The sequence below is a fragment of the Rossellomorea vietnamensis genome (genome assembly GCF_025398035.1).
In the GTDB taxonomy this organism is placed as follows: Bacteria; Bacillota; Bacilli; order Bacillales; family Bacillaceae_B; genus Rossellomorea; species Rossellomorea vietnamensis_B.
The window spans coordinates 3,921,007-3,978,677 of record NZ_CP104558.1 but is presented as its reverse complement, the minus strand read 5'-3'; the positions used below and the strand labels follow the sequence as shown (position 1 = coordinate 3,978,677).

Annotated in this window: 58 protein-coding genes, 2 pseudogenes and 1 riboswitch (2 of these 61 only partly in view); of the genes and pseudogenes, 11 read left to right on the top strand and 49 right to left on the bottom strand. The window is 44.0% G+C overall.

From position 1 onward, the window contains the following. The 5 genes and pseudogenes from N5C46_RS20360 to N5C46_RS20340 form a co-directional block, all read right to left on the bottom strand. Window positions 1–253, bottom strand: partial view of a helix-turn-helix transcriptional regulator gene (locus N5C46_RS20360; protein WP_261750004.1) — the start only. 710 nt of this gene lie to the left of the window's left edge; the window shows 253 of its 963 coding nt (coding positions 1–253); it begins with the start codon at window positions 251–253; its stop codon lies off the left edge, out of view. Between the two features lie 52 nt (window positions 254–305). After that, entirely contained in the window at window positions 306–488 is a 183-nt protein-coding gene (locus tag N5C46_RS20355; RefSeq protein ID WP_261750003.1) for a PspC domain-containing protein, read from the bottom strand. A gap of 148 nt (window positions 489–636) precedes the next feature. After that, window positions 637–1,113 carry a GNAT family N-acetyltransferase gene (locus tag N5C46_RS20350; RefSeq protein WP_261750002.1) on the bottom strand — a complete coding sequence of 159 codons (477 nt, stop codon included), beginning with the start codon at window positions 1,111–1,113 and terminating at the stop codon, window positions 637–639. A 182-nt stretch (window positions 1,114–1,295) separates the two neighbouring features. After that, window positions 1,296–1,514: pseudogene (locus N5C46_RS20345) on the bottom strand (aspartate/glutamate racemase family protein); the annotation flags it as partial. Between the two features lie 320 nt (window positions 1,515–1,834). Further along, a complete protein-coding gene (locus tag N5C46_RS20340) occupies window positions 1,835–2,401 on the bottom strand; it encodes a CBO0543 family protein (protein ID WP_261750001.1) in 567 nt (188 codons plus the stop codon). Between the two features lie 339 nt (window positions 2,402–2,740). Here N5C46_RS20340 and N5C46_RS20335 point away from each other — a divergent pair, with 339 nt between their 5' ends. Beyond that, window positions 2,741–4,138, top strand: coding sequence for an HD domain-containing protein (locus N5C46_RS20335; RefSeq protein WP_261750000.1), 1,398 nt, complete (start codon window positions 2,741–2,743; stop codon window positions 4,136–4,138). A 120-nt stretch (window positions 4,139–4,258) separates the two neighbouring features. Here the strand turns inward: N5C46_RS20335 and N5C46_RS20330 are convergent, their stop codons facing one another. The 5 genes from N5C46_RS20330 to N5C46_RS20310 all read right to left on the bottom strand — a co-directional run bounded on the left by N5C46_RS20330 (window position 4,259) and on the right by N5C46_RS20310 (window position 8,573). After that, window positions 4,259–4,705, bottom strand: a complete 447-nt coding sequence (locus N5C46_RS20330; RefSeq protein WP_261749999.1) for a hypothetical protein — start codon at window positions 4,703–4,705, stop codon at window positions 4,259–4,261. A gap of 133 nt (window positions 4,706–4,838) precedes the next feature. Beyond that, window positions 4,839–6,035, bottom strand: coding sequence for a M20 family metallopeptidase (locus tag N5C46_RS20325; RefSeq protein WP_261749998.1), 1,197 nt, complete (start codon window positions 6,033–6,035; stop codon window positions 4,839–4,841). Between the two features lie 12 nt (window positions 6,036–6,047). Continuing rightward, the gene (locus tag N5C46_RS20320) at window positions 6,048–6,884 is read right to left on the bottom strand and encodes a MetQ/NlpA family ABC transporter substrate-binding protein (RefSeq protein ID WP_261749997.1); all 837 of its coding nucleotides are present in this window, start codon (window positions 6,882–6,884) and stop codon (window positions 6,048–6,050) included. A gap of 11 nt (window positions 6,885–6,895) precedes the next feature. Further along, the gene (locus N5C46_RS20315; protein WP_420720466.1) at window positions 6,896–7,495 is read right to left on the bottom strand and encodes a methionine ABC transporter permease; all 600 of its coding nucleotides are present in this window, start codon (window positions 7,493–7,495) and stop codon (window positions 6,896–6,898) included. Between the two features lie 52 nt (window positions 7,496–7,547). Beyond that, window positions 7,548–8,573 carry a methionine ABC transporter ATP-binding protein gene (locus N5C46_RS20310; protein WP_261749996.1) on the bottom strand — a complete coding sequence of 342 codons (1,026 nt, stop codon included), beginning with the start codon at window positions 8,571–8,573 and terminating at the stop codon, window positions 7,548–7,550. Window positions 8,574–8,693: 120 nt separating this feature from the next. Further along, window positions 8,694–8,799, bottom strand: a riboswitch (SAM riboswitch). A gap of 600 nt (window positions 8,800–9,399) precedes the next feature. Here N5C46_RS20310 and N5C46_RS20305 point away from each other — a divergent pair. Continuing rightward, window positions 9,400–9,969 carry a glycerol-3-phosphate responsive antiterminator gene (locus N5C46_RS20305; RefSeq protein WP_261749995.1) on the top strand — a complete coding sequence of 190 codons (570 nt, stop codon included), beginning with the start codon at window positions 9,400–9,402 and terminating at the stop codon, window positions 9,967–9,969. 37 nt (window positions 9,970–10,006) lie between these two features. Here N5C46_RS20305 and N5C46_RS20300 read toward each other — a convergent pair whose 3' ends face one another. After that, complete coding sequence (locus N5C46_RS20300; protein ID WP_261749994.1) at window positions 10,007–10,546, bottom strand: MgtC/SapB family protein; 540 nt, start codon at window positions 10,544–10,546, stop codon at window positions 10,007–10,009. A gap of 382 nt (window positions 10,547–10,928) precedes the next feature. On the opposite strand from N5C46_RS20300, the gene N5C46_RS20295 reads away from it, so the two are divergent. Beyond that, a complete protein-coding gene (locus N5C46_RS20295) occupies window positions 10,929–13,916 on the top strand; it encodes a lamin tail domain-containing protein (protein ID WP_261749993.1) in 2,988 nt (995 codons plus the stop codon). 94 nt (window positions 13,917–14,010) lie between these two features. Here the strand turns inward: N5C46_RS20295 and N5C46_RS20290 are convergent, their stop codons facing one another. From N5C46_RS20290 to N5C46_RS20260, 7 genes are all read right to left on the bottom strand, one after another. Further along, window positions 14,011–14,556, bottom strand: a complete 546-nt coding sequence (locus N5C46_RS20290; RefSeq protein WP_261749992.1) for a GNAT family N-acetyltransferase — start codon at window positions 14,554–14,556, stop codon at window positions 14,011–14,013. Window positions 14,557–14,628: 72 nt separating this feature from the next. Next, window positions 14,629–14,859, bottom strand: a complete 231-nt coding sequence (locus tag N5C46_RS20285; RefSeq protein WP_261749991.1) for a hypothetical protein — start codon at window positions 14,857–14,859, stop codon at window positions 14,629–14,631. Window positions 14,860–14,969: 110 nt separating this feature from the next. Then, window positions 14,970–15,476, bottom strand: coding sequence for a GNAT family N-acetyltransferase (locus tag N5C46_RS20280; protein WP_261749990.1), 507 nt, complete (start codon window positions 15,474–15,476; stop codon window positions 14,970–14,972). A 208-nt stretch (window positions 15,477–15,684) separates the two neighbouring features. Further along, on the bottom strand, window positions 15,685–16,077 hold the full coding sequence (locus N5C46_RS20275) for a DUF3139 domain-containing protein (RefSeq protein WP_261749989.1): 393 nt from the start codon (window positions 16,075–16,077) through the stop codon (window positions 15,685–15,687). 537 nt (window positions 16,078–16,614) lie between these two features. Further along, window positions 16,615–17,886 carry a PucR family transcriptional regulator gene (locus tag N5C46_RS20270; RefSeq protein ID WP_034756376.1) on the bottom strand — a complete coding sequence of 424 codons (1,272 nt, stop codon included), beginning with the start codon at window positions 17,884–17,886 and terminating at the stop codon, window positions 16,615–16,617. 106 nt (window positions 17,887–17,992) lie between these two features. Continuing rightward, the gene (gene pruA, locus N5C46_RS20265; RefSeq protein WP_159362536.1) at window positions 17,993–19,624 is read right to left on the bottom strand and encodes an L-glutamate gamma-semialdehyde dehydrogenase; all 1,632 of its coding nucleotides are present in this window, start codon (window positions 19,622–19,624) and stop codon (window positions 17,993–17,995) included. Between the two features lie 39 nt (window positions 19,625–19,663). Continuing rightward, complete coding sequence (locus tag N5C46_RS20260) at window positions 19,664–20,581, bottom strand: proline dehydrogenase (protein ID WP_261749988.1); 918 nt, start codon at window positions 20,579–20,581, stop codon at window positions 19,664–19,666. Between the two features lie 231 nt (window positions 20,582–20,812). Between N5C46_RS20260 and N5C46_RS20255 the strand changes: the two genes are divergently transcribed. Continuing rightward, a complete protein-coding gene (locus N5C46_RS20255; protein ID WP_261749987.1) occupies window positions 20,813–20,971 on the top strand; it encodes a hypothetical protein in 159 nt (52 codons plus the stop codon). A 27-nt stretch (window positions 20,972–20,998) separates the two neighbouring features. Then, window positions 20,999–21,289, top strand: coding sequence for a 3-isopropylmalate dehydrogenase (locus N5C46_RS20250; RefSeq protein ID WP_261749986.1), 291 nt, complete (start codon window positions 20,999–21,001; stop codon window positions 21,287–21,289). A gap of 107 nt (window positions 21,290–21,396) precedes the next feature. Here the strand turns inward: N5C46_RS20250 and N5C46_RS20245 are convergent, their stop codons facing one another. From N5C46_RS20245 to N5C46_RS20190, 12 genes are all read right to left on the bottom strand, one after another. Beyond that, on the bottom strand, window positions 21,397–22,182 hold the full coding sequence (locus N5C46_RS20245) for an HAD-IIA family hydrolase (protein ID WP_261749985.1): 786 nt from the start codon (window positions 22,180–22,182) through the stop codon (window positions 21,397–21,399). A 117-nt stretch (window positions 22,183–22,299) separates the two neighbouring features. After that, a complete protein-coding gene (locus N5C46_RS20240) occupies window positions 22,300–23,040 on the bottom strand; it encodes an MBL fold metallo-hydrolase (protein ID WP_261749984.1) in 741 nt (246 codons plus the stop codon). Window positions 23,041–23,051: 11 nt separating this feature from the next. Beyond that, entirely contained in the window at window positions 23,052–23,861 is an 810-nt protein-coding gene (locus N5C46_RS20235; protein ID WP_034756365.1) for a carbohydrate ABC transporter permease, read from the bottom strand. Between the two features lie 14 nt (window positions 23,862–23,875). Beyond that, a complete protein-coding gene (locus N5C46_RS20230) occupies window positions 23,876–24,766 on the bottom strand; it encodes a carbohydrate ABC transporter permease (RefSeq protein WP_229594477.1) in 891 nt (296 codons plus the stop codon). 91 nt (window positions 24,767–24,857) lie between these two features. Next, complete coding sequence (locus N5C46_RS20225; protein ID WP_261749983.1) at window positions 24,858–26,132, bottom strand: ABC transporter substrate-binding protein; 1,275 nt, start codon at window positions 26,130–26,132, stop codon at window positions 24,858–24,860. A 236-nt stretch (window positions 26,133–26,368) separates the two neighbouring features. After that, complete coding sequence (locus N5C46_RS20220; protein WP_261749982.1) at window positions 26,369–26,884, bottom strand: MgtC/SapB family protein; 516 nt, start codon at window positions 26,882–26,884, stop codon at window positions 26,369–26,371. Window positions 26,885–27,106: 222 nt separating this feature from the next. Continuing rightward, entirely contained in the window at window positions 27,107–27,580 is a 474-nt protein-coding gene (locus N5C46_RS20215) for a toxin-antitoxin system TumE family protein (protein ID WP_261749981.1), read from the bottom strand. Further along, the gene (locus N5C46_RS20210) at window positions 27,567–28,295 is read right to left on the bottom strand and encodes a hypothetical protein (protein ID WP_261749980.1); all 729 of its coding nucleotides are present in this window, start codon (window positions 28,293–28,295) and stop codon (window positions 27,567–27,569) included. The genes N5C46_RS20215 and N5C46_RS20210 overlap by 14 nt, the downstream gene beginning before the upstream one ends. 75 nt (window positions 28,296–28,370) lie before the next feature. After that, window positions 28,371–28,661, bottom strand: coding sequence for a DUF3784 domain-containing protein (locus N5C46_RS20205; RefSeq protein WP_261749979.1), 291 nt, complete (start codon window positions 28,659–28,661; stop codon window positions 28,371–28,373). Between the two features lie 144 nt (window positions 28,662–28,805). After that, on the bottom strand, window positions 28,806–29,849 hold the full coding sequence (locus tag N5C46_RS20200) for a DUF4030 domain-containing protein (protein ID WP_261749978.1): 1,044 nt from the start codon (window positions 29,847–29,849) through the stop codon (window positions 28,806–28,808). Further along, on the bottom strand, window positions 29,827–30,351 hold the full coding sequence (locus N5C46_RS20195; RefSeq protein WP_261749977.1) for an RNA polymerase sigma factor: 525 nt from the start codon (window positions 30,349–30,351) through the stop codon (window positions 29,827–29,829). Before N5C46_RS20195 ends, N5C46_RS20200 begins: the two co-directional genes overlap by 23 nt. Before the next feature lie 628 nt (window positions 30,352–30,979). Continuing rightward, window positions 30,980–31,459: an Lrp/AsnC family transcriptional regulator gene (locus N5C46_RS20190; protein WP_261749976.1), complete on the bottom strand. Its 480-nt coding sequence runs from the start codon at window positions 31,457–31,459 to the stop codon at window positions 30,980–30,982. Window positions 31,460–31,672: 213 nt separating this feature from the next. Between N5C46_RS20190 and N5C46_RS20185 the strand changes: the two genes are divergently transcribed. Beyond that, entirely contained in the window at window positions 31,673–32,599 is a 927-nt protein-coding gene (locus tag N5C46_RS20185; protein ID WP_261749975.1) for a DMT family transporter, read from the top strand. 344 nt (window positions 32,600–32,943) lie between these two features. On the opposite strand, the gene N5C46_RS20180 is transcribed toward N5C46_RS20185, so the two are convergent. Both N5C46_RS20180 and N5C46_RS20175 read right to left on the bottom strand, forming a co-directional pair. Continuing rightward, entirely contained in the window at window positions 32,944–33,657 is a 714-nt protein-coding gene (locus N5C46_RS20180; protein WP_261749974.1) for a GNAT family N-acetyltransferase, read from the bottom strand. A 13-nt stretch (window positions 33,658–33,670) separates the two neighbouring features. Beyond that, window positions 33,671–34,780 (bottom strand): mandelate racemase/muconate lactonizing enzyme family protein, encoded by a 1,110-nt coding sequence (locus N5C46_RS20175; RefSeq protein WP_261749973.1) that lies wholly within the window; start codon window positions 34,778–34,780, stop codon window positions 33,671–33,673. An 88-nt stretch (window positions 34,781–34,868) separates the two neighbouring features. On the opposite strand from N5C46_RS20175, the gene N5C46_RS20170 reads away from it, so the two are divergent. Then, window positions 34,869–36,119, top strand: a complete 1,251-nt coding sequence (locus tag N5C46_RS20170; protein WP_261749972.1) for a transcriptional regulator — start codon at window positions 34,869–34,871, stop codon at window positions 36,117–36,119. A 5-nt stretch (window positions 36,120–36,124) separates the two neighbouring features. Here N5C46_RS20170 and nhaC read toward each other — a convergent pair whose 3' ends face one another. The 6 genes from nhaC to N5C46_RS20140 all read right to left on the bottom strand — a co-directional run bounded on the left by nhaC (window position 36,125) and on the right by N5C46_RS20140 (window position 42,839). Further along, window positions 36,125–37,543: a Na+/H+ antiporter NhaC gene (nhaC, locus tag N5C46_RS20165; RefSeq protein WP_261749971.1), complete on the bottom strand. Its 1,419-nt coding sequence runs from the start codon at window positions 37,541–37,543 to the stop codon at window positions 36,125–36,127. Between the two features lie 123 nt (window positions 37,544–37,666). Next, a complete protein-coding gene (locus N5C46_RS20160; RefSeq protein ID WP_261749970.1) occupies window positions 37,667–38,767 on the bottom strand; it encodes an amidohydrolase in 1,101 nt (366 codons plus the stop codon). A gap of 98 nt (window positions 38,768–38,865) precedes the next feature. After that, window positions 38,866–39,393, bottom strand: a complete 528-nt coding sequence (locus tag N5C46_RS20155) for a P-loop nucleotide/nucleoside kinase family protein (protein ID WP_261749969.1) — start codon at window positions 39,391–39,393, stop codon at window positions 38,866–38,868. A 29-nt stretch (window positions 39,394–39,422) separates the two neighbouring features. Next, the gene (locus N5C46_RS20150) at window positions 39,423–40,235 is read right to left on the bottom strand and encodes a sugar nucleotide-binding protein (RefSeq protein ID WP_261749968.1); all 813 of its coding nucleotides are present in this window, start codon (window positions 40,233–40,235) and stop codon (window positions 39,423–39,425) included. Between the two features lie 123 nt (window positions 40,236–40,358). Continuing rightward, window positions 40,359–42,458, bottom strand: coding sequence for a heavy metal translocating P-type ATPase (locus N5C46_RS20145; RefSeq protein WP_261749967.1), 2,100 nt, complete (start codon window positions 42,456–42,458; stop codon window positions 40,359–40,361). A gap of 21 nt (window positions 42,459–42,479) precedes the next feature. Further along, on the bottom strand, window positions 42,480–42,839 hold the full coding sequence (locus N5C46_RS20140; RefSeq protein WP_051758163.1) for an ArsR/SmtB family transcription factor: 360 nt from the start codon (window positions 42,837–42,839) through the stop codon (window positions 42,480–42,482). Window positions 42,840–43,112: 273 nt separating this feature from the next. Between N5C46_RS20140 and N5C46_RS20135 the strand changes: the two genes are divergently transcribed. Then, on the top strand, window positions 43,113–43,967 hold the full coding sequence (locus N5C46_RS20135; protein WP_261749966.1) for a COX15/CtaA family protein: 855 nt from the start codon (window positions 43,113–43,115) through the stop codon (window positions 43,965–43,967). 451 nt (window positions 43,968–44,418) lie between these two features. Here the strand turns inward: N5C46_RS20135 and N5C46_RS20130 are convergent, their stop codons facing one another. From N5C46_RS20130 to N5C46_RS20110, 5 genes and pseudogenes are all read right to left on the bottom strand, one after another. After that, on the bottom strand, window positions 44,419–45,576 hold the full coding sequence (locus N5C46_RS20130; protein ID WP_261749965.1) for an ABC transporter permease: 1,158 nt from the start codon (window positions 45,574–45,576) through the stop codon (window positions 44,419–44,421). Between the two features lie 13 nt (window positions 45,577–45,589). Continuing rightward, window positions 45,590–46,804 carry an ABC transporter permease gene (locus tag N5C46_RS20125; protein WP_261749964.1) on the bottom strand — a complete coding sequence of 405 codons (1,215 nt, stop codon included), beginning with the start codon at window positions 46,802–46,804 and terminating at the stop codon, window positions 45,590–45,592. A 278-nt stretch (window positions 46,805–47,082) separates the two neighbouring features. Continuing rightward, window positions 47,083–47,752 (bottom strand): annotated as a pseudogene (locus N5C46_RS20120) (ABC transporter ATP-binding protein); the annotation flags it as partial. 146 nt (window positions 47,753–47,898) lie between these two features. Next, window positions 47,899–48,555 (bottom strand): response regulator, encoded by a 657-nt coding sequence (locus N5C46_RS20115; protein ID WP_261749962.1) that lies wholly within the window; start codon window positions 48,553–48,555, stop codon window positions 47,899–47,901. After that, window positions 48,555–49,745 (bottom strand): sensor histidine kinase, encoded by a 1,191-nt coding sequence (locus N5C46_RS20110; RefSeq protein WP_261749961.1) that lies wholly within the window; start codon window positions 49,743–49,745, stop codon window positions 48,555–48,557. Before N5C46_RS20110 ends, N5C46_RS20115 begins: the two co-directional genes overlap by 1 nt. Window positions 49,746–49,942: 197 nt before the next feature. On the opposite strand from N5C46_RS20110, the gene N5C46_RS20105 reads away from it, so the two are divergent. Beyond that, complete coding sequence (locus N5C46_RS20105) at window positions 49,943–50,116, top strand: hypothetical protein (RefSeq protein ID WP_261749960.1); 174 nt, start codon at window positions 49,943–49,945, stop codon at window positions 50,114–50,116. Between the two features lie 286 nt (window positions 50,117–50,402). On the opposite strand, the gene N5C46_RS20100 is transcribed toward N5C46_RS20105, so the two are convergent. Continuing rightward, window positions 50,403–51,224, bottom strand: coding sequence for a nucleotidyltransferase domain-containing protein (locus N5C46_RS20100; RefSeq protein WP_261749959.1), 822 nt, complete (start codon window positions 51,222–51,224; stop codon window positions 50,403–50,405). Between the two features lie 187 nt (window positions 51,225–51,411). On the opposite strand from N5C46_RS20100, the gene N5C46_RS20095 reads away from it, so the two are divergent. Continuing rightward, on the top strand, window positions 51,412–52,158 hold the full coding sequence (locus tag N5C46_RS20095) for a DUF2087 domain-containing protein (RefSeq protein WP_261749958.1): 747 nt from the start codon (window positions 51,412–51,414) through the stop codon (window positions 52,156–52,158). Between the two features lie 16 nt (window positions 52,159–52,174). Beyond that, a complete protein-coding gene (locus N5C46_RS20090; protein ID WP_261749957.1) occupies window positions 52,175–52,534 on the top strand; it encodes a GIY-YIG nuclease family protein in 360 nt (119 codons plus the stop codon). 38 nt (window positions 52,535–52,572) lie between these two features. Here the strand turns inward: N5C46_RS20090 and N5C46_RS20085 are convergent, their stop codons facing one another. The 5 genes from N5C46_RS20085 to ileS form a co-directional block, all read right to left on the bottom strand. After that, window positions 52,573–53,022 (bottom strand): hypothetical protein, encoded by a 450-nt coding sequence (locus N5C46_RS20085; protein ID WP_261749956.1) that lies wholly within the window; start codon window positions 53,020–53,022, stop codon window positions 52,573–52,575. Window positions 53,023–53,043: 21 nt separating this feature from the next. After that, window positions 53,044–53,715: a CPBP family intramembrane glutamic endopeptidase gene (locus N5C46_RS20080; protein WP_261749955.1), complete on the bottom strand. Its 672-nt coding sequence runs from the start codon at window positions 53,713–53,715 to the stop codon at window positions 53,044–53,046. Window positions 53,716–53,733: 18 nt separating this feature from the next. After that, window positions 53,734–54,174, bottom strand: a complete 441-nt coding sequence (locus N5C46_RS20075) for a GNAT family N-acetyltransferase (protein WP_261749954.1) — start codon at window positions 54,172–54,174, stop codon at window positions 53,734–53,736. A 15-nt stretch (window positions 54,175–54,189) separates the two neighbouring features. After that, window positions 54,190–54,873, bottom strand: a complete 684-nt coding sequence (locus N5C46_RS20070; RefSeq protein ID WP_261749953.1) for an HAD family hydrolase — start codon at window positions 54,871–54,873, stop codon at window positions 54,190–54,192. Window positions 54,874–54,982: 109 nt separating this feature from the next. Beyond that, window positions 54,983–57,671, bottom strand: the 3' portion of a protein-coding gene (gene ileS / locus N5C46_RS20065) for an isoleucine--tRNA ligase (protein ID WP_261749952.1). The gene runs 404 nt beyond the window's last position; 2,689 of the gene's 3,093 nt are visible here — the last part of the coding sequence; the start codon falls outside the window, past its right edge — the gene reads right to left on this strand; the stop codon is at window positions 54,983–54,985.

Below are 57,671 nucleotides of genomic sequence, written 5' to 3'. Positions count from 1 at the left end.
CAGCGTGAAAGAGTGAAGTTTGCTCCTCAAAATCAAAAAACAGAGGAGCCTCAACAAAATGATTCAATAAAGAGTACCCACCGTTATGTCCCGGTTCTGAAACGATCGGTACGCCACTTGTAGAAATGGTATCAATATAACGATACACCGTCCTTATATTCATCTCTAGCTTTTCTGAAATTTGCTGTGCCGTCACTTTTTTACCTGAACGAAGCATCCAGAGAATGGCTAGCATATTGTCAATTTTGGGCATATGATTCTACCTGTATCCCTCTATATTTTTTAAAAAAATTGGAAATTAGTAATTATAATGTTCGGGGACTGTCATGCATGATATTAACAAGAATTATATAGATAAGTATATTAGCAGGTAATAAAAGAAATATTAACCTTACTCCCAAAGAAGAAATACCGAAATATTCCGCTATTCCTCCACAAACACCGCTTATTGACTTATCTGTTCGGGATTTTATTAACTTGTTATTCACTTCAACTCCCCTCCTTGGGACACCAAAGTATTTATATTTTTAACGGTAATTATTCCATTAACCTGCCCGATAACTTCAATAAAAAAACCGAAGTACTGCTGCATGATCTTCACTTAATACCCCTGGCAGCTAAATATGGTTTGTTATATTACAATTTCCACTCGTGTTCCAAAACACTGTATAGTAATGAATCTCGCCAGCCATCTTTCATTAACAAATCTTCACGCATTCTACCTTCTTTGGTCAATCCAACTTTCTCCAAAACTCTTGATGAACCTATGTTCCTTGGGTCACAGGTTGCATATATACGATGAAGTTTATGTTCTCCAAATCCAAAATCAATTAATAGAGTTGCAACTTCTGTCGCTATCCCTTTTCCCCAATAATCCGGATTAACAATATAGCCAATTTCCCCCACTTTATTAGTGAAATCCCTTATATTAAACTCTCCAGCACCAATCAAAATTTCATCATAAATAACGGCAAAAATAAACCTTGTTCTTGGGTTTTGCGTAGAGTCTTTTATCGCTTGATTTACAAAATCCTGCGACTCTATTTCTGTATTCGGTCCCCAAGGCTGATATTGACAAACGATCTCTTGTGATGCGTATGTATGTACACCCATCCAATCACTCGTAGTAAATTCCCTTAACCATAACCTTTCATTTGAGAGACTACTATTACTGTTTTCGATTTTAATCTCCTCCACATATCCTTTTTTCTAAGCTGCCTCAATAATTGAATAAGTGCAGTAGTAGAATCAATTAACACATCTTCGATTACTGCCCCCCGCTACATTAAGAAGTCTTATTTTCTTAAAGCCGTATTTACTGCTTCAATCGCATGAATAACTGTTGTATCAAACAATGGAACTTGTGAATCCTCGGGTTTAACTAACAATCCGATTTCTGTACATCCCAAGATGATTCCTACAGCTCCTCTATCCACTAATTTTTGAATAACACCCTTATAATAATCCTTAGATGATTGTTCCACTTTCCCTAAACACAACTCTTCAAAGATAATTCCCAACTCATTCCACCTATAAGTCCAATCGTTTTCATTGCTTTGTCCCCCTGGTTTTCATTTCCCTCAACTTTGCAAAACTTTATCTCCTTTGGCATACTCCATATAAAATAATGTTGTCGTGTTTCAATTGTGATAGTTTCTTAATCTTTCTTAAATATAAGTTCCGAACCCACCTGCTTCTTAAATTCCCAGGTTAACTTAATACCAATTATTCCAAAAATTTTTAATTCTTACAATGGTTTTACTCCGCCAAAAAAAGCGCGATGTTAAATAATCGCGCCCGTTACTTGAACAAATTAAAGGCTCTCTTCCGTATCTCAAGAGGGATCTGATATTTTTTTAAAACTATCCATGTTGCTGAACCAATGCGCTACAAAGAAAAGGAATAGATAAATAAAAAAGTCATAAATGGTTGACCATCCTTTTGGATCGTAAAAATCAATCATGGCAAAGAAATTCATACCTATAAAAGCCCCAATTGCAGCAAATATTGAACCTTTTAAAAGTGCATTCGTTCTTGGTTTGATTTGGAGGGCAAACATAATGGCAACAGGAGCTAATGAAAAATGATAGGGAAGAAATAACAGTGGAGCTATAGGTGAAAATTTCATGGGGTAAGACCACAACCCATAAGACAAGGCAATAAGGTCAATGATTAATGATAAAATGATGGTTACAAATCCTCCAATAAGAAGTCTGCCTGTACTTTCCTTGTTTCTAAACAGAAACCAAAGGATCCAAGGAATAATAAATAGTCCGATTCCAAACCACCATTGCCATGTAAACATAAAGGAATGAACTACTGCATCCGTCATCAAATCATTTACTTCAATTAACTTTTCGGTAGCTCTATTCGCTTGTTGTATTCCTTCTCTCACTCTCATTCTTCAATCCTCCTCACATATCCCTCACGCCTTTACCCTGAATTGTGCGTGTGTTTTAATGGTTATCTTTTGTCATTTATTTTCCTATTATACGTGTAACAAATTTATAAGTGTTTCTAAGCTATCAGTACTTTAGTCGTAGAAGACTATTCAACAACCTGGCCTTAAATCGGAGACAGTTCTTACACGACTTTTTGACTTAGGGGAATTAGTTGAAGAAAAGGTATAAAAGCGAATGAACAAATCATTTTCAATAAATTATTCTCTCCCCCACTCAGCTTAAATGTTATAATTATCCAAAAAAAAAAAAAAAAAAAAAAAAAAATGGGAGTAGATAAGATGGTACTTGAGTTAAGAAATTCTTTGATTGAGAAGGCTGTTTATCTAAAACCCAGGGAGTTAAATGTTTTTAAGAGTGCTCTAGAGTTTACAGAACGAGCGCATCTGGGACAGAAAAGGGCTACTGGAGAACCTTATGTTTGTCACCCATTTACAGTGTGTGAGATTCTGATGCACTATAAAGCGGATAGTACAACTCTTATAGCAGCTCTCCTTCATGATGTGGTTGAAGATACTGATTGCTCCTTAGAGGATATCGAAGACCAGTTTGGTCCCCAGGTTGCCTTGATTGTAGATGGATTAACGAAGTTTGAGAAAGGTTCTATAAACAAAGAGCTCTATCATGCCTTGAATTCCGAAAAACTGCTTTCACACGCAGCCAAGGATATTAGGGTAGCCATTGTGAAAATAGCAGATAGGCTTCACAATATGAGAACGCTTGGTATTAAAAAGATCGAAAAGAAAGTTCCTTATGCAAATGAAACTTTAGTCTTTTTCTCTCCGCTTTGTGAACGGTTAGGGTTAGTTGAATTCCAATCGGAACTCGAGGAACTTGCTTTTAAGTATCTCAATCCTCAAAGGTATGCCGGTGTAAAGAATCTTAAAGGTAATTATGAAAAAATTTTCTCCAACATCTTTCATTATTGTAAAAGACACATACTAGAAAATAACCAAACACCTCTACCTGTAGACATAAAATGGCGTTCTGCACCCATCTACGTTTCATATTCAAAACTTCAAGAAGGAGAGTCTCTCTCTAAGCTTTTCACCATTCAAATCATCACAGATACCCCAATAAACTGTTATACACTTTTAGGAATCATCCATAACTCATTCAGACCTGTTCCCAATATGTTTAGAGATGAGATTTCGGGTCAGCGAAAGAGATTCGATAGCCATCTTAAAACCTCCGTCATGGTTCAGGATGTGGAGGTCAACGTTGAAATCAAAACGGAAAGCTCTTTGAATGTGAGTATATTTCATTTACTCAATGAACTTTCTGTCACAGAAATAGAAGTGCTCAGTTCCGATTTACTAAGAGATTCCATTCAGTCTGTTAAGGCTGTTTCGAATGATCCTATAGAATTTTATGAATTGATTTCATTTGAATTACTGCAAAATGATATTACAATTTACACTCCTAAAATGGACGTAGTTTCCCTCCCGAATGGTTCAACCGCTTTAGATTTTGCATTCTTTTTAGATCCCTCAATAGCAACAAGGATGTACGGGGTAAAAGTAAATGGTGAACCAAAAAACCTTTATACAAAATTAAAGGATATGGATCTAGTCGAAATTTTGATGGAAGAACATGAAACAGTAGAAGAGGATTGGTTGAACCATGTACAAACCTCAAAAGCAATGAAGGAGATTAATATGAAGCTAAACAACTGTTAAATTTGAATGCATTAACCTGCCTTTCAGTTTAAACTTCAAAGGAAAAAGCGTTGATTCTTTTAGATCAACGCTTCCTTTCATTTATCTATTTATTACTGGATTACGACTGGTATGGATCGTTTACTCGCTCATATCTTCTTCCATATCCTTGTCGTTCAAATGATTCTCGACCTCTTTCATGGATTCATAGCTTGAAACGTCTGTCACTTCCAGTCCATCCGTTTCCACTGCGACAAATCCGTCTGACGATTGAAGAATTTGTGCTTTTATTTCTTCATTCCCGGTCAAGTTGTATTTTTTGACGAGGGTGGTTTCCCCTTTTTCCTCCATTGCTGTTAATTCAGCAGAATAGGAATCAAGATCCATCCCCTTTTGGATTCGTTCTTGCAGCTTTTCACTGCTGAACAGGTCTGCTGCCGGTTCGTCCATTTCCTGGGTTTCCTGCTGATCATTCATTTCTGCTGTATCGCTTGATGTATTCTCTTCCGGTTCGGCCTCGTCTGAACCGCACGCTCCCAGGATTGAGAGGGAGAAAAAAAGGTTTCCTGCTATCAGTAGTTTTTTCATGTCGTTCTCCTTTCTTTGGTTTCTACGATACTATCTCTCATTTATTCATTATCCTCTCAGGGTTTTTGTTAAACATTGGAACATTCTCCAGCAATATAAAAAAGACAGCCCTGATTTAGCTGTCTCTTCGTCTTTATTTACTTGAACCGAACTCTTTCCATATTTCCTCTAAAAGCAGCTTATCCGTGAGGAGTTCATACCCCGTCAGCGCAAGTGCCTTTGCCCCGATCACAAGGGCACGGTCACCCTCGGTGGATTTAGCCGCTTCCCTGAATTCGTTCGTGTGAACGACGAGGGATTCGGGGCCGATTTTGATGTAGGGGTGGATGGTCGGGACCACGCGGCTGACGTTTCCGGCGTCGGATGAGCCGAGTCCCTTTCGTTCCGTATCGTCGAAGGATTCGCCCAGTGACTCGATGGAGTGCTGGAATACTTGATCGAAACGGCGGTTGAGCTGAAAGTGATCGACTTCATTTTGGATTTTGATGATATTCAGTTTCGTCCCCGTGGCAAGAGCCGATCCCTCAGCGATGGCTTTTACTTTCTTCGTGACTTCATTGCACGCTTCCCTCGTTGCAGCTCGTATATAAAAGCGGGCTTTTGCATAGTCAGGGACGATGTTTGGCGCGTCCCCACCGTGGGTGATAATGCCATGAATCCGTACATCATCGGTCACGTGCTGACGAAGGGCGTTAATGCCGTTGAACAGCTGGATCACACCGTCGAGGGCATTGATGCCGTCTTCAGGGGAAGCTGCCGCATGGGCAGATCTTCCTTTAAATTCGAAATCAAGGGGGTCCACCGCAAGGGTTTTCCCTGTCTGTGTTGTCCGATTGAATGGATGGACCATCATGCAGGCATCCACTCCTTCGAACAAGCCGGCCTTTACAAAACTGCCCTTCGCACTTCCGTTCGGACCGCCTTCCTCGGCAGGAGTACCGAACACGACCACTTCCCCTCCTGTTTCCTCGAGTACGGACGACAGGGCGATGGCCGCCCCGCAGCTTGCCGTCCCGATGATATTGTGACCACAGGCATGGCCGAGTCCAGGCAGGGCGTCATATTCAGCCAGGTAGCCGATGACCGGTCCTTCCTTCCCTGAATGTTTGCGTGCCACAAAGGAAGTCTCATGACCCGCCACTCCCCGTTCAATGGAGAACCCGTTTGCTGCAAGTAAGGTGGTTAAAGTCTCTGAAGCAAAGAACTCTTCGTTTCCGATTTCAGGTTTGTCGTGGATCTGATGGCTGGTCGACACGAGTTTCACAGCCAATTGATCGACTGCAGAGACGATGTTGTTTTTGCGATCGGTAATCACTGCTGGTTGACTCATCTCTTTTCCCTCCTAATGCAATTCACTGACCGGCACGAATGTCGGGATCAGGGAATCTTTGTATGATTTCTTGATATGTTCCGCTACGTCATCTTCCTGATAGAGCTCTACGATCTTTTTATAGGTCTTATTGTCTTTATCTTTTTCCTGTGCCGCGATGATATTGATGAATGGCTTGGATTCCGCCCCTTCGATATAGATGCTGTCATCAACCGGGACGAGTCCTGCTTCCACCGCTACGCCATTATTGATGATCGATGCTGCCACATCCGGCAGTACCCTCGGTGTCTGGGCAGCGACGACCGGTGTGAATTCAAGGTTTTTCGGGTTTTCTTTGATGGCTTCGAGACCTTGTGACTGATCAAATCCTTCTTTCAGTTTGATTAGGCCTGATTCCTCCAATAAGAGAAGGGCACGTCCAAGGTTAGTCGCCTCTTGAGGGACGGCAACTTTACTGCCTTTCGGTAACTCTTCTACTGATTTATATTTTTCCGAATAGATGCCCATCGGCGCGATGATCGTCGAGCCGATCGGTACAAGGTCCAGGTTATGTTCTTCCACGAAAGAATCAAAATACGAAATCGTCTGGAAGGCGTTCAGGTCGATATCCCCATCAGCCAGCGCCTGGTTTGGTCTCACGTAATCGGCAAACTCCACAATCTCAATGTCAATTCCTTCCTTCGCTGCTTTCTCTTTCATATACTCCCAAATCGGCACCCCGGATCCATTCACTCCGACTTTCACGACTTCGTTGTCACCTGAACCGGATGCACTGTTTCCGGAGCAACCGCTCAATAGTAGGGTGAATAATAGAATGGCGATACTTGCTAGACTGATTGATTTTTTCATATTCTTCTCTCCTAACGTCTCCTGATGATTTTTGATAATGTATTTCCTGCCGTCTGAAGTCCCTGTACCATCACGACTAAAATGATGACGGTCACAATCATGACGGATGTTTCGAATCGCTGATATCCGTATGCGATGGCAAGATCCCCAAGTCCACCGCCTCCGACTGCCCCGGCCATGGCTGATGCCCCTACAAGTCCGATCGTCGCGATTGTGATATTCAGGACCAGTGTACTCAGTGCTTCCGGAATGAGGATGCCGAAGATGATCTGCCACGGCCCGGCCCCCATGGACTCCGCCGCTTCGATGACTCCCGGTTCCACTTCAAGGAGCGAGCTCTCTACCAATCTCGCAATATACGGTGCCGCAAATACTACAAGCGGGACGACGGCTGCCGCCGTGCCGATTGACGTGCCCACTACCAATCTTGTAAAGGGGATGATCGCCACCATCAAGATGATGAACGGGATCGACCGAAACACGTTGATAATGCTGCTGAGTACTGAAAAGACGGCTTTATGTTCAAGTAAGTGCCCCTTCCTCGTCACCACAACGATGATGCCGAGGGGAAGCCCGATCAACGTGGCGAATAAAAGGGAGAATGACACCATCGCCACGGTATCCCATGTCGCTTCAATAATTCTTGGCCAGAATAATTCCCAGTTAACTTGCACGCTTCTCCACCTCGCTTACGAATAATCTGTTTCTCCAATATTCCAGGATTTCTTCCGTTTCGTTCTTGCTGCCGATGATCTGTACGATGAGATTCCCGAACGGCTTGCCCTGTAGTTCCGTGATCTGTCCGAATAATACATTGATATGGGCATTGAATGTCTTTGCCGTTTCGGAAAGGATCGGCGTTCCCGTCGAATCCCCCTTGAAAATAAGGCGGCAGATACGCCCTTCCTTGCTGTCATTTAATTTATCAAGAACCGATGCCGGCAGCTGATCATTCATGACACTCTTCACAAAGTTTCTCGTCGTCGAGGTCTGGGGGTTGGAGAAGATATCGAAGACGCTTCCCTCTTCCACGATTTCTCCATTTTCCATCACCGCGACCTTGTCACAGATTTCCCGGATGACCCCCATTTCGTGGGTGATCATCACGATCGTAATGCCATACTCCGCGTTGATTCTCTTTAATAAATTGAGAATCGATTCCGTCGTCTGAGGATCCAGTGCCGATGTGGCTTCATCACAGAGCAGAATCGAAGGCGACGTCGCCAGTGCCCTTGCTATCCCTACCCTTTGCTTCTGCCCTCCTGACAGTTCATCGGGATAATGCTTCGCTTTATCTTCAAGTCCGACAAACGCGAGCAATTCCTTTACTCTCTCGTTGATTTTATCTTTCGGCCATTTTGCCAGTTTCAGAGGGTAGGCGATATTCCCTGCTACCGTCCGGGATTGAAACAAATTGAAATGCTGAAAGATCATCCCGATGCGGTGCCGCTCTTTCCTCAGATCGATGGCCGACTGATCCTTCAGGCTGCGACCCTCTATGAAAATATCACCCGAAGATGGTTTCTCTAAAAAATTGAGACAGCGGACAAGCGTGCTTTTCCCCGCTCCACTGAATCCGATCACCCCATAAATCTCTCCCTTCTCCACTTCAAAGGAAACATCCCTCAAAGCAGTGAATGGGCCATCCTTCGTCTCGAATACTTTCGTAACATTCTGAACTCTGATCATACAGAACTTGCTCCTTTCGTTATGTATTCTTCTCGGTGCCTGGGTTATAAGGACATGGGTGAAAATAAAAAGTGCCCCTCTTCATAAGAAGAGAGGCACAAATATGTATATGTCCCGCTCTTCTCATCTTTCAAGTCATATGACTTGATGGAATTGGCACGGTATTCATTAAGAACCCGTTGCCGAGGTATCGCAGGGCCAGTCCCTCCACCTCTCTGGATAAGAAGATAACGCTTTATTAAGTTAAAGTTATGATGCGTTTCTGCATTAGGGTAATGGTAAAGGATTTTAGCTGGGTTGTCAATCCTGTTTTTCAATATATTTCATTATGGAGGGCAAACCGGAGACGGTTCTTACTCTATTTTTTGGCTTTAAGAGAAATTGAGATTACTTGAAAGGAGAAGGTAGAAACGGAATCGGACCCACTTTACGATCAAGGATATAAGCGGAGGTTTTCCGGTTACATTCAGTTTGGAACTAGATTTGAGGGAAAATAAGCGGAGGTTTTCCGCTTACACACAGAAAAATCACCTCATATTGTATTTCTTGAGTCAATAGGCGGAATTTTTCCGTCTATTTCAGCTTTTTTTTAAAGTAATGACGAATTAAGCGGAATTTTTCCGTCTATTGATTAGCTCTGGTGCTTACCCGGATCTCACTAACGATAATTGTGCTAGTTATCTTAACAGGCTGTCTACTATATTCACTCATAAAGGAGCGACCAAATATTATCTATATCGTACTTTTCCAGGTCATCGCCTACCCCATAAACAACTGTGCTATACTAAAAGAAAAAATATTCAGACTTTTCAAAGGGGCCAATTACATGAAACCAAACATTATCGACATAGTCCAATCCCAGGTCATCGCTTCCATCAAGGATGAAAAGGACCTCGACAAAGCCATACAGTCAAACGCCAACATCGTGTTCATCCTTACAGGCAATTTAATTACGATGAACGGATATCTGAAAAAGCTGAAGGACGCCGGTAAAACCACGTTTATCCATATTGATTTCATCGATGGGCTGTCCAATACGAAGAGTGCCATTAAATACATAGCAGAAATTTGGAAACCGGCTGGTATCATTACGACAAGGAGCAACCTGATCAAGTATGCGAAGGAAGAAGGCTTGATGACGATTCAGCGTCTCTTTTTGATCGACCGGAATGCCCTTGATAAGGGAATTGAAATCTCCCATAACTGCAAGCCCGATGCCATTGAAGTGCTTCCTGGTCTGATGCCTTCTATTATTGATAAACTCACGACTATGACAACCCTGCCCATCATCGCTGGTGGCTTGATCAGTAATAAGCAGGATATTCTGAATGGGTTGAGTGCCGGCGCCCTCGCCATTTCTTCCGGGGATCCGAAGCTTTGGAATTTGGATGTTTGACTAGAAAGGACTGGAACTCATCTGAGTTCCAGTCCTTTTAGGTCCCTACCTTTTTTTCTGCATCATCATCTTTTCTTTTTTTCCCGATCCACGGGAGGCGAACTCGTACGATCGTGATCTCCCGCTCTTCAAAGATGTTTCCAATTTTCGTAATAATGAAGGTTACCAGTGTGGCAAAGATGACGAGGGAATAAAATCCAGCTCCAATGCCGATGCCGACTCCCCCCACGTAAAAAATCATGGCTGCTGAAGTGAGTCCTTTCACCCTCAACCCGTCCTTCAGGATCACGCCTGCCCCAAGGAATCCCAGACCGGATACGATCTGAGCGGCAAGACGGAATGGATCCATCATCTTACCACTACCCGGTTGACTGAGCATCTCGGCCCCTTGAATCGAGACAATCGTGATCAACGTACAAGCCACTGATACATATGTGTATGTTTTTAAACCAGCGGGCTTATTTTTGGATGTCCGGTCCCACCCTATGATGAATCCTAATATTGCGCTCACGACAATCCGGAAATAGATATCATGCTGCCAGAAGAATCTCGTTACTTCATCCATGTAATGCCCCATGACCTCTTCCTCCTTAAATGAAAAAAAGACCGCGCCACAAAACGAATACATGATTTCTCCACAGTATTGTGAAAAAAATCAAACCATTCGCTTCACAGGGGATCTCTTTTACTCTTCCTATCAAGCTTCATCTTATTCCTTTCATCATACACCAATTCCCGCTTCATTTCAACGATATATCTAAAAATTCTAAATATACACTAAATTAAACCTAAATGCCCATTTCCTCTAGCTTGGGTACATTGTATGATGGACTTAAACAGTGAATAAAGTGGGTAGAGATGAGGAGAACCCTATGTCAATCGCGTGTACGGTCATCGTGCACTCCATTGCCATGGGGTTCTTTTCTTTTTTACATAAACAATAGAAAAAGGAGGAAATGATGTTGAAAACCAACTCAATAACCCGGATAGCCACCCTTCTTGTTTTAGTTATCACAGGATTGTTATTACTTCAGTTTCACAATGCAAGTGCGCAAGAAACCAACCCGCCCCTTATCATTACGGAAATCGTAACCAAATCTGCAGGGTCAGGACAGCCCTATGAGTACGTCGAAATCTATAATACCACCTCAGAAGCCATCAACCTGCAAGACTATCAGCTTCAATACTTCACAAGTAACTTCTCAAGCCCTGCCAACCGCTGGCCCATCGAAGATAAAATCATCCAGCCGAAAGATTCCCTCGTCCTTTGGTTAAAGAAATTAGCCTATCCTGATGTACCCCTTTGGGACTTCAACTCCAATTATGAGATGAACCTCACGCCCGAGGATGTATACGAAGTCAAGCTGACCTCAACTGGTCAGGGCTTGCATGACAGCAGCCTGCGTCAGGTAGGAATTGCGGACGCCGATGGCACGATCCTCAGCACCGCTCTCATCAATGATGGCGAAGTAGATGGCATCACGAACCGGAGCATCACCTATCAGGCTACCAGCTCTGCCGCGATGACCAAGCTTAACAATGATGAACAGCCGACTCCAGGCGTCGTTCTGACCGGACAGGTAGCTGGCACTGCGACACCTACAAACCTGACCGCAACTCCAGCCAACCAGTCGGTTACCCTTGAGTGGGAAGCGACGGAGGGTGCCGTTTCCTATCAAATCTACCAATCTGATGGATCGATCACTTCTACGGACGATGCCACATCAATCTTAAACGGGTTGGAAAATGGAAAGGCCTATACGTTCAGGGTGACATCCGTGGACGCAGAAGGAAATGAATCCCCGGCAACAAAAGAAGTCCGGGCCGTCCCACAGGAAATTGTGGATAGTGAAGCCCCATCCACTCCAACTGGATTAAAAGCAACTCCAGGCAAGGATCATGTCAAGTTGCTTTGGAATGCCAATCCTGACAGTGATCTTGCCGGATACCGCATCTACATCAACGGGACGCTTTACGGGACCGCCCCTGCTGACCAAAAGAGCATCGACGTATCCCCTCTGGAATTGAACAGGGAGTACTCATTCAAAGTAACGGCAATCGACCAAGTCGGAAACGAATCGAAACCGACCAAACCACTCGTCACAGGTCCGAGTGAAAATGTCCCGATACCAAACCTGCTGATCACGGAATTGATTCCGAATACAGATAACTATGCAGGTTATGATGCATTTGAATACTTAGAGCTTTATAACAACAGCCCCGACCCAATCGATTTAAAAGGATATCGGTTCGCGTCCTACAACTGGGATGAAGAAATCGGGGACACTCATATCTTAAAGCCTTGGGATACGGTGGTGATCTGGACCAGAAACACTGCCATCAGCCCTATCTCCCTTGAAGCGTTCAACTATAACTATTTTTATGGGTACAAGAGTAAGTATCTTCAGGAAGAGGATACCATCGTCCTCGGTGATATCGCCGGCCTGGTCAATGGCGGCAATACGCTGACCGTTTACGACCCTGATGGACGCGAAGTCGTAAGGGCCGATTATTCAGGAGAGGATGTTTCCCTGAAACAAACCGTCACCTATTCCTATCCAAAGGATAATACCCGGACGATGGAAAAATTGGCCGCGGGTCAAAGTCCGACACCGGGATGGGTCATTGAAGATCAAGCACCGGATCGTCCCGTGGCAGATCAGGAACCACCGCAAACACCGACCAACGTGGATGCCACTGCAGGCAACGGAGAAGCCGTTTTAACATGGGATGCTTCCAGTGAAACCGATCTGTACCGCTATCACATTTACAAAGATGGAGAACTTGAATATTCCGTCGATCCATCACAGACAGACTTTACTCTTTATACATTAGCGGGTAATCAAACATACACGTTACAGGTAAGTGCAGAGGATACATCAGGGAATGTGTCGGAGAAATCAGATCCCGTAAGCGTCAGACCTGATCACCAGCTCATCACCCAGGTGGAACGTTCCCAGCATGAGAAGGACCCCGCCTACCAGGACCTGTGGGATATCAGTACCGACGGCCCGGTGATCGCCGGACTATCAGAAGGGCTCGTTCCACAAGGATTGACCTATTACAAGAAAAAAGACTGGCTCATTACCATCGGCTACGTGGATGATGGGATCCGACCGGGTACTATAACCATTACAGATCGCACAACTGGACAATTAGTGAAATCCGTTGTCCTCTACAATACGGACGGCACACCGTATACCGGACACGCAGGCGGAGTGACCGTCAGTCGTGATCACGGTTGGGTGGCCTCAGAGAATCACTTATTCAGCTTCGATTTAAGCGACCTGGTCAATGCACCAAACAACGGGGAAATCCAGTTCACCAAGCAGATCCCCATCCCCGTCGAAGCGGCATACACCGTTTATGATGAAGGTATTCTCTGGGTCGGGGAATTCTATGAAGCAAGCTCCTATCCGACCGATCCAACTCATCACATCGAGAACCGTGACGGAGACATGCACTACGCATGGATGATCGGATACGATCTAGAACGAAACAACGACATGCTAAGTAAAGACCAGTGGAATGGCTCACCTGAGGTCAACGCCATACCGGATTACGTCCTCTCGACAACAGGCAAAGTCCAGGGAGCCATCATGCAGAAGGCTGCAAGAAATGGCGTCACACTCAGCACTTCTTACGGCAGGGCAAACGACAGTGTGCTGTATCGCTATGAATATCCATTAAAAGAAGATCCTCACGCATTTGTCACAGTAGAAGGAAAACAAGTTCCATTATGGTTCCTGGATGGTCACACGGCCAAACCCCGTCAGAGTGTCGAAGCCATCCCGATGCCAGAGGGAATAGTGGAAATACAGAAGGAACTGTACGTCGTATTCGAATCCGGTGCCAACAAATACCGCTACACCACCACCTACCCGATGGACCGGATGCTTAAGATTGATATGAAGAAGTTGATGAAGGACGATAAGGGGATCGAGTAGCATAAAGTCGTCATAGAAGAGAAGGATCTCAGTATGTGAAAAAACCAGACCTAAATAAATGGCTCTGGTTTTTTCTTATGAGGTTAAAGCCACCTTAATTGAATAACTTATACCAATATAAAGTGGTCTCAATATTAGGGTTATAGGACTGCTTCAATGTGTCAACTCCACCCAGTATGAAGCCTTGTTTCACATAAAACCTGCATGCACCAAGATTATCATCCTGTGCTTCCAATGACATTCCTATCAGTTCTCTTTGTTTTGCCCACTCTTCTGCTTTATTTAATAGCAACGCTCCGACTCCACTGCCTCTATACTTTTTCTTAGTCGCAATGTTTTCAATATAGCAGAAGCGATTCCAATCCTTCACGACTCTAATTTGCCCAATGCATTGACTATTCTTATAAGCTAAAAATAGAGCTTTATCTTGACTGTTTATATATTGGCTCCAATCAAGTTTGTCCTCCGGGAAACGAATATCTTTGGTTTCATCAAATAATTTCTCTTCAAAAGACCATTTTCCTGATTGAAAACTGGGTACAAGCTTACCAAACACTTTAAAAGAATCATTTGTTTGATTGATGTCTTCAATTAATACATCCTTTAATGGAGAAATGACGATTTTATCTTCACTACCCAATGATACACACTTCCTTTAATGATGTTTTGAAATTACATTATTTAATAACCATTCAACCCTATCTTCCACCTGTCATCCAAAGTGACTATGAAAATACCAAACAATAAGAAACATACTAACAATTCCCCAAGCAGTCGTACTCGCTATCCACCAAATGATGGATTTAGCCTTCACTGAGCTCTCCTCACCTTCCGAATTTGCTGTTATATAAGCGAGCTTATTTTCCATACTTGTTTTCATAGAAAAGAGCACAATAAATCCGATTATGATGAAGCCAATAGTGATCCAGAGTAATAGGTCCACATGATATACCTCACATTGTTTGGGAATTAGTTTTCCCTTCCATTTTCCAGCCCAACAATTTAATAAGGGCAAAAGTCGGATCAAATAGTTGATCTTCAGTTATTTGATATCTAAAGATCACGCATGTTCCAAACAACTTCTTCTCCATCTTCTTTCCAGGTACTATGGTGGCGTATGAAACCAATCTTTTCAAGAACTCGAAAGGAAGCAATATTCCAAGACCCAACAGTAGCCCACAGACGTTTACGCCCAGTTGCGCCCGCAGCTTCTATAATTGCTAATGCAGCTTCTGTTGCATAGCCTTTCCCGTGGACACTTTTGAAAAGTTCATAAGCAATTTCCGGCTCTTCTATAGTAGAACGACCAATAATTAATCCACAATACCCAATCATATCTCCTTCCTCTTTGCGTCGGATTGTAAGTGCACCTATACCACTTTCCAGTGCTCTATCACGTAAACTGATAACATGTTTGCGAGCATCTTCAAGAGTTGGCTTATCAACTCCACGTTCCCCAACAAGTTCCCTATACCAAGATGCATCCGATTCCTCCCATATACTCAAGTAAAGCCGTTCAGTCATTATTTCAAAATCCATTATTGAGAATCCACTTGTCATCTGATAACCTCCTTGTCGATTTTTTGGGAACGGGCGATAGGAAAAGATAGAGTAAAAACCGTCTCCACTCTACTCTTAAATCACACCAAAATTAGCAGCAGATATAGCAGTGTAAATATCTCTTTTTTTACAGTAATAAAATCAGACCTAAAATGGATCTGGCCTTTTTGTCTATATTCCTTCTTATGCTGTTAAAACCCTCTATGACTTAAAAACAATTTTTAATCATATGTTTTCTTTCTTCGGTATATTTCACTTCATACGCCCCTGTTCCTTCGCTGTAATAACTACATTCTTGCTGAATTTTCCCTGTCTCTCTCCATTGCATATATACATATTTTTCCTTAGGCTCATCTTTAAAAATAACGTAAGCAAATGTGCCTTTGATTCTATTCGTATTTAACTTCATACTGTATTCTGCTTCAATTGATAGAAGATCTTCTTCTGTATATCCATTTCCCAACAAATGTTCTTTGACTTGTTTTTCCATTAAATAATCCCTTATAAAGTTTCCATGTAATGCATCATAAATAAACATTAGGACTCCAACCACAACGAAACAAATTAACACAATAATTATTGGCTTTATATATTTCTTCAAAATACAACCCCCTCAACAACCTTGAAAAGTCACTTGAAATTTTTTCGTTGATTAATAGCAACAAGATACACCATAATCGAAAACAAAATGTTAGAGGATAATGCAATTGCAGACAACAGATTTTCAACATTAAATATGAGCAGAAATGTTATTGCCGCCAACACACCAACGATTAAAGGATAGGTAACGTTTATTCGCTTATACATTTTGGAGAGAAGAAACGCAAAAGCACTCACCAATAACAACATTATGAATATTTGAAATATCATAAGTGGAAAAAACTCCATAATCCCCCTCCTTCTTTAGTGTAATTTTACACTTATAGGGTGATTTTATCAATAATTATTTTCCATCATTTACAATTGCGGAACGGTTCCTATTCTTCTTTTCTATATAGTTTCGGGCTGATGGCCCAAAGAAAAAATCCGAACGATGAGTCGACATTCATTAATGAACATCGAATTGCGTTCGGATTTTTTATCCTTTGTTATAAGCATATAAAATGTACTTTACAGGAAAATCAACAGCGGTATCACGTTAAATTCCCTTCAACGCATCCTTATACCTTTGATAATAAGCCTCCACATTATTCAACAACAACAACTCCGTATACAAATACACCTTCATATTAAAATCGTTAAAATCAATCGCAGTCAGTTCCTGAATCTTCTTAATCCGATAATTCAACGTATTAGGATGGATAAACAGCTCATTCGCCGTCTGTTTCCCCTTCCCGTCATTCGCCAGATACACCTCAAGTGTCTTAAGCAAATCTGTCTGCTTCTTTACATCATTCTTTATCAATACCAGCAGATCATCACTGTAATAATCCTTTGACGTGTTCTTCTCATAAAGGGTCGGCAAGTACCGGTAAATACCCAGATGAGCGAATTCCCGTGGCATGGATTCAGGACGCGGGCTGATGAAGTTAGCCGTTTCAATGACTTCTGATGCTTCCAGGAAGCTTTTTCTCATTTGATATAACGTAGTGTATTCCTTCCCGATTCCGATCAGGAAGTTGTAGAATTCTTCCTCACCAGTTTGTTCTTTCACCTTTTCGACGAGGTCCCTCGCTAGTTCCAGGGAAGAAGACGGTGTGTCTGCTTTGCCGTAGAGAACGAGGATCACCTGGTATTCCGTCCGCAGTGAATAAACCTTTGTGTTGAAGCTCGATTCCTGTACCAGTTTCTCCAGTTGGTCGAGCATCGGCTTATAGTCTGACGATGCAATCGAGTACACCGCTACCGTGAACCGTTCCGGCAGGGTCAGTTTGACGAGGGAGGCATCATGGCGGAGCTGGCTTTCACTGCCGTACTCGTGCTGCAGGAGATGCCACAGTACTTCTTCTTTTCTGTCTTTTTTGATATTGACCTTTGCGTACATATCATTGATCAGGTTTCCAAGATGCGCGGAGATCTCTTCAAGGAAACCGAGCTCTTCATTTTCGAGAAGGCGGTTGGATTCCTGAACCCAGATGTATCCCATCGTGTTTCCCAGATATTTTGCGGCGATGACGACGCGCTGGTGAAATCCTAGTTCTTCCATCGCCTGCACCCGGATCGGATCCGTGTGTTTTTCGAGCTGGTGGACGATGCCCTCTTTTTTCAGTCGGTCGATAATAAAGACCGGACATTTTTTCGTAAGGATTGTCTTTAGCTGTGTTTGGTCGAATTTATTAGAAGAGGAACTATATGAAATCAGCTCGAAATTTTTGTTTTCTATGATGACGGGATTGCCCAGTTTTGAGCTGATCAATTCCGTTGCTTTATGAATGTCTTCTGTTTGGAGGATGATATCTATTGCTTCCATAGGAATCTTACCTTTCCACGAATGTTTGTGATTCCTATTATAGCGTTAAATCCCCCAATAAAAAATGAAAAGCTCCCCCATGTCGGGAGAGCTTGTCGTATTCGGTTTATTCCTCATCCATAAACGGATAAGTAATATCGGTTGTTGGCGCAAAGTTTTCTTTGATGATACGAGGACTGGTCCAGCGAATCATGTTGAAAACTGAGCCTGCTTTATCGTTTGTACCTGAACCGCGTGAACCGCCGAATGGTTGTTGGTTGATCACGGCACCTGTTGGTTTATCGTTGATGTAGAAGTTACCAGCTGCACCGGATAGGCGGCGTTCCAAGTGCATGATCGCTTCACGGTCCTGTGCGAAGATCGCACCCGTTAAGGCATACATGGAAGCTGTATCCACTGAAGTCAGTGTTTCTTCTAATTGATCGTTTTCATATACATAGATCGTTAAGACCGGTCCGAAAATTTCTTCGGTCATCGTTTTGAAGTTTGGATTCGTTGTGACGATGACAGTCGGTTGAATGAAGTATCCAACAGAATCATCATACGTACCGCCGGCAATGATTTCAGCTTCTTCTGAATCAGCCGCGTAGTCGATGTAGCTTGTGATGGAATCAAAGGCAGGTTTATCAATGACTGCACCCATGAAGTTCCTGAAGTCACGCACATCCCCTACTTTAAGCTTCGCCGTTTCTTCCACGACACCATTTTTCACTTCTTCCCACATGCTTGCTGGGATGTAGGCACGTGATGCTGCTGAACATTTTTGACCTTGGTATTCGAATGCACCACGAACAAGTGCAGCGACTACTTTGTCAGCTTGAGCCGTTTCGTGAGCGAAGACAAAGTCTTTACCGCCTGTTTCCCCAACTAGACGAGGATATGATTTGTAGTTAGTGATATTTTCTCCTACTGTTTTCCAGATCGTCTGGAACACGCTTGTTGATCCAGTGAAGTGGAATCCTGACATACGTGGATCTGTTAACACCACTTCTGATACTTGTGAACCGCGTGAAGGAACAAAGTTGATGACGCCTTTAGGCAGTCCAGCTTCTTCCAGGATACGCATGAAGTAGTAGTTTGATAGGATAGCTGTTGTTGCCGGTTTCCACACGACTACGTTCCCCATGATTGCAGGAGCTGACGGCAGGTTACCACCGATTGCCGTGAAGTTGAATGGTGAGATCGCCAGTACGAAACCGTCTAATGCACGGTATTCCAGGCGATTCCAGATGTTTTTCATGCTGTCCGGCTGCATTTGATAGATTTGGTTTGCATAATCCACGCCAAAGCGTAAGAAATCAGCTAATTCTTGTGCTGCATCGATTTCCGTTTGATACGCAGTTTTGGATTGCCCCAACATCGTTGCCGCATTGATGACGTCACGGTATGGACCAGAGATCAGGTCAGCCGCTTTCAGGAAGATGGATGCTCTGTGCTGCCATGGCATATTAGACCATGATTCTTTTGCAGCCATTGCCGCTTCCACTGCATCGCGAAGTTCCTTTTCACCTGCTTGTGAATACGTAGCCAACACATGTTTGTGATCATGTGGCATTACTACTTGCTTCACTGTATCTGTCTTGATTTCCTCACCATTGATGATGACCGGGATCTCAACCTCTAGACCAGCTTGGCGCTCTAATTCAGCTTTTAGCGTTTCTCTTTCTTTCGTACCTGGGGCATATGTATTGCCAGGCTCATTTGTAGGTGTTGGGATGTTGTAAATTCCGTTACTCATTCTCTTCACATTCCTTTCTGATTTCAATCTGTCTGGATGTTACTTGCTGAAGATTCCTTTTAATGCGAATGCGATGTTCGCCGGCCGTTCCGCCAGACGTCGCATGAAATACCCGAACCAGTCCTCGCCATATGGCAGGTAAATGCGGACGGTGTATCCTTTTTTCAGTAATTCGGACTGCAATTGGTTCCGCATGCCGTAAAGCATTTGAAACTCAAATCTGTCATTCGGGATATTGTGTTCTTTCACTAATCCGATCGTGTAATCGATGATTGCTTCATCATGGCTTGCGATCGCTGTATAATGGCCGTTCAAGAGCTGCTTCTTGATAAGATGCTTCAGGTTCTCATCCACCTTTTTCTTCTCCTGGAACGCCACTTTACCCGATTCATTATATGCACCCTTCACAAGCCTCAAATAAGGGGAGAACTGATTGAGATCATCCACATCCTTATCTGAAACATATAGATAGGATTGGATCACCGTCCCCACATTGTCGTACTTTTGACGGAGCTTCTTGTAAACGTCTAGGATGGCATGGCACCTCGAGGAATCCTCCATATCGAGAGTGACCGTGATTCCGCTTTCATTTGCCTTCGACAGAATCAACTCCATGTTTTCCATGACAAGATCTTGACTGATATCCAACCCCAGGGAAGTCAGTTTGACAGAGATTTCAGTGTTTAGCCCATGATAGGCGATGGCACTGATACTCTGGATACATCCTTGGACATTCTCCCGCACCACCTCTGTGGAATCGACGAACTCACCAAGATGATCGACCGTTACCTGGAATCCCTCCTCGTTCAATTGCGTAATCAATGGAATCGCTTGTAAAAAGGTTTCTCCCCCCACAAGATTGTTAGCCCCAAATTTCGATCCCCACCGTTTGGCCATCTTATCCAATGCCTTATTGTGAGAAAGAAACATGAAAAAACGCTTACTGATTGCTTCCATGATTACAACACCTCCTTATAGTGACTGTTACCTCAAGTGTGAGGTGATTAAACGAAGAAATGTAAATCTTAAGAAAATTATAACGGGAAAAGCGGCTCTGAAACAACGTGCTCGGGACACAAATATTTGTGGGTTGAGTTATGGTGGGAGCACAAAAGGGGGGCGAATAAATTGAAACTATCTGTTATCGGTTTCCGTCTAATTAATAAACATATGCTAAGGAGTGTAAATATGGAAAAGAAAAAGGGCATGATACCTTCCATCATCTTCGGTTCTATTATTCTGCTGTCTATTCTGGCATTGACCTTCTTTATCTTTAATGGAGATTCCATTCTTGAGGGTATTAAAGACGGATTCACGGACGAGGAATACATATCAGTTCAAGATTAATTTATATTAGTGAAAAGGGGGAATGTAATGATAAATTTCTTCATCATACTTATAGGATTTTTTATTGTAATTTCAAATGTTATTGGATTTATTTCATATAAGAAAAAGAAGAGTCTATATTCTGCTGCCTTTACTATACTTCTTCTAGCAGCTTTATTTGCGTCCATCGGGGGATTACTAGCACTCTTCATCATTCGAGATCCTTTTGCCATATTTTATGGTCTGCAAGTTGGGTACTATTTACTGATTAATAGTCTGATTGTTTTATTGATTGCTATTGGAGTAAGTGTCGTAAAAAAATACAACATTGAAAATTGAGGTATAGGCTAATAATGAGTCTGCGGAAAAGAGTGGGGACGGTTCCGCCTCTACCATCCCCTCAAAAAGTAGAGTAAGAACCGTCCCCTCTTTGCTCGCTTTGCTACTTATAACTTCTTTTCCGACAACAACCCCTTAACCGACTCCAACACATAATCCGGCGTCCAAACCGTTCCCCTCAAATCCTCCTCCCTGGTGATCCCGCTCAGCACAAGGGCCGTTCTCATCCCTGCTTCGATCCCCATCCGGATATCGGTTTCCAGGCGATCACCGATCATGACGCATTCTTCCGGCTCCAGTTGTAATATCTTCAGTGCTGCCTTGATGGTCAGGATCGATGGTTTTCCAATCTGCACATCAATCTTTCTCCCGACAACGGCCTCCACCGCGCCGATCATCCCAGCACAGTCCGGCACATCACCCATTTCTACTGGACAGGTTTTGTCTGGATTGGTCGCAATCATCTTCGCACCGAGCTTGATTGACTGATAGGCAAAATTCAAATGGTCATAATGAAAATCCCGGTCCCATGAAAGCACGACGATATCCACCTCGGCAGGTGTCATTCCTTCCCGGAATCCCGCAAGTGTCAGCTCATCCTTGATGGGCTGCTCCCCAATCACATACAACGTCGCTTGGGGATGATGTTCCTTTAAATAGTCAATCAGGGTAACCGTCGGATTCAAAATGTTCTCAAGGTTGGCCTGAATATTAAATCCGTTCAACTTCTCCACATAGCGCTGACGGGACTCAATGGTCTTATTGGTCAAAAACAGCACCTTTTTTCCTTCCTTGAGAAGTGCATTGATGGTGGTGTCTGCTCCCTCTATCAACTGTTTACCGAGATACACGGTCCCATCCAAGTCGAAAATATACCCCTTTAAATTCTTCATTTGTACCCCCTCCAACAAATAAAAAATTCCTTAAGCATGACGATTTCTCCAATTGAATAATTGGATTTTTCGTCATACCCAAGGAATCTCCTCATCTTTATCCTTGTACCTATTCATTTACAAGTGTTGTGTCATCAAATCTTCGCCGATGATGACCTTTGATGTTCCGAGCTTCTCCACCTCTTCTTCATACGGTTCGCCGTCGGATAGGTGGACAAGAACAATCTTCCCGATTCTATCCACATCATACTTTTCAACGATTTCAACAAGACTGCTGTGATTGCCTGCCACTTTCCTCGCAGACGTTGCTTCATGGATTAACACATCTATATGGTCATACTCACCAATCCGTGCGTTGATTTCCGAATCGCTCGAATATACGAGCACCCTTCCGGCACATCGTACTTCAAGCCCGACTGTTGGAACAGAATGTAGGGCCTTAAAGCAGGAAAACGTCATTCCCCCTCCAGACAGAATTTCCGTTTCCCGATCACCATCAAATGTCTCGATCTCAATCGGAAAGGCAATCGGCCATTGGTCGGCTTCCATAGTATCGAGCCATTCCTGAAGCTTCCTCTCATTCCGCTCGTCACACAGAATCCTTAAAGGCTTCCTCCTATCGTCAAGCCACATCCCCCATAGCAGGGATGGCAAGCCGTAAATGTGATCAATATGAAAATGGGTGAACACGACGGCATCAAGTTCCTTTAAATCTATCTGCAGCTGCTTCAGTTTCCTGCAAGGGTTTCCGCTGACATCGACCAGCACATGATACTTATCATTCGAGAAGCAGATGGAGGTATTGTCGCGTTCCGAACCGGGATACGCACTCCCCGTTCCTAAAAAATGAATGTCCATCAGATTCCCTCCTATTTAATTCCTGAGTGCATAAAGCTCGATACGAATTGTTTTTGAAAAAGGAAAAAGGCAATGACCAATGGCATGATGACCATGACCGTACCTGCGGCAACCATCCCCCACTGGGCGCCTGTTTCATAGGATTGTGCAAATAATGCAAGCCCGACGGTCAATGGGCGGGACTCAACGGAATCCGTGATGATCAAAGGCCACATGAAGTTGCTCCAATGGTGGCTGACGGATACCAGGGCAAAGGCTATATAGGTCGGTTTCGCCGATGGTATATAGACATGCCACAGGGTTTGATACCATTTACATCCGTCCATTCTTGCCGCTTCATCAAGATCAAATGGAACCTGCTTGAACGTCTGGCGCATCAGGAAGACCCCGAACGCCGAAGCCCAATACGGCATCATGACGGCAAGCTTGGTATTGACGAGTCCCAGCTGGCTGATGACCTGGTAGTTTGGGAACAGCAGGATTTCAGGCTGAATCATGAGCTGCAGCAGGAACAGGATGAACAAGACATTCTTTCCTGTGAAGTTCACCCGTGCAAACGCATAAGCAGCAAGGGTCACCGTGACGATCTGGACGATCAACACGCCAAACACAATCACGAACGTATTGAAATAGTATTGCAGAAATGGTGCCGTCTCCCATGCCTGGATGTAGTTTTCAAACGTCGGATTTGTGACCCAAAACGGAAAGCCTCCATTAATCACTTGATTCCCCGGAGAGAAAGAAGTGACGACCACCCAAAGCAGGGGGATGAATGAAAGAATCCCTAGAACAATAATGATGCCATAGTTCAGTTTTTTCATCGTCGCTTCCCCTCCTAATAATGGATTTTCCGATCAAGATATAAATAGTTAAAGGCAGTGATACCGAGCATGATGACAATCAGGATCACGGTCAGCACCGCGGCTTTACCAAGATCCCAGTTCGTAAACGCCGCTTCGTAAATATGGTAGAGTAATAGATTACTGGCATTATCCGGTCCACCTTTGGTCATTATGTACAGGTGGTCGACATTTTTGAATGAATTCGTGATCGCCACGATCATGACGAACAGCGTCGTCGGCATCAGCAGAGGAAACGTGATATGACGGAACATCTGGAACGGTTTTGCCCCTTCCATCTCAGCCGCTTCATACACGTCACTCGGCAAATTCTGCAAACCTGCCAGATAGAAGATCATAAAGAAACCCGCATCTTTCCAGATGATCATGACAATCATCGCAACCATGACGGTACTCGGGTCCCCCAACCAGCTTGTATCCCCGCGGCCGAACGTATGGAGAAAGTTATCAAGCAATCCATACTGAGGCGTGTAAATGAAAAGCCAAATATTCGCTACCGCGATGAGCGGAACAATGGTCGGGTAAAAAAAGGACGTACGGAGCAAGGCGCTTCCTGCCATTTTCTTATTCAACCAGATGGCAAGATACATCGCCAGGAACAGACTCGTAGGTACTGTCCCGATCATGAAGAGGATGTTATTCAAGATGACCTTCCTGAAAATTTCATCTCCGAAGACTTCCTTATACTGTTCCAATCCGGAAAATTGCAGCCTCGTCATCGGACCGCTGTAGAAGCTTAACTGAATCGACTTCAGCGTCGGATAAAACGTAAACAAGGTTAAAAAGATAAATGAAGGTAACAGCAACCCGTAGGCGAACAGATTATTCCTTGCCCGGGAACTGAATTTTCTATGTTTCGTTGTCATCGATCAGTCCCACCTTTCTTGTGAAAGGAGCCCAAGGGCAGCACACTGTCCACTTGAGCTCCACTTCTTTCAATGCTTCACCTGTTGCCGTTTACTGAAATGGCTCCAACACGTCTTCTGCTTTCTTCTGTGCGTTATCCAATCCTTCATCCACAGGGCTTTGACCCGTTAAGATCGATTGAATGTTATCATTGAAAATTTTCTGTACTTCACCATTTTGATAGGTTGCGAGTTCACTTTCTGCATATTCCAATTGCTCACGGGCAACCAGTGCAGGAGGGAATTCCTCTACATACTTCTTCAACACGTCTGTCTCGTAAGCCGATTCGGTGGTGGCGACATATCCTGTATCGATGGACCACTGAGCCACACGCTCCGGTTCAGTCAGGAATTTCATGAACTTGACGGCTGCTTCCTTGTTTGCTTTTGGCAGGCCTTTGAACAAGTAGATATTCCCGCCTCCTGTAGGGGAACCATATTGCTCGTTCGCCGGCAGGAACGAGACACCGAAATCAAAGTCCGCATTGTTCTTCACATTTGTCAGGTTACCTGTCGTATGGTACATCATCGCCGTTTTTCCACTCAGGAAGTCAGAAGGGACCGTCGCCCATTCAATGACACCCTCCGGCATGATTTTATGTTCCTTTCCAAGGGATAACCAGAAATCCATTGCTTCTTTTGCATATGGTGCATTGAAATACACTTCTTTTCCATCCTGGGACATGATATTCTTTTCTGTCTGAAGAGCCAGCGCCTGGAACATCCAGTACTGATAGCCGGTACTCGGAATCTCAAGACCCCACTGATCCTTTCCACCATTCTTCGTCAGCTTCTTCCCATATTCCACAAGCTGATCCCAGTTTTCTGGTGGAGCTTCCGGATCAAGCCCGGCTTCCTTGAATGCATCCTTATTGTAGTAAAGGACGATCGTACTGCGCTGGAACGGCAAGCTGTACACTTTATCCCCGATGGAAGAGTTCGCCATGAATCCATCATAGAAATCATCCAGATACTTTTCATCGAACATCGGCGTCAATTCCTCAATCAGGTCATTCTCAAGCAATGTAAAAAGGTCGATGGAGAATAATACGGCAAGCTCAGGCGAATTTCCTGCCTGGGCCGATGCCATCACCTGGGTCATCGTCTCGGCATAACTGCCTCCGTATTTCGCATTCACCTTGATGTCGGGATTCTCTTTCTCGAAATCCGCCACAAACCCATCCACGATCTTCGCTACATCACCGCCAACCGCTACCGGGAACCAAAAATCAATTTCAGTCGTTTCACCTCCAGCGGTATCACTGCTGCTGCATCCGGCAAACACAACCATCAACACTAAAACGAATGATAAAAGCCTGATCTTCATGTCATTTCCTCCCCTTTTTTTTCATAAAAAAACCCATGAACAATAAACTGCAGCACAAAAATGTGGCATGCATTTTATTGGTCACAGGGATTCTCCGCATCTCTACCCTTAGACTAAAACCTGTCTAATATATATGTCTGATTATTCACAATAATACAACATTAACTAAAAGTTGGCAATGAAATTCTTGGCACAAAATAAAAAGCGGGAACGGATCATCCGTTCCCACCTTGCATTTAGTCGTCTTTCTCATCGCTTTTCTTCCGCAGCTTCGGCAGACTCATCGCCTTAATCTCCCGTTCTTCAAAGAAGTTACCGATCCTCGTCATGATGAAGGTGACAAGTGTGGCGAAGATGACAATCGAATAAAACCCTGCCCCGATGCCGATTCCGATACCCCCGACGTAGAAAATCATTGCAGCCGACGTGAGCCCTTTCACCCGCAGTCCATCTTTCAGGATCACACCTGCACCCAAGAAACCGAGCCCCGATACGATCTGGGCAGCGAGACGGAGTGGATCCATCATCTTCCCACTATCCGGTTCACTGAGCATATTGGCCCCTTCAATCGAAACAATCGTAATCAACGTACATGCCACCGAAACATACGTATAGGTTTTCAAACCGGCCGGCTTATTCTTCGATGACCGATCCCATCCGATGATGAACCCCAACACCGCACTCACCACAATTCGGAAATAGATGTCATGCTTCCAGAAGAAGTCTATAAATTCATTTATGTAGTGTGTCATGTTGGCATCCTCCTTAAACCAAAAGAGACCCCTGCCAAAACGAATCTGCTTATTATGAAAAAATCATTCCGTTCGCTTTGTTGGTGTCCCTTCTATACTTTCCACTATGATTCGTTCGTTAAAATTTTCTTTTTATCGTACACTAATTATTTTTTGATAGCAATGGTGTTTTTAGTGGGGGGATATTCGTGGAAAGAAAAAACCTCTCTAGTTTAGGGGCGATTATATGAATCTATGATTACTGTGGTAAGGGTCTCCACTTATAATATAATCTCTTAAAATAGTAATAACATCCTCTAAAGACTGAACAAAAGTTTCAGTACGCAGAACCTTATTGCCTATTTCATAATGATGGTGATATGGATCAGTACTAATATTGTTATAAGGCGGTTCTGGTTTATGTTGTTTATCAAACGCTGTAAGAAATCGTGATGAAACACCCAACTTGCGTTGACGTTGGGAAAGCTCCCAGCCATATCTAAACTCCTTTAAGTCTTCATTTTCGATTTTTTCATTTATAAAAAGGACTGTTTCACCATACACGTTATGATGCAATAAGGGAAGAACAGCCGTCACTCTTTTAGAACCTTTTGCACTAATTTCAAGTACCTCAGGTTTATTAAAATCAAATACATCCGGATTTGATTCGAAGAGTCGTTGAATATGTTGAATCCGATCAGTCTTATTGATCTTCATTTGTAAGTTCCTCTAACTCGTCCATTATGTCTTTCCAGTCATAATATTTCTCGGGATCTTCTAATTCATCTGGATTCTTAACTTGGGCGTAGACTTCATAGAAAGATTTATTCCCGTGGCTCTTTTCATACGTACGATTTTCTTCTTCCAACTCTTTTATGATATCCAACCGGGTACGGTTACGGATCTTAAATGCCTGAAATATGGCTTGTATGCGTGATGACCACAAGCTGTCCTTCCAATAAAATGTTACATGAGCAGGATATCGATTATGTTTATTTGTCTCAACCACCTCTAAACCAAGATTTACATAGCGACTTAGAGTAGCCTTAGAAATTTTCAAGCCATTGCAGATCAAACTGGAAGAATAAAGATAGTCGTGCTGGTAATCATATTTCAAAGATCCCTTGTCTGAGATAAGTAAGAACAGGGAGTCTAGAAAGTATTTTGTGACAGCCAAATTCTCCACAGGATGCATCGCTGTATCCCTCAATACTTCTGACAGTGACACGATCAACTTTTTATATTCATCATGAGAATTTATTTTCTGTTTAAAGACTGTATCTTCAGTGTGTAGTATTTTCCGTACAGAACGATGATGTTTCATTTCAGTGGCATGCGCTAACATGAGAAACACAAATGCAGGGTCTTTTTCATAATCGATGTTATCTAAAATCAAGGCAGCAGAATTTATTTTACCTTCTTCAATAATCATCATAAACCCCTCCTTCATCTATATTTTATCACAAAATGAAACAAAAAATACTTTTCGTTTCATTCAGCGATAACTTCATTTTTTAGCAATCTTACTATTCAATAAAATTTGAGCAATAACTATTATCATTAGTAGACCAATAAACACCCATACACTCATCACATCCATAAAGAAACTAAAAACAATGGTCCATATCCCCATGACCATAACGAAAATTCCATTCACTTTTCCAAACGCAGCTTCATTCTTGATGCTGCCTTCCACATATCCTGCCATCAATTTGTAGCAACGTTTTTTCCATACCAACAACCCCATAATAATAGTGAATATTCCTATTGAAATGAATATTATTTGAGCTACAAACATATTTTCACATCCTTGTTTGAGCAGTGTAGGTTGCAGGCACCTTCCACTCCCCTCTCCCCCTGAAACTCAATAGTTATATTTTACCATATATAGATAAAAGCTGCCGTAACTTTCCCGACAGCTTACTAAGTTTGAAACAACCATTTAATTCGTTATCTCCACAAACGACTTCCCATTCTTCAACAAAAATTCAATCGTATACTCATCATCACGAATTTGCTCTTTCGTTTCAGGTAAAGCCATATAGTCCTGTATCGCTTTTTTGATTTCTGCAATCTGCTCTTGAGGAAGTGGTTTATCCAGATCTGTTTTTATCCAAACATAAGAGTGTCCATCCTTCACCTGGTACGATAGCCCAGCCAATTTATATGTCGATTTCCCTACCATGGCATCATAAATATCAGAAGAGATCATGGACCAACGATTATCCTGCAGACGATGCTGTAAATTGAAAGTATTCACCTCAACCTCTTTCACATCTAGATCCTGTCGTTCTATTTCTTTTTCAATGTCTGCAATGATTTCCTTTGATTCATCAATATGGTCCGGCATATCAATGGTGACGATCGCTGAAGCGCCGGTCCCCTTCATACCTGCTAACTCATACTCAGCTTCTTCGGCATATCCATAGGAAGCGAATATTTCCTTCACGATTTCTCGGACTTGATCATATTCCTTGTTTAAGCCATCACTTCCCTCATGAGTGGGAATTTCAGGTGCTTCGGATATCTTTAATTCGTAATCGTCATATCCATTTTCATATAAATAACTGGTGATCTTGGCTTCAAGATCTTCTTTGGCTTGTTTTAATGTGGAATCCCCCAACACGAGTGACACTTCAATGGTGAAGGGAGACGGTGTTGTTCCAACTGAACCTACTCTGTATCCTTCCTTTTCGACTAGTTTAAAAAGGTCCGAAGTCAAATTGGGATTGGGTTCTCCGTCTGAAATCTGTGGAGTGATCGTGATTGGTAATACTTTCGCCACAATACTTGCCATGGTCGTTGAGTAGAACGGAGATATGACAAGAAAGAGCATACACGCTGCCGCAATCCATCCATACTTTTTAAAAGAGCTCTTCTTCCTTTCATTTGTGCTCTGCATCATTTTACTTCGAAGCTGTTCTTTTGATCTGTCTCTTACCTTTAGCTGTTCTTCCAACTCTTTAAATGGATCTGTTGATTTCATTGATGACCCCTCCCCTCGTCAAAACCTTCTCCAGCTCAACCAGCGCTCTTCTTAGCGTCATTTTCACTTTACTTTCTGACCAGTTCAACACATGGGCTGTTTCTGCTGTTGAAAATTCTTTCAACTTTCTTAGGATAATGACATGTTTGTACGTTGGTTTTAATTGTTGAATCGCTCTGTATAATTCTTCCGATTCTTCATTCATCTCGACGATTTGTTCAGGTAAAGGCATGCCGTCTTTCTCCTCCATTGTGAGGTCCAGGTAGTGTTTCAGCGGGTGCTTCTTCCGAAAGTGATCGATCGTCACATTATGCGCAATGGAAAACAGCCATGTTTTCACAGATGAATTTTGTTTGAATTGCTGTTTGCTTCTATAGGCTTTCAGAAAGGTCTCCTGTGTTAAATCCTCTGCCTGTTGATAATCACGTACCATCAAAAGTATGTATGTGAGGATCGATTCTCCGTATTGTGTAAACCATTCATTTAATTCTTGTTGGTCCAAAACTGTTCCCCCTTTCTCTCCTACACTTAGACGCAAATGGAAATAGATTGGTCACGTTTGGAGTGAATTCCTCATAAAAAAAGCATTGATCCCTGGCTGGGATAATGCTGATGACATCACTAAATTAAGCCCTGTGGATTGGCAAAGTCGTGCATCGCCAGTGCCTTAATAATATTTACAGCACACATTGACATCAGTCTCCAAATGATAAATCATAAAGTAAGATTCTTAACTTCAAAGACCAGAAAAATCATAGCGTAAAAATGATCAAACATAAGGCAGTTGGATAAAAGAAAGGATGTTAACCATTCACCATTACATACGAATTTTTTTACTAATAACCGGATTTTCTACCATTCTACTGATTTTAGCAGACACAGCTGTTGAATACTCTATCGGCTCAAGTGGGGGTATTTTACTTTATCTAGGCATTGGATACCTTATCCCTTATTTAATTGGTGTTTCTGCTTTCATTTTTTCTATGATAAACCTGGAAAAAGGGGCTCGTGCCCTTTATCTGATTCCGTCCATCATTGGTCTGCTGATTTTGCTGTTGCTCGGATTCCTATATGTATTATTGCAACTCTACTTATATTTAAGTTTCTGAATGTTGGGGGCTAATCCCCACTTAATCCTCCACTATCGGTAGCACCGTCGAATCCTTAATCTCCCTCAACGCCAAGCTCGTTTGTATCTTCGTGATCCCCATCTCATTCAACCTTCTAATAAAGAGCTCCAGCCCCTTTCGATCCTTGCAGGCGACTTTTAGAAGATAATCATATTCCCCGGTCAAGCAATGACATTCCAGGACTTCCTCCATTGATTCCAATGTCCTTTCCACTGCTTCCAATTTTTCGGTGCGGTGTTCATTCGTACTCATAAACACGAAGCATAGTAGATCAAATCCCAGTTTTTCATGGTTCAGAATCGCTACCTGTTTCTTGATATACCCTTCTGTTTCCAAACGCTTGATTCGTGCGTGAACGGCCGGTGCCGATAAATTGACCCGCTTCGATAATTCAAGATTGCTCAGCTGCCCGTCCTTCTGCAGCAAATCCAAAAGCTTGAGATCCATTTGGTCCAATACCCTGCTTACCACTGATTCCATGATTCAACCACCCTTTTCAATTGTTCCAAAAACCCCCTGATAAAACGATATAAAAATGAATTTTTATAACCTTATATTCTATCATACTTTCAATTATTTCGATTAATCCTCATTATACAATATGTTCTTCTGTAAATCTGATTAAATGTTAAAATTATTCTTATAGTAAATGTCATTGTGCACAGTGGCTCTGTGAAAAGGGGCTAAAATGACGTGAAATATCATTATCTATTGTTACTGACCAGCCTTCTCTGGGGAGGCAATTTCATCGTGGGGAAAACGCTCGTGGAGCATGCATCCCCGGGAACGTTGACGATATTAAGATGGGCAATCGCCATTGTCTGCCTGTTTCCGATTGTCTGGTGGAAGGAAAAAAAGCTCGTCCCACCACTACGATCGATACTGCCATTATGTTTAATGGGGCTGACAGGGGTCGCCCTCTTTCAGGCGCTGCAATTCATGGCATTGGAAAAGACCTCTGCCACGAATGTTGGCCTGATTTCCACGTTAAATATGTTTTCGATTGCCGGAATTTCGTTTGTTTTTCTGAAGGAAAAGGTGAACGCCTTTCAACTGTCATCCATGTTCTTGTCACTCTTTGGCGTGTTGCTTGTCCTGTCCAAAGGAAACCTGGAAATGGTCTTTTCCTTAGAGTTCAATGAAGGGGACCTGTATATGCTGGCTGCGGTGGTGATGTGGGGCTTTTATTCCGTTTGCAGCAAGTGGGCGATGAAGAGTGTTACGCCCATGATGTCGATACTTTATTCAGGGATTTTCGGACTTCTTATACTGCTGCCTTTCAATCTTCATGATTTCCGTGTGACCAATGTCGATGCATCATTTGTGCAGTCGATCCTGTATACCGGCGTGATTTCCACGGTTGTCTGCATGGTGCTTTGGAATGTCGGGGTGAATAAGCTAGGGCCAAGTACGTCGGGGTTGTTCTTGAACTTTAACCCTGTTTTCACGGCTTTGTTGGCGTTTGTCTTTTTGGGTGAGAAGATGAATGGGCTTCAAGCTGTAGGAAGTGCGATTGTTTTGGCAGGGTGTGTGTTGTTTTCGGTATTGAAGACAAAGCCTAAATTGTTCAAGGAAGTTCCATCAGGTATGCTGTCCAATGAGCATGTGAAGACTTCATAAAGAAAATAAAAATGCTTGGCGACAGATGCTCCAAGCATTTTCTTGCGACTTCTATATATCCATAAAACAACACACTTTCATAAGCGGACATATTCCGCTTATTGAGGAATTCTGCACGAAATATCGAGTAATAGACGGAAATATTCCGCCTATTTACTCAAAAAGCTTTAAGATGGGCCACTTTGACTTGCCTTAAACGGAGAAATTCCGCTTATTTCCCCTAAGACTACCCCTATTTTGCATGATAACCGGAAAAAGTCCGTTTATTAATCAGGGGACACTCAAAATGAAGGATGAATTCATCTGCCTTTCACTGCAATTCCGCTATTTTAAAAGAAGGAGCTTTATCCCTTCAACTGCCTTCTCACATACAACACCCGATACCCACCATCATCTTCCTCCATCGAAATCCCTCGCCAGCCCTCATCCAATAACGCCTGCTGGCCCTCGACATCCCCCATCGGAACTCTGGCAATCTCGGAAATTTCTTCTCCTCCGCCATCTCCCTCAAGGCGCTTGATGAAAACATAGCGCAATTGATCAACGTACTTGATCTTAAGAGCAGCAATCTCCATTCCCTGCTTGAACTTATCTTTTAAACTGGGAATATTAAAGGGCGCGACGGTGCACGCCACATAGGTGAACTTTTGTTCCAGCTCCCCCATCTCCTGCATGATCAAATGAGCCAGTGTTTGCTGAAGCCGGTTGCCTCTGTAATCCGGGTGGACGTTCGAAATTTCCTGGTAGATGACCCGTGGCAGTTCTTCTGCACCCAATCCTACATCCAGCCCCAGATGCTCTTCGTCAATAGGCGGGATCAATAATGCTCTGAATGCGATTAATCCCGTCTCTGTAAAGGCTCCGATCATCAGCCCGTTTCCGGTTAGAATATAATCCAATTCCTCATACGTCAGGGGTTGCAGGTTCTTTTTTTCCGTCAACGTATCCACCACAAGTTCCTGCAGCTGCTGTATTTGACTCATATCCTCTTTACTTAACAAACGGACGATGTATGATTCATTTTTATTTTCAAGAAACCCTTCGAATAGATAATCCATGATTCCATGCTCCTTACTCTACGATACTCTTAAACTCAGTCAACTCTTCCAAAATAGCTTTATCTACTGTAACACCGAGGCCCGCTTTATCCGATAGTCGGATAAATGGAACGTCATAATGCAGGTCTCCAATGTCCTTTGAAAACTTAATCGGTCCCGTCAATTCTACACTAGTGATGACCTTTTTGGAAAAAGCCACATGGAATCCGGCTGCTGACGCGATGGAAGATTCGACCATTGAACCGACCTGGCATTCCATCCCGGCCATCTCAGCCATGTGGGCGAGTTTGACTGCCGGGTAGATCCCTCCGCTTTTCATCAATTTGATATTCACTTTATCCGCTGCCTGCTTCTGGATGATCTCACGCATGTCACGTAAGCCTTTCAACCCTTCATCAATCATGAGGGGGATATCCGTCCTCGCTTTGATCCGGACCATCCCATCTATATCATCTGCCAAGACGGGCTGCTCCAGCCAATCGATGTTCAACTCTTGAAGATGCCTAAGTGCCTTCAGCGTCTGACTGCTGTTCTTCCAGCCCTGGTTTACGTCCACCCGGATCGGCACGTCCCACCCGACACGTTCCCTGACCTTCCGTATTCGTTCAATATCCTGGTCGATATCGGTTCCAACCTTCATTTTAAAGGATTTAAATCCTTCCTCGATCATGCTGGCCGCTTCGTCTGCCATCGTATCCGGCTCTGTTATGCTGAGGACATGGGTGAGCTGGAATTCATCATGATACCGGCCGCCAAGGAGCTGATAAACAGGCTGATTCACTTTTTTCCCCATGGCATCATAGCAAGCGATATCGATGGCCGCCTTTGCTGTCGGGGCATTGTAAATCGCTTTATCCATCAGTTCATGGATTCGTTCAATATGAAACGGATTCTCTCCGATCAGTTTCGGGGCTAGGGTGTGCTGAAGTACTTGAAATGTGCTTTCCCACGTTTCGCCTGTCACATGTTCATCCGCCACCGCTTCACCGTATCCAATGATTCCTTCATCCGTCTCCATTTCCAAAATGATAGACGGCATATCGTCATAGGTATGGTAACTGATGATAAAAGGTTGTTTCAGTGGTAATCGAATGGCATACAGATTTATTTTTTTTATGATCATAAGATAAACACTCCTTTACATCTAACAAATTTTATTAGCACTTGGTATAATGTCGTTATATAGTCGTTAAATCAGAAAGGAGATTGCCATGAAAACGAAAATCGCCCTGATCGGGTCCAGGGAGTTCATCGAACGTATCGAGAAGTCCATCCCTTATGACTTGAACAGTATCGAACTGGTCCCTTATATGTACGATGAACCTCAGGAAGCAAGCAAGCTTATGAAAAACCTCACACCTTGTGATGCCGTATTGTTCTCCGGAGCACTGCCTTACTTTTTTTCACAACAAGAATGCCGCACTTTTACTGTCCCTGTCCTTTACCTGGAACAGGATGAAACGGCCCTTGTGACATCACTGCTTTATATCCTGCACCATCATGGGATTGAACCAGACCGTGTGTCCATCGATTTGATGGATCGTTCTCTCATCGATCATGCCCAGTCAGACTTACACCTCAAGAACCCGCCCCGCTATGTGATGGATTATAAAGAGAGCCTGCCCCACAATTTTCACATCAACGACTATACAGAATTCCACCAGCAGTTATTTCAGGACGGTCAAACAGAGATGGCCTTAACGAGCATCCATGCGGTTTATGACCGGCTTGTCGAGTTGCACATCCCTTGCATGAGAATGATCGACCCTGCCAAGTCGCTCATTCGTGCTATTGATGAAGCTCATTCCCAATCCCTTCTTTCTAAACGAAAAGCTGCCACGATTGCCGCAGCCCGTCTTTCCGTTCAAGATTTGGAAGGTGAACAAGAACGTATTCATGAACTCGCCCGCTTGATGAAGGGAACACTCCAAAAAAATGAGGATGATGCTTCCTACACGATCTACAGCAATAGGGGCAGCATCGAACATTTCCTGGAAAGCACCGACTTCCATGAACATCCCATGCTTGCAGGGTTCGGATACGGTCATACGGCAACGGAGGCAGAGGCAAACGCAGAGATTGCGTTGTCATTTGCCAGAAAGGCTGATTCTAATGGCTGCGCCTTCATTCTAAATGAAGAAAAAGAGTTGTCAGGACCTTACCCTGATAAAAGCAAGAAACAGCATCTGAAGAATGATACTCCCGAAATGCTGTCTCTTGCCAAACAATTAACATTAAGTCCGGCGAACTTATCCAAACTCGTCCAATTCTACAAATCCCGTTCGGCCCGTGATTTCACTGCGGCAGAGCTTTCTGACTATATGCAAATCACACGGCGCTCCACAGAACGGATCTTAAAGAAGCTGGTTGACAACGGTTCGGCCAAGATCATTGGAGAAGAAATGACCTACGCACAAGGCCGGCCGCGGGCCATTTATGAATTGACCTTCCCCATTTATTGACCGGGTCAGGAGGAAAGTGTGGCATCCTCCTGCTCCATTGCCTTCATTTCGGTTTCTGTCAGCTTGGTAATGGTGAAGCCCGTGAAGGCATAGATGATGGAAATGATCGGCACGATAAAATTCAGCACCGCATATGGCGCATATTCAAATGCATGGACCCCGAGCGTTCCTAAAATAAAGACCCCGCATGTATTCCATGGAATGAAGACCGATGTCAACGTCCCTCCATCCTCAAGGGCGCGGGACAGATTCTTTGAATGCAGCCCTTTTTCCTTGTAGGCATTTGCATACATCCTTGAAGGCACCACCACCGAAATATATTGTTCAGAGCATGATGCATTTGTGGCAAAACAAGACACTACAGTGGAAGCAACCAGGCCTTTCGCTGTCTTTGTCACCTTAAGGATCTGGTTGACGATGGCTTGAAGCATACCTGTGTGCTCAAGGATCCCCCCGAAGGTCATGGCGACGATCGTCATCGAGACCGTGTACATCATGGAATCGAGACCTCCCCGTGAAAACAGATCATCCACCATCGTATTGCCCGTCTCGATCACGTATCCGCTTTGAAGAGCCGAAACAGCATCCGCAAACGAATCGTGCTGAATGAATACCTGGGCTCCAAATCCAAGAATGATCCCCACAATCAGAGCCGGGATGGCCGGAACTTTCCGGGCAACGAGTACAATGACAAGCAATGGTACAATCAGTAAAAATGGTGACACGACAAAGCTGTCCTGCAGAACCCCGATTGTTTTTTCGATGTCCTCCGTATTGACCCCGCTTTTTCCAAAATTCCTTCCTAAATACGCATATACAGCCAGGGCAATCACAAAGCCCGGGATCGTCGTATAAAGCATATGGCGGATATGTACAAAAAGATCCGTGTTGGTCAGTCCTGAAGCCAGATTCGTTGTATCTGACAGCGGCGACATCTTATCACCGAAATAAGCCCCGGAGATAATGGCACCTGCAATCATCGGAGCCGGAATCCCCATACTGATGCCGATTCCCATGCCTGCAACACCGATGGTCCCCATTGTTGACCAGGAACTTCCGATCGCAAGCGACACAACTGCGCAGATAACCGCAATCGATAATAGGAAAAGCGAAGGTGTGATCATCTTCAGACCGTAATAGATCATTGTTGCGACGACTCCGCCGCCGATCCACGCACCGATCGTCAATCCCACAAGCATAATGATGACGACGGCAGGTAAAGCAAGGCGAATCCCCTTATACATCGCTTCCTCTATATCCTTCCACTTGAACCCCGAAAACCAGGCAACAAGTGCAGCCGTGACCGTACCGATGATCAGGGGAATGTGCGGCCCCTGCTCCAACACCACAATTGTAATGGCCATTACGGTGATCATGACAAGCAATGGTATGATTGCCAGCCAAAACGACATTTCTTTCTTCATCCAAACTCCCCCTTGATACCTCTTTGTTTTTTGACTATTTCTAATTGTCGCTAAATAGTCGCTATATGAGTATCATAAGGGCAGAAATGGGAGTCGTCAATCCGTTTTTGGTACCGTTTACAATCAGGATGATGCCTTTTTTAACGTTTCAGCCAATATTTTTGCCGCTTGATTCAGGGCTGAAACATTAAACGTCATATCAGGATGATGCAGTCCTGGAGTCAAACCTGCACCGACCCCGATCATCGCCGCTTTCACTTCAGGATGCTTGATCGTGTAAAAATGAAAATCATCACTGCCCGATGTAATGACCGGCGGAGCCAATGCTTCTTCACCCGCGATGGATACAATCGCTTCCCTCGTGATGCTCTCAGCTTCATCCGACACTTCCGCTCCAGGAGTATAGTCTGTCCATTCATACTCAATCGTGACTCCGTACAGTTTGGCAATCCCTTCGACCCCTTCGTTAAGACGACGCTGTATCTCTTCCATCACCTCATTCTTCTGGGCACGAACATCGATGGCAAACTCCGCATTCCCCGGGATGATGTTGAGATTCTCCCCACCTGCAGCGAGCTTTGTCAGTTTCGCAGAATACGATTCAAATGGAGACAAATAGATCGTTTTCAAAAAGGAATGGATGGCCATCAACACATCGATGCTATTCTTTCCCTGATGGGGTCTCGCCCCATGGGCATCAATTCCTTTTATTTTCCCTTCCATGTAAATGCCTGCCCCGTGATGAACGGAAGGCGAAAAGGAACCATGCTCCAATTCTTCCTTCGGTCGCAGATGGACCCCGAATAAATAACGGACATCCTCAAGGGCCCCTTTCTCAATCATGGTCAGCGATCCATTCCCCTTCTCCTCTGCAGGCTGAAAAATGAAACGGATCCGCTTATCCTTCGGAGGATCCTGAAGGCAATAAAGAAGCGCTCCGAGAACCATTGACATATTGGCATCATGACCACAGGAATGATTCGCCTGCATCACCCCGTCCACCTCTTGCCACAGGGCATCGATGTCCGCGCGAACAGCCGTCACTTCATCCCCTTCCCCTATTTCAGCTATCAAACCCGTCACATCAGAAAATCTCCTGTAGCTCACATTCAGATCATCGAGGATCCCTGCAATCGTATTCGTCGTTTCAACTTCCTTCCAGCTCACTTCCGGGTGAGCGTGGAAATGGGTGAACCATTCTAGTATCTGTTTTTCAACGTTCATCCTTTTTCTCCTTTCAATCTATTTTACTTATGTATTCTGAGATTGGGAGGGGAAGTCCTGCTTTTGTAGCATAGATCTGCACTGTTACTTACCACCTTTTAATTGTCTATCACTATTTCCCCTTCTCCTTGAGGTATTTCAAAACCATTAAGATATGATGTTAAAAGTTCTTCAGAAATCGGGAAGGAATTTGCATCAAAACGCTGGTTTCGTACCTTAAGTCGTTCACGCAAATCATGTTCTTGAACCTTCAAATAAATCAGTATCCATTTACCGCCGGAATCCTCAATCAGTTTTTTATATCGATTCCTTCTCCCCCGGTCCCAAAAACTAAAGTCAATCACAACCTTCTGTTTATCGCGGATTAACTTTATTAAACGGTTTCGTAATTTTACTTCTGCAGCTTGTCTATATTCCTCAAACTTTTCCATTGGGAAATCAATCCCCCAACGACCATTCGTTGCCCATATTTCTTCATCTATTGAAAGGCGGACAAAACCGGATCGCTCCAATATTTGTGAAAAAGTCGTTTTACCGGAACCCGCCACCCCACACATCATGACCACTAATGGGGTTACATCATCTCGTTCACGGTAGATCAGGTCAAAATTAAACGTATCAAACATGTGTAAGCCCCCATTTCAACAGGATCTGCCTAAACTAAATCGCTTATCAATGCCCTATTCGTCTTCACCAAACGCTCCGGAAGATCCTTTCGAATGCTTTTCAGCCCGAAATGAAATGTCTCCGGTTTATCTTCAAGCAGGCAATCATGAAACGTAACATCCTTATTCGTAAGGTTGCCCACTAGTTCCTCAACGAATTGAGACTGAGCCATCATATCGACCGCACCGAGATGAAAAACTCCTTTAAGGTGATGAAGAATGATGTATTTTAACTGTTTGGCCAATAATTCATCTGTGAGATGATTACACTCCAGATTGCTGTATACATCAATGGCGCCTTCTTCAATCCCACTTTTAATCTGGTCCAGCCTAGGAGAGTTCTTCCCCCATATTTGCGGAATGCGTATTGTAACGGCCCGTTCCTGTAATAATTCTCGCAACAGGTTTTCACATTCTATTTTGAACTTCCCATAAGGTGATGCAGCGTTAGGAGCGTCTTCTTCTGTATGATGCTTCGTGAAATCCCCATCGAACACATTGGCCGTAGAAAAGTAGTAGAGTGTGCTTTCTGTATGTTGAATTTCCTTTGCGATTTCCCTGTGAAATTCAAGCTGTTCATCGAACTCCCCTCTTAGACATGAAATGACGGCATCGGGTCTGATGGTTTTGACCATATCTTTCATCTGATCCACATCGCTTATTTCTAATTGAAATTGATTTTCCTGAGGGAGATCTACTGGTCGGGTTGCATAGGTCCCGTATACATCGAAGGAGTCTTTGCATTCTTTCACCAGTGCTTTTCCCACTAATCCGCTTGCTCCGAATATAAGCAGTTTTTTCATTCTAAAATGCCTCCCATCTTGGAATTGTGTTCTCTCTTGTTTATTCTATTAAACAGCTGCAAAAACCCTTTAATGCCAAATAAAAAAATGAAAGGAGCAGGGATCGTTCCCCGCTCCTTTCATTTAATTTGATACTTTAGACTTCTCCCCAATCATCACCGTCAAACTAATCAACGTAACCAAGATGGTCGCACCCATATCAGACAGGATGGCAATCCATAGTGTGAGTAGTCCTGGGATGGTCAGGAGCAGTGCAATCAGTTTTAACCCCAATGCCAGGGAAATGTTGATTTTAATGATATTATTAACCCTTTTCGCAATCTTGATGGCAGAAGGAAGTTTTCCGAGGTGATCCTGCATCAGCACGATATCGGCGGTTTCAATGGCGCTGTCGGTTCCTTTCCCCATGGCGATTCCCAGGTCTGCTGTGGCCAGTGCCGGGGCATCGTTGATTCCGTCACCCACCATGGCCACTTTTCCTTTGCTTGTAAGTTCTTTTACTTTCGAGACTTTTTCGTCCGGCAGGAGACCTGCATAGTAATCGGTCAACCCTACTTGCTGGGCCACTTTTTCTGCGGTCTTATCATGGTCTCCTGTCAGCATCACGGCCTGTTTGATTCCGGATGAATAAAGGTCCTGTATGATTTCCTTACTTTCTTCCCTGATTTCATCCGTGATGCCGAATAATCCAAGAACATCTGTATCGCTTGAGACGATCACCAGCGTATACCCATTCGCTTTCATCGTTTGAATCTTTTGCTCGACTTCAGACGGAACGGAACATTCGAGGCTTTTCTCGTTTCCGACTCTGTAACTTTTTCCTTCAATCATGGCAGCTACACCTTGACCTGAGATGGTGTTGATCTCTTCAGGTTCCGAGAATGCCTGGTTTTCAGAGTCTTCGCTGATCTTTTTCATGACGGCTTTGGCAATCGGATGTGAAGATGATTTTTCAATTGAACCGGCAATCCGGAAAAAGTTTTCTTGATCGTAGACAGCCATTTCTTCTACATACGGATGGCCTTTGGTGAGCGTACCTGTTTTATCAAATGCAACGGTATCAATTTTTCCAAGTTGCTCTAGGAAGACGCCGCCTTTTACAAGGATTCCGTTTTTTGCATTGCGGGCAATCCCGGACACGATGGCTATCGGAGACGACAGGATCAATGCACACGGACAACCGACAATGAGTACCGCGAGCCCTTGATAAAACCATTCTCCCCAATCCCCATTGAACAGAAGCGGAGGAACGAGTATCACCAATGCGGACACGATCATGATGATCGGTGTATAATACCGGGCAAATCGATTGATGAATTGTTCTGTCGGGGTCTTGGTTTCCTGAGCTTCTTCGACTAAGTGCAGGATTTTCGCAAGGGACGAATCTTTGTATTCTTTCGAAATCCTTACCTTGAGGACCCCTTCGTTATTGATGCTTCCGCCGAAGACTTTTTCACCTTTTTCCTTTTCGACCGGCATGGCTTCACCGGTGATGGCCGCTTCATTTACGGAACTCTTACCCGATTCGACGATTCCGTCTGACGGGATTTTCTGTCCTGATTTCACAAGGACGAGGTCCCCTGCGCTCAATGAACTGATCGGTACGACTCTTTCCTTGTCCCCTTCAATCAGAATCGCTTCTTTCGGAGCGACCTTCATTAATTCCTCCATGGACTTCCTTGCCTTCTCCATGCCCATTCCTTCAAGCAGTTCGTTGACGCCGAACAGAATCGCTACTAGCGTCCCTTCTTTCCATTCCCCAATGGAAAAGGCCCCTATCAAGGCAATCGTCATCAGCGTATCGATGTTGAACTTGAATTTCAGCAGATTCTTTGCTCCCTTGATGAAGGTAGGATATCCGCTTGTCGCAGCAGCGGTCAAATACATGATGATCGGGACCAGATTATCCAACTGCGAATCAACATAGATCGCTGAGAAAAAGATGATGGCCGACATCCCAAGCAGGATCTTCATTGTGCTGCTGTTCGTATGCTCATGGGAATGGTCATGACCATGTTCATCCCCGTGTTCCTTCACGAGGGCCGCTCCATCAGCGGAAAGGATCTTCTCCACTTTTTGCATATCAACGCCTTTATTCAGGACTAATTTGCTGCTGTTATAAAGAATTCTCGAGCCTTCTCCATTTTCCAGTTTATTGATTTCCTCTTCCATTTCCCTCGCACAATTGCTGCACGAGAGCCCTTGAAGCTTATATTCGTCCATCTTGAACTCCCCCATTGTTTCCTAGTGGTGTCTAGCATGGTGCATCGTTTGCTGAAGCATGTTCATGACATGATCATCATCGGCAGAATAGTACAATGTCGTGCCTTCGCGTCTGTACTTGACCAATCGTAAATTTTTCAAGAAGCGCAATTGATGAGATACGGTCGTTTGAAGCAGCGACAGCTTTTCAGCGATATCATTAACAGAGTGTTCCTTTTGCGCCAATAGATGAAGAATCTTTACACGAGTCGGCTCGGACAATGCTTTAAACGTCTGAGTGACGATAAACAACGTTTCTTCATCAATCTCCACACACGGTTCATCTATTTTTTCATCCTGTTTATGCCCATTCAGCTCTTCATGATTATTATTCTTTCGCATGTCGACACTCCTATTCTATTTCAATATATGACAATGTGTTCATGTATTCTTATTTATATGATAAAAAAAAGAACATGCCACTGTCAAACAGAAGTTGTTGTACTTTTCAAATGGTCTAAGAGTTTTTTGTAAACCAGCCTTCCATTCTTTACTAACGATAGATGAACGTTATGTGACATCGACGTTTAACGATTGTGTTCCATCTCACAATCCTGTTAGTATATGAACAGATATCAATATATGTTGATTCTAACACGAAAGGACTTCAATGATATGAAAAATAGATTCTCATTCTTTACGATCATCGTCACCATCGCGGCATTGGTGCTCGGCAACCTGGTCGTAGCGACACATTCCGGTGATGCATGCGGGAGCGATTGGCCGATCTGTAACGGAAAAATTATCCCGGATATCACCAATTATCGCGTCGTGATCGAATACTCTCACCGGCTATTCACGACACTGCTCGGACTGGTCATTCTGATCAACGCCATCATTGCCTGGAGAAAGACAACCGATAAAGCAGTGAAAGTCATTTCGTTATTATCCCTGGTTCTCTTATTTACTCAGGCGATGATCGGCGGGATGAATGTTCTGCTCGGAACACCAACAGGTTTCACGACACTCGATGTCATGTTCAGCCTCTTTCTATTAATCTCTCTTATTTTCCTTCATGAAGGATTACAGAGAGGAACAGGAAACGTGAAGTTGAATGAAGTGAAAAAGCCATTAGTGATCGGGTTTTCAGCACTCATGCTCGAGGTATTAATCGGAGCACTCTTTAAACATTTCCAACTCAGCAAATTACTGTTTGAAGTAAGAAACACGAATGTGGAACTTGCAAATTTCACTTATGTGATTCACGGATTGCTCGGTATGATTGCGTTATTCTTCATCGGATATGCCGTTTTCCTTGCATTAAGATTTAACGTGATGAGGAAATCCGCCTTACTCTTGATCCTACTATCCATCCTGACAACCTTTGGTGGATTTGTCGTAAAAACAGAAGAACTGAGCCCTGTGACGTCCTCCGTACACATGATCCTGTCCATTTTGACAGTCGCTTTATTGAGCCGGATGACGGCCGTCAGTTATTTTAATCAGAAAAAGAAAGCCAGGCAGATTTGAGTTAGCGGGTTTACTTTAGAGAGGTAAACATTGTAATACACATATGAAAACGCACTGTGAATTCAGGATATCATTCACAGTGCGTTTTTTATGATTTAGTTTAGTAAGAAGCCTTATCCATGATTGAGTAACCATTGATAATAAGCGGAAATTTTCCGGTTAAAATTGCAGAATAGAGCTTTGTTCCGGATATAAGCGGAGATATTCCGGTTAAGCAAAGCAAAATCGAACATTTTTACGTTTTTCGTGAAGATAGTCGGAATTATTCCGTCTATCTAAGGTATTTTCAGTTATTTTTAGTAAATAAGCGGAATTTCTCCGCCTATTCACTAAACTGGTTTTAGTTTCATTAGCGACGAGTTTAATAAACTCATTGTTAGCCCGGGGTAACTGCCTTCATGATAGAAAACAAATCGATTCTACCTATTGACGATGTACCTTACATTTCCTCTTACTCAAACCTCACTCTTCTCAACCCCACCATCAGAAACACAACCGAAAATCCAAGGAGGATCCCAACCGGGGTAACGATATCCGCAATCCCTCCGCCTCTTACCGTCAACTCAGCAAATCCTTCCATCCCCCAGTATTGTGGAAGGAAAGTTGAGATATGCTGAATAAAGTTCGGCATGATTTCAACCGGCCAGTAGACGCCGGCGATCATGCAGGTGGAGATGATGATCAGGTTGCCGAAGACCGATTGCTGTTCTGACGTTTTGACGAGTCCGGCAAGGAAGAGTCCGAGGCCGATGCTGCAGAGAAGCAGACTTGAAACGAGAATCATATTGGCGAACACATTCCCCCATTCGATGTGAAAAATCTTCTCTGACAGAGTCATCAAGATTCCGAATTGGATCCAGCCGATGACGAAGAATGCCAGCATGTATCCACATAATATTTCCACTTTAGTCGCAGGAGTGGACATCATCCGGTACCATACCCCGTTTTGTCTCGCCTCGAGTAGGATACCGGTGCTTGATAACATGGCGATCATGACGAACATGATCGTGAAGCCTGCTGAACGCGCCGTCAGATTGTTCATCGATTGCATTACTTCATTTTTCGTAACAGAGACGGTTTCAACAGCTGCCGGTACCGAGTTCCGTTCATCTGAGATTCTCTCCTGGATGGCGGCCTGATTTTCTCCCGTTTTCTCTTGATAAAATTTTGCAGCAGCTGTACTTACCTTCTGTTTCACGAGGCTGTCATTGATGAGCTGTTCCACAAGTGCCGCCCCTTCGAAGGAAGGTCCTGAAACAAAGACGACTTCCGGTGTTCCCTCATTTTGAAGCGTTGATTCGTATCCTTTTTCCACCGAAAGATATCCCGTTATTTCCTGGTTGTCGAACTGTTCGGCAACTCTCTTGCTATTTCCTTTTGTAAATGTAAAAGAATCGCTTGCTTTCATTTCATTGATCAGAGCCTGTGAAGCCTCCGTCTGGTCTTCATCCACCACGGCAATCTCCGGCTTATTTTCCCCATCCCCGGTTATGACTCCGCCGAAGATAAAGGTGAATAAAAGGGGCATTCCGAACAGCAGCAGAAAGGCACGGCGATTTTGAAAAAGTCGTTTCACTTCAAATCGGGCTATGCTGATGATTTTCCTCATCCTATTTCTCTCCTTATCTAAGCTTTAATTTCAATGAACCGATCCACAATGCCAGAAGACCGCTCAGTACGAGTATAGCGACAGGCAGGACAAGACTATTCCACGACGTTCCGTTCATAATATCAAGAAATCCGCCGAGGGCCCACTTATTGGGGGCGATGGAGGCGAACTTCTGTAAGGCGTCAGGGAACGATGCCAGTGGGATCATCGAACCGCCAAGAAGGGCGAGAACCTGCACGCCGATCCCCCCGATGGAGTCTGCCGTCTTTTCATCCGTAAGGAATCCCGCAAGCAACATGGAAAGACCTGAAACCGTAACGGAATATGCGAAGCCTACAAGGATCAGCTGCCACCCATTGCTGCCCCAGTCCACTCCAAATAACAACCGGGTGGAGATAACGAACACTGAAAACTGAAGGATCGTGAACGAGAGGGTCCCGAGAAACTTCCCTCCCATAATGGATGAGTGACGGACGGGAGTGACCATCAGCCTTGCCAATGTGTCGGTATTCCGCTCCTGAAGGATGGTTTTGGCCCCGATGGTGGTGTTGAACAAAATGAACATGACTCCCATGGCGGCAGCGTAGTATTGCATGCCTGAAAGAGATTCCTTGCCGTCTTTTTGAGTGATGACCCCGTTTTCCTTTGAATCTGCAATCGCACTAAGTTCTTCTGATAGATTCTTCATGGCAGCGGAAAGATCGATAATCTGATTGGACACCGGCACAGCCGAGCTCAACTCCTGACCCACGGTCCGTGTAGCCGCTGATACCGTTGCCACACGGTTCGTGAAGGATTCGGTGATAGTGGAAAGGATGGTGTACTGAATGTCTTTACCGGGATCTTTGAATAGTTTGACCGGTACGGTTTCCCCGTTCACTATCCCGTCTCCCCAACCGTTCGGGATGACGAGGCCGGCATCCACCTTCCCCTCCCCGATGGCGTCCCGCAAGTCGGCTTCTGTTTTAAAATTCTTTAAGGTGATACTGTCCTTCAATTCTTCTCCCTGCAGGGTGTTGTGCAGGAATTGATCTGTGAGCTCATCTTGTGAGGTAACCACGACTCCTGCAGTCAGTTCTGGAAGCGATCCATTTTCACTGAAAGCACCGCTTAAAGCAGATCCAAGGATGGCTGTCAGGACGATCGGCATCAATAATAGTGTGATAAAGGACTTCCGATCCTTGAGACGGATCCTGATATCTTTCCATGCAATGGTGAACATGCTCATGTCTATCTCCTCCTAATCCCGTAACGTTCGTCCTGTCAGCTGCAGGAAAAGTGTCTCTAGATTCGATTCTTTGATTTCAACGGATTTAATCTTCAATCCTGCATGGACGCCGGACGTGATGACCGAGGCCACGACTTCCTGGGGGTTCGGTGCAAATACTTCGATGATGCCGGCTTCCTGTTGAAAAGCGATTCGTCCTATATCCCCCGCCTTTTCCAACTCCTTCCTCGCATCATCCGATAGATTTTCCACCTTTATCTGAATGAAGCTGCTTCCCGTTAGCCGGCTGCACAATTCCGACTTCGTTCCGAGGGCAATCACTTCCCCATGATCCATGATGCCGACGCGGTTACAAAGGAACTCCACTTCCTCCATGTAATGACTCGTGTATATGATGGTCATGCCTTTTTCATTGAGTGCTTTGACGGTTTCAAGGATGTGATTGCGCGACTGTGGATCGATCCCCACCGTCGGCTCATCCATGATCAATAATTCCGGTTCGTGCATCAAGGCGGCTCCGATGTTGATTCTCCGCTTCATCCCTCCGGAGAAGGTTTCAATCCTATCTTTCCCCCGCTCCTTCAGTCCCACGATTTCGAGGACTTCCTCCACCCGTTTCTTTGCCTGTGCTCCGGTCAAATCGTACATCTTCCCCCAGAACAACAGATTATCCCTTGCTGACATCGTTGGATACAGGGCAATTTCCTGGGGGACCACCCCGATTTTCTTTTTAACCAGCAACGGAAATTGTTTCACCGATTGACTGGCCACGAGCACTTCCCCTTGATCATACGGGACAAGTCCGCAAATCATGGAAATCGTCGTTGATTTCCCCGCTCCGTTTGGTCCCAGCAATCCGAACGCCTCCCCCTTTTCGATCATAAAGGATACGTTCTTCACGACCTCTTTTTTTCCATAGCTTTTCTTCAGTTCTTTCACTTCCAGCATATCTCCACACCCTTTTTTCATTGACTATAGCTTAAGTATAGCGGGGATCTTCCTTTTCCAAATCCCTCCTGCGATAGAATTTGAACATAAAAAAATACAGCTTTGATAGCTGTATTTCATAGGGATACTATGCTGAAAGTCATGGTTCAATAATGCGTGATGTGATAGCGGACGGCAAAGATCGCCGCCTGGGTGCGGTCCCTTAATTGAAGCTTACTGATAAGATTGGACACATGATTCTTTACGGTGCCTTCGGATATATACAGTTTCTCCGCAATTTCCTTGTTGTTCAGTCCGAGACCGAGCTGTTGAAGAACCTCCAGTTCCCTTTCCGTCAGGTCCTTCACGATTTCCGGGACTGTGTGGATTTGTTCTGCCGGCTGATTCCGTCTCATTTCCCTTACGATATCCGCCGTCAGCTCTTTCGGTAGCACCATACCCCCCGATTGAACCGTCATGATTGCCTGGACGATGGCATCCGTCGGCATATCTTTCAGTAAGTATCCACTCGCCCCTTCTTCCAGTGCTTCAAAAATGAGCTCGCTGTCGTTGAAAGTAGTGAGCATGAGGACCTTGATGTCGGGATAGTTGGTGGTAATCAGTTTTGTTCCTTCCACTCCGCTCGCGATTGGCATGCGAATATCCATTAATACGATGTCCGGACGGAGTTCCCCGGCTTTCTCGAACGCTTCCTGCCCGTTAGACGCAACCCCTGCCACCTCGATTTCCTGCCTCAAATCCAATATCGTGGCAAGTCCGTCCCTCATTAATTCCTGATCATCCACGATTAAAATTCTGACCATTATGATCCCCCCATTTGCCATTTCATCTCTATTAAAGGCACCGTTGCTTTCACACGGAACCCTTCTTTCGCACTTTCAAATACGGTGGTCCCTCCATGTTCGTGGATTCTGTCCCGCATATGCTTCAAGCCGAATCCGGGATTGATGTCCGCAGACCCTTTTCCGTCATCCTGAATTCGGATTTCCACCATGGATTCCGTGACTTCGAGCATGACGCTGCATTCCTTTGCTTCCCCGTGGCGGACGGCATTGGTGATCGATTCCTGTATGACCCGGGTCAGGTCAAGCTGGATGGAGATTGGGATGGTCGTCACATCCCCTTTGACGGTAAAACTGGAGACGAGACCCGTCATCACCTGATAATCCTCCAGCAGTTTGCGGACTGTTGTGATGAAGGATTGCGGCTGATCGTGATCCTTCAAGGTCCTGACCGACAGGCGGATCTCCTGAAGGGTCTCCCTCGCCAGGTCTTCACAGAGCTCCATTTTCTGTCTGCTCATGTCAGGATGTGAATCCATCAGCTCCTTTGCTACCTGAAGCTGAACGAGAAGCGCCGTCATCTTATGGCCGACCGTATCATGGATTTCCCCGGAAATCCGGTTCCTTTCGCGAATCAGCGTCAACTCCTCCACCTGTTTTGAGTAGTGATGTAATTGCTCATGGGCGGACGTTAACGCCGTGTGAGTTTCCTGCAGCTCCCCGTACTGGGTTTCAATTTTTGCCCGTGCATGGAACAGTTTATGTATGAGCCGTCCGACGACTGCTTCGAATACGATTAAGCTGAAATTGATGAGATTTTCCAAGAGCGAAAATGTGCCTGTCACTTGATAAGTATAGTACATAGAGCTGAACCAAATGATGAAAAAGGTTAAGCTGAATCCCCATAGGACCCGGTTATCTTTAGCAGACAAGAACAGTGTCACTGCATTTACCCCAAACAGGATCAAATACAGAGACGATCCAGGATAAAAATAGACAAACCCTGTAATGAGGATGAAATCGAGGGCAAGGGGATAATAGGTCTGATTTCGAGTGGACGCCAGTAAAAAATGATTCAGTATAAATCCGATTCCCGCTATGATCACATACATGGTTTGTGCCGTTGATGGTGTACCACCAGAAGAATAATAGATGTAACTGATCATGGTGAACATGACCAGACGGAGAATGCTTAAGAAAGTCAGTTTCATGGATTCACCTCTATCGTGAGATTTCTCTTCATGCCTGAACATAGAGGTAGAAGATATTACCATTATAATCTTATTTGGGTGGTTTGGTAAGGTGGGGTTTGTAGATAAGATACTATGACACTAAAAGATTATAATCCCTGTAGTTGGGTAAAAAAACCATAAGTATAAATTACAAAAATTAACAAGGAGGCATTCCGATGAATCGCTGGTACTTTCCATTTGTTGTCGGGATCATCATATTTATGTTCTTATTCCTACTCGGTGATTACGAGATGACATTGATCCTGACATTGAGTGGTGGATTTACATTGGGTTTTTTTCTTATGTATTGGTTTAATAGGGGTAGTAATAAGGGGGTAGGTCGGCGTTAGTTAGAGGTGGGTACTAAAGGTATTATTTGGAAAAATACGCAATTAATTTGAAAATGACGCAATAAACGAGAAAATGACGCAATCATCGCCGGAAATGACGCAATTAATCCCTCTCCCCCTCTCTCTTCAAGATAATTAAGACCAAAAAGGAGCTCCAACCCCATAAGCTGGGTTGGAACTCTTTTGTCTGAACGTAATATTGAACCTTTCCGACCTGCTATTCTATGATTTTATAACATTTTTAACAAAAAGCAGTCCATGATCAGTTATTCCCTTTACCTCACCCTCACCGTTTCCCCAACTCCTTCCACTCTTCCTCCCAAACTTCCCTCAACGCCCCCCTGAACAGCATATCCAATTCAGCCGTTGGATCAGGAATGTCTTTTTTAATCGACTTCGCATACGCTTCTAAATGTTCGATTTCTTTTTGAAGATGTTCATTGATGGCATCGATCCCCGGTTCGAGGTAGATCTCTTCTCCCGCTCTCTTCTGTTTTAACAAATTCCCAATCGAATCCTTCCATTCACCCCCTGGGACCAGTTCTTCAACCAGTTCTTGAAATTCAATCGGTGGGATCGTTTCATATTTCTCGATCCATTTGGCAGCCAGCAGGGGACGGAGCACATTCAAATATTTTTTGATCCTGACTTCCTCTCCCTGAACATAATCCCGGAAATTGCCCTTCGCCATGCTCAGATAATGATGCATACAGGAAACGGGGGAAAAGATCTTCTGCTCCAGTTCCTTCATTTGATCAACCGTGGAATAAGACTGGTAGTAGACAATCGTTGATTGGAGCCATTCGAGAAGAGGAGGATTCGATTTCCGGAATAACCTCAGTGCTTTCGTCAGCTCCCATCCGCTCATATCCAACAGCGGGTCACTCGGTATCGAGACGGAACCCCGGGCTGGAACTTCGATCACATCCCTCTTTTGATCGATGGATAAATACCAGTCTGGCTTATGGATATAAATGAAGCGGACATCATAGTCGCTGTCTTTAGAAGGAAATCCCCACGCTCTGCTTCCCGATTCACAGACAAATAATATCTTCACATCGTGATCGATTTCGATTTGCTTGATGACCTCGACGATATGTTCTTTCATATTTATGACCTCCAGTCGATGAACCTCGTAGTTTTAGATTCTATTTCAAATGATCAATTTCCTTTATTTTCACAAAAAGATCTCATTTGACAAAAACCAAACAAAAATATATTATGTTTATAAATTAACCAACGAATTTAATTATAGTTTGTATAATAACCAACAAAAGAATAGGACGTGTAAAGAAATGGAGCTTTCCAACCTGTTTTGGAGTGCCTCTTTAGAAGAAATGAAAAGAGGCTATATTGAAGAAGAGGAGATATTTGTTTGTCTTTTGTGTGGAGAGAATATTGAAAAAGGCATGGTCTATCCACACGAAGATCGATTTTACCTGGCAGAAAAATATATGGGTGTTCATATTGACCGTACGCATATTTCTGTGTTCGATTATTTAATCGGGATGGATAAAAAGCTAACGGGGCTTACAGATCATCAGAAACGTTTACTGACCCTTTTTTACCAAGGGAAAAACGATAAGGACATTCAGGAAGAACTGGAGATTGGCAGTGCCTCCACCATCCGTCATCACCGGTTTGCGTTAAAAGAAAAGGAGCGTCAGGCCAAGACCTTCCTGACCATGATGGAGTTACTCAAAGAAAAAGATGAGAACGCCCCGACGTTTGTACCCGTTCATCAAACCGCCACCATGGTCGATGAACGATACAATATTACACAGGACGAACAGGAGAAAATACTGAAGAAATATGTCTCCGACGGGACATTGACGAAGTTTCCGCCAAAGGAAAAACAAAGGCTCGTTGTCCTTCGTGAGATTTCGAAACAGTTGAAGAAAGACCATGTGTACGATGAAAAAGAATTAAACGGGGTACTAAAAGGCATGTATGAAGATTACGTTCTCATCAGAAGATACATGATTGAATACGGCTTACTCGACCGGAAATCCGACGGAAGCCAGTATTGGGCAAAAAAATAAACGGGAGGTCTGTACCATGGATCGAAAACGGGAGTTAAAACAACAATACAAAGAAACACCGGTTGAAGCGGGTGTCTTTCAAATTACAAACAAGCAAAACAATAAAATTTATATCGGAAGCACGAAGAACTTGAAGACCTTGAACGGGATTAAGTTTATGCTCGATAACAATGGATTCACGACCAGTAAAGCGTTACAAACCGAATGGAACCAGCTTGGTAAAGACGCTTTTACCTTCGAGGTGCTGGAGAAATTGAAAAAGAATGATGATCCATTTGTTACGGAGAAAGAAGCTCTTGCTGAGCTGGAGGAAAAGTGGTTGGAGAAAGTGCAGCCTTATGGGGAGCAGGGATATAATCAGAAGCAGGCTAGATGATCACAAGAACGCTCAGAGTCATTTTTTCTGAGCGTTTTTTACTGGGCTTTTTTCATTAACTTCTGCAAAGATCCATTAAAATCTTCCCATTGACCGTCCTCACATATTTCTAACACTTCCCCATGCCCTGAAATAAACTCTATGGTCTTATCGCCATCTGTGAACGTGGTGATCGGCAACTTCACTTTCAAAGAAGTAATCTGCTCGTTGTGCGCTAATAATATTTGGTAATCAGAAGCATCATCAGCCCCTTTTCGTACTTCATCCCCTATCCTTGAATAAACAACCGTGTCTTCCAATTCTGCTGCCACTTTTCTTTGTTGGTACAACCTCTCTAATATGTCACGATACGTTATGGTTTTGGTTTCGGTTGAAACGTTCTTGTTATGCTCGAATGAATACCATTTGGCTGAAGCGATGATCGTATGCAGATTGGCCAGTATAGCGACCAGCAGGATCAAACCTAGCACAATACTTATTTTTTTCACAGATTCGCTCCCCTCCTGTCATCAAAAAAATAGAAACAACTGCACCATATATAGGTTCCACAATGAATGAGCCACCATCGCCGGCAGTATCGATTTGGTTTTATAAGCCGTCAGCGTTAAAAGGAAGCCAGCCAGTACAGTGAACAGCCAAATTTCCGATGGGTGGATGAGTCCAAATAAGATCGATGTAATGCCGACTGCCCAAAATGGCTTTACGAATTTTAAAAGGACCGTCAGCAAAATGCCCCTGAATATAATTTCTTCAGAGATCGGTGTCAGGACCGCTACATCGATTGTCTCTCGCCAGCTGCTTGCATGGAGCATATGATTATTGAAGTAAAAAATATAGTATTTGTCGAGCAGTACTTCGAAATGGAGACTTAGGTGCAATAATACGTAAGGAAGCATAAAGGTGAGAAAAATCCATAGATAGGTTCCTGGTTTCTTGAATACTTCCACTTTCATTAGGGAAACCATGAATGTCCTGATATTCTTATAACCCAGCGTGACTGACATAAAATATAAAAACCAAATGAGACCTTTCAGTCCGTCATAGTTCTGAAGAGGCAATTGATTGATGAAATAACCTGGAAGAGCCAATATGACCAAATAGATTAATAGCGTTTTAAATCCAATGGTCGAAGCATCTTCTGTAACAGGTATTGGTTCCTGTGCAGGTAAACTGTTTTGCATGGAATCCCCTCCGCTCTGCTATAACTTCTTTTCCAGAATGATCTTATGCAAGCCTTTCGCATCTGTATACGTATCGATGACATCAAAACCATTCTTGATATTGAGAATCAGCATACTGCGCCATTTATTCATGGTTTTCGTTTGCACCAACGTATAGCCAAGTTCCTTCAACGTTTGATGCTGCCGTTTCATGAGCTCTGCCGCAATTCCCTGTTTTCGGTAGACCGGATCCACGCCTCCCAACCAACTATAAAAGGTATCGGGGTCCAGTTGGTAGCCTATTTTGTATCCAATGACTCTGGAATCTTCCATCGCCACATCTATTAATATTTCAGGCTTATTGGCCATTTTAGTGATCAAATCGTTCGATGTTTCAAATATAGATCCGTGTAATGTCACCATTCCATTCATGATATGGTCTTCGGGTAACGAGCGAAACTGATGATAATGAATACGCAAGGCGTTGCCTCCTCATCAAGTGAATTGTTTAGGAGTAAGATAATGTAACAGTTCATCCAACGATTGAATCTCCTCATCTGGCTTTATATCAGAATCGTTTTCCACTCCATCTGGATTGAACCATATACCCTTAAGGCCAGTACCTTGAGGCCCACCCACATCCTTCTCCAGATTATCCCCAACGAATAATGCGTCTTCCGGCTGGACTTGAAGCTTATTCAGAGCCAATTGGAATATTCGTGGATCCGGTTTCTCCAATCCAACTTCCTCGGAAATCAAGATGACATCAAAATACTCATGTAAACCGGTATTCAGGATTTTCGCTTTTTGTCTGTGTATCGTGCCGTTTGTAATGATTGCTATTTTCATATTTTCTTGAATTGCCTTCAGAAGATTGGCGGTATGCTCACTGATTGAAAAACATTGAGGAAATTGTTCATTCCAGAATTCTTGAGGCTCCTGCAGCCGATATACCGGTGGGAATTCATCAAAAAACGATTGGAATACAGCTGTTTTATCACTGACGCCATAGCCTCTATTGTCATACTCCTTAAACTTACGCAGCATTTCCGCTTTCAACGTATCCTCTACATTTCCATAACATTTTTCCAACATGATATGAAATATGTTATCCACTGCCTGATTTCGATCCAGTAAAGTATCGTCTAAGTCAAATAGCATAGCTTTGTATCTCCTCATACCTAATCACACCTTTCTTACTACCAATTATTTCAAACCAAATCCACTTACTCAAGAAAAATTTTCCACAAAAAGGGCTCACCCTCGTTTGGGTAAGCCCTTCATTGTATTACACTCTTACAAAGATTCCTATTCGATCTCCATCCAAATCAACAGCCTTCATGCCTTCTCGTTTCTCAAACGCCATGCTCTTGATCAAGAGACTCCCCTGCAGTAAATCTTCAAATTGCTTCACTACCTCTTTCATAACATCGTCCACATCCAACACCAGATCCACTCGCTGTTCCACCGGCAGATTCAATTCTTTCCGGTATTGCTGGACGGCGCGAACCAGTTCCCGGGCCTTTCCTTCTTTCCGCAGGTCTTCTGTGATGGTTGTATCCAGGAATACGCTGAACTGAGAATTTGAAGCCATTTCCAGTCCTTGATGGGTTTTTTGATGAACGATCAGGTCATCCTTCTCCACGGAAACCTTCTCCCCGTTAGGAGACTCAATTTCAACAAACCCTTGTTCCACAGCCTTCTTCGCTTCTTCGGAAGATAAGGTTTGTAATTGCTTTTGCACCAATCCCACCAGCTTCCCGAGTTTCGGACCAGCAGTCGGGAAATTCAGCTTCAGTTCATACTGTACCGAATCTCCTGCGTTGTCCTGTAATTGAACGTTCTTCACATTGATTTCATCTTTGATGATGTATTCATATTTCTGAAGAGGTTCTGTATCTTGTTGGGACCCGACAACCGTAAGCTCGGATAGAGGCTGCTTCGTTTTGATGCTTGTCATATTCCGAGCGGACCGGGCAAGCTCGACGACTTGCAGCACATGATCCATTTCTTGTTCCAGGACTGGATTGATTTGATCTCCATCCGCTTTAGGGAAATCCGCCAGATGCACGCTTTCACCTGTCAGGTTCATATGGATATCTTCTGCGATGAACGGCGTGAATGGAGCAAGCAACCGGCTTACACTGACCAATACTTCATGTAACGTATGGTACGCTGCCAGTTTATCTTCATTCAATCCTTCACTCCAGAAGCGTTCACGTGAACGGCGGATATACCAGTTACTCACCTGGTCCACCAGGATGGATAATTCCCTGGCACCTGCGGTAAAGTCATATCCATCTAAATGTTCCGTGACAAGTCTGGTTACCGAATTCAATCGTGATAACATCCACTGATCAAGCAGGGAAGGTGTTCCGGCTGCATGCTTTTCAGGATCGAAACCGTCGATCACGGCATACATGGTGTAAAAGGAATGCACGTTATTAAGCGTGTCGACGAGCTTTGATTTTGCCTGACTGACGACGTTCTCTGAGAAGCGCTTATTATTCCATGGGGCGCTGTCTGCAAGCAATGCCCATCTGAGAGCATCGGCACCAAACTTCTCAACCAGTTCCATTGGATTCATGACATTCCCTTTACTCTTAGACATCTTACGTCCATCTTCATCGAGGATATGACCGAGTGATAAGACACGCTTATAAGGCGCTTTCCCTGTGAAGAGCGACGAAACCGTCAATAGGCTGTAGAACCATCCCCTTGTCTGATCCACTCCCTCCGCGATTACATCCGCCGGGAATTGTTGTTGGAATAACTCTTCATTCTCGAATGGGTAATGATACTGGGCAAATGGCATCGAGCCGCTGTCGAACCAGACATCGATCACTTCTTTCGTCCTTTTCATTTCATGTGAGCAGGACGGACATTCTACGGTCACCTCGTCAACATATGGTTTATGGAGCTCAAGCCCCTCTCTCCATCCGCTTACCGCATGTTCTTTCAGCTCGGCAACGCTTCCCGGAACGAACTGGTGGTCACAATCCCCGCAGACCCAGACGTTCAGGGGTGTACCCCAGTAACGGTTCCTGCCAAGGTTCCAATCGACCATATTATCGAGGAATTTCCCGAAGCGACCTTCTTTCATATGATCCGGGTACCACTCAACGGATTGGTTGTTCTTGATGATCGTGTCTTTCACGGCCGTGGTCTTGATGAACCAGCCTTCCATGGCGTAGTAGATGAGCGGTGAGTCACAGCGCCAGCAGTGCGGATAGCTGTGTTCATACTTTTCTTTGGCAAATAGAAGGTTGCTGTCTGCCAGCATCTTGATGATCTTCACATCACTGTCCTTTGTGAACTCCCCTTCAAGAGGCTTGAAATCACTTTTGTAACAACCTTTTTCATCCACGATATTGATGAAATCCAATCCGCTTTCTTTGATGGCATTGTAGTCATCTTCCCCGTGAGCAGGAGCCAGATGAACGATCCCGGTCCCGCTGTCGTCTGTTACAAACCCTGCCGAAATGACTTCATGGCCGCGCTCAAGCGAAAGATTGTCGAAAGGCGGTTGATACGAAACGCCAACAAATTCGCGTCCTTTATGCTCACTGACCACTTCGAAGTCGTCTCCGAGCACCTCGTTCACAAGGTTTTCCGCCAGGATATACGTCTCTTCCCCACGCCTCGCTTTCACGTAATCCACATCTTCATGAACGGCAAGTGCCACATTTGACGGAAGCGTCCACGGTGTCGTCGTCCAGCCAAGAAAATACTCATTCTCGCTTCCTTCCACCTTGAATTTAGCCGTCGCGGAAAGATCTTTTACATCCTTATATCCTTGTGCCACCTCATGGGAACTGAGGGACGTTTGACAGCTCGGGCAGTACGGGACGACCCGATGCCCCTGATAGAGCAAACCTTTCTCATGGATCTTCGAAAGGATATGCCAGACGCTTTCGATATAATCATTTTCAAGGGTCACATAAGGATCATCCATGTCCACCCAGTATCCGATGGCT

Coding starts and splice junctions, on each gene's coding strand:
- N5C46_RS20190 (WP_261749976.1), bottom strand. CDS start 31,459: ATGGAATCAGTGGTAAGCAGGGTATTGGACCAAATGGATCTCAAGCTT.
- N5C46_RS20310 (WP_261749996.1), bottom strand. CDS start 8,573: ATGATCAGAGTTCAGAATGTTACGAAAGTATTCGAGACGAAGGATGGC.
- N5C46_RS20135 (WP_261749966.1), top strand. CDS start 43,113: ATGAAAAATAGATTCTCATTCTTTACGATCATCGTCACCATCGCGGCA.
- N5C46_RS20300 (WP_261749994.1), bottom strand. CDS start 10,546: ATGGGGCATTACATGGATGAAGTAACGAGATTCTTCTGGCAGCATGAT.
- N5C46_RS20180 (WP_261749974.1), bottom strand. CDS start 33,657: ATGGATTATCTATTCGAAGGGTTTCTTGAAAATAAAAATGAATCATAC.
- N5C46_RS20080 (WP_261749955.1), bottom strand. CDS start 53,715: ATGCAAAACAGTTTACCTGCACAGGAACCAATACCTGTTACAGAAGAT.
- N5C46_RS20155 (WP_261749969.1), bottom strand. CDS start 39,393: ATGTTTGATACGTTTAATTTTGACCTGATCTACCGTGAACGAGATGAT.
- N5C46_RS20305 (WP_261749995.1), top strand. CDS start 9,400: ATGAAACCAAACATTATCGACATAGTCCAATCCCAGGTCATCGCTTCC.
- N5C46_RS20125 (WP_261749964.1), bottom strand. CDS start 46,804: ATGAGCATGTTCACCATTGCATGGAAAGATATCAGGATCCGTCTCAAG.
- N5C46_RS20105 (WP_261749960.1), top strand. CDS start 49,943: ATGAATCGCTGGTACTTTCCATTTGTTGTCGGGATCATCATATTTATG.
- N5C46_RS20215 (WP_261749981.1), bottom strand. CDS start 27,580: ATGAAGATCAATAAGACTGATCGGATTCAACATATTCAACGACTCTTC.
- N5C46_RS20230 (WP_229594477.1), bottom strand. CDS start 24,766: ATGACAACGAAACATAGAAAATTCAGTTCCCGGGCAAGGAATAATCTG.
- N5C46_RS20350 (WP_261750002.1), bottom strand. CDS start 1,113: ATGGGTGTACATACATACGCATCACAAGAGATCGTTTGTCAATATCAG.
- N5C46_RS20325 (WP_261749998.1), bottom strand. CDS start 6,035: ATGAGTCAACCAGCAGTGATTACCGATCGCAAAAACAACATCGTCTCT.
- N5C46_RS20170 (WP_261749972.1), top strand. CDS start 34,869: ATGAAAACGAAAATCGCCCTGATCGGGTCCAGGGAGTTCATCGAACGT.
- N5C46_RS20240 (WP_261749984.1), bottom strand. CDS start 23,040: ATGGACATTCATTTTTTAGGAACGGGGAGTGCGTATCCCGGTTCGGAA.
- N5C46_RS20150 (WP_261749968.1), bottom strand. CDS start 40,235: ATGAAAAAACTGCTTATATTCGGAGCAAGCGGATTAGTGGGAAAAGCA.
- N5C46_RS20130 (WP_261749965.1), bottom strand. CDS start 45,576: ATGAGGAAAATCATCAGCATAGCCCGATTTGAAGTGAAACGACTTTTT.
- N5C46_RS20245 (WP_261749985.1), bottom strand. CDS start 22,182: ATGAAGAATTTAAAGGGGTATATTTTCGACTTGGATGGGACCGTGTAT.
- N5C46_RS20140 (WP_051758163.1), bottom strand. CDS start 42,839: ATGCGAAAGAATAATAATCATGAAGAGCTGAATGGGCATAAACAGGAT.
- N5C46_RS20115 (WP_261749962.1), bottom strand. CDS start 48,555: ATGGTCAGAATTTTAATCGTGGATGATCAGGAATTAATGAGGGACGGA.
- N5C46_RS20200 (WP_261749978.1), bottom strand. CDS start 29,849: ATGAAATCAACAGATCCATTTAAAGAGTTGGAAGAACAGCTAAAGGTA.
- N5C46_RS20070 (WP_261749953.1), bottom strand. CDS start 54,873: ATGAGGAGATACAAAGCTATGCTATTTGACTTAGACGATACTTTACTG.
- N5C46_RS20225 (WP_261749983.1), bottom strand. CDS start 26,132: ATGAAGATCAGGCTTTTATCATTCGTTTTAGTGTTGATGGTTGTGTTT.
- N5C46_RS20250 (WP_261749986.1), top strand. CDS start 20,999: ATGATAAATTTCTTCATCATACTTATAGGATTTTTTATTGTAATTTCA.
- N5C46_RS20095 (WP_261749958.1), top strand. CDS start 51,412: ATGGAGCTTTCCAACCTGTTTTGGAGTGCCTCTTTAGAAGAAATGAAA.
- N5C46_RS20255 (WP_261749987.1), top strand. CDS start 20,813: ATGGAAAAGAAAAAGGGCATGATACCTTCCATCATCTTCGGTTCTATT.
- N5C46_RS20220 (WP_261749982.1), bottom strand. CDS start 26,884: ATGACACACTACATAAATGAATTTATAGACTTCTTCTGGAAGCATGAC.
- N5C46_RS20235 (WP_034756365.1), bottom strand. CDS start 23,861: ATGAAAAAACTGAACTATGGCATCATTATTGTTCTAGGGATTCTTTCA.
- N5C46_RS20260 (WP_261749988.1), bottom strand. CDS start 20,581: ATGGAAGCAATCAGTAAGCGTTTTTTCATGTTTCTTTCTCACAATAAG.
- N5C46_RS20205 (WP_261749979.1), bottom strand. CDS start 28,661: ATGTTTGTAGCTCAAATAATATTCATTTCAATAGGAATATTCACTATT.
- N5C46_RS20100 (WP_261749959.1), bottom strand. CDS start 51,224: ATGAAAGAACATATCGTCGAGGTCATCAAGCAAATCGAAATCGATCAC.
- N5C46_RS20110 (WP_261749961.1), bottom strand. CDS start 49,745: ATGAAACTGACTTTCTTAAGCATTCTCCGTCTGGTCATGTTCACCATG.
- N5C46_RS20145 (WP_261749967.1), bottom strand. CDS start 42,458: ATGGACGAATATAAGCTTCAAGGGCTCTCGTGCAGCAATTGTGCGAGG.
- N5C46_RS20270 (WP_034756376.1), bottom strand. CDS start 17,886: ATGGAAGCAATAGATATCATCCTCCAAACAGAAGACATTCATAAAGCA.
- N5C46_RS20315 (WP_420720466.1), bottom strand. CDS start 7,495: ATGGTGTCATTCTCCCTTTTATTCGCCACGTTGATCGGGCTTCCCCTC.
- N5C46_RS20090 (WP_261749957.1), top strand. CDS start 52,175: ATGGATCGAAAACGGGAGTTAAAACAACAATACAAAGAAACACCGGTT.
- N5C46_RS20340 (WP_261750001.1), bottom strand. CDS start 2,401: ATGAGAGTGAGAGAAGGAATACAACAAGCGAATAGAGCTACCGAAAAG.
- N5C46_RS20280 (WP_261749990.1), bottom strand. CDS start 15,476: ATGACAAGTGGATTCTCAATAATGGATTTTGAAATAATGACTGAACGG.
- N5C46_RS20175 (WP_261749973.1), bottom strand. CDS start 34,780: ATGATCATAAAAAAAATAAATCTGTATGCCATTCGATTACCACTGAAA.
- N5C46_RS20330 (WP_261749999.1), bottom strand. CDS start 4,705: ATGAAAAAACTACTGATAGCAGGAAACCTTTTTTTCTCCCTCTCAATC.
- N5C46_RS20210 (WP_261749980.1), bottom strand. CDS start 28,295: ATGATTATTGAAGAAGGTAAAATAAATTCTGCTGCCTTGATTTTAGAT.
- N5C46_RS20335 (WP_261750000.1), top strand. CDS start 2,741: ATGGTACTTGAGTTAAGAAATTCTTTGATTGAGAAGGCTGTTTATCTA.
- nhaC (WP_261749971.1), bottom strand. CDS start 37,543: ATGAAGAAAGAAATGTCGTTTTGGCTGGCAATCATACCATTGCTTGTC.
- N5C46_RS20320 (WP_261749997.1), bottom strand. CDS start 6,884: ATGAAAAAATCAATCAGTCTAGCAAGTATCGCCATTCTATTATTCACC.
- pruA (WP_159362536.1), bottom strand. CDS start 19,624: ATGAGTAACGGAATTTACAACATCCCAACACCTACAAATGAGCCTGGC.
- N5C46_RS20160 (WP_261749970.1), bottom strand. CDS start 38,767: ATGAACGTTGAAAAACAGATACTAGAATGGTTCACCCATTTCCACGCT.
- N5C46_RS20295 (WP_261749993.1), top strand. CDS start 10,929: ATGTTGAAAACCAACTCAATAACCCGGATAGCCACCCTTCTTGTTTTA.